The sequence below is a fragment of the Phocaeicola coprocola genome (assembly GCF_041333015.1).
GTDB classification, from domain to species: domain Bacteria; phylum Bacteroidota; class Bacteroidia; order Bacteroidales; family Bacteroidaceae; genus Phocaeicola; species Phocaeicola coprocola.
This window is the reverse complement of the sequence record NZ_JBGKGM010000003.1, coordinates 173,015-230,685: the sequence shown is the minus strand read 5'-3', so window position 1 is coordinate 230,685 and position 57,671 is coordinate 173,015. Positions and strand designations below refer to the sequence as shown.

Annotated in this window: 42 protein-coding genes and 1 pseudogene (1 of these 43 cut by a window edge); 24 read left to right on the top strand and 19 right to left on the bottom strand. The window is 43.2% G+C overall.

The genetic code is table 11. From position 1 onward, the window contains the following. The 10 genes from ACDG22_RS10430 to ACDG22_RS10385 form a co-directional block, all read left to right on the top strand. Positions 1–581: the 3' end of a TolC family protein gene (locus tag ACDG22_RS10430; protein ID WP_270230671.1), read on the top strand. It extends 763 nt beyond the left edge of the window; only the last 581 of its 1,344 coding nucleotides appear in the window; its start codon lies off the left edge, out of view; it ends in the stop codon at positions 579–581. A gap of 11 nt (positions 582–592) precedes the next feature. Continuing rightward, the gene (locus tag ACDG22_RS10425; RefSeq protein WP_270230672.1) at positions 593–1,822 is read left to right on the top strand and encodes an efflux RND transporter periplasmic adaptor subunit; all 1,230 of its coding nucleotides are present in this window, start codon (positions 593–595) and stop codon (positions 1,820–1,822) included. A gap of 18 nt (positions 1,823–1,840) precedes the next feature. Beyond that, positions 1,841–2,587: an ABC transporter ATP-binding protein gene (locus ACDG22_RS10420; protein ID WP_270230673.1), complete on the top strand. Its 747-nt coding sequence runs from the start codon at positions 1,841–1,843 to the stop codon at positions 2,585–2,587. Between the two features lie 41 nt (positions 2,588–2,628). Beyond that, a complete protein-coding gene (locus ACDG22_RS10415; protein ID WP_270230674.1) occupies positions 2,629–3,849 on the top strand; it encodes an ABC transporter permease in 1,221 nt (406 codons plus the stop codon). Positions 3,850–4,001: 152 nt separating this feature from the next. Beyond that, positions 4,002–5,051, top strand: coding sequence for a sensor histidine kinase (locus ACDG22_RS10410; protein WP_007569986.1), 1,050 nt, complete (start codon positions 4,002–4,004; stop codon positions 5,049–5,051). Between the two features lie 18 nt (positions 5,052–5,069). After that, on the top strand, positions 5,070–5,804 hold the full coding sequence (locus ACDG22_RS10405) for a LytR/AlgR family response regulator transcription factor (protein WP_270668889.1): 735 nt from the start codon (positions 5,070–5,072) through the stop codon (positions 5,802–5,804). 683 nt (positions 5,805–6,487) lie between these two features. Continuing rightward, positions 6,488–7,096: a DUF6088 family protein gene (locus ACDG22_RS10400; protein WP_227088430.1), complete on the top strand. Its 609-nt coding sequence runs from the start codon at positions 6,488–6,490 to the stop codon at positions 7,094–7,096. 14 nt (positions 7,097–7,110) lie between these two features. Then, entirely contained in the window at positions 7,111–8,136 is a 1,026-nt protein-coding gene (locus ACDG22_RS10395) for a nucleotidyl transferase AbiEii/AbiGii toxin family protein (protein WP_270672597.1), read from the top strand. Positions 8,137–8,181: 45 nt separating this feature from the next. Then, positions 8,182–10,242 (top strand): ATP-dependent nuclease, encoded by a 2,061-nt coding sequence (locus ACDG22_RS10390; RefSeq protein ID WP_270672595.1) that lies wholly within the window; start codon positions 8,182–8,184, stop codon positions 10,240–10,242. After that, positions 10,227–11,885 (top strand): ATP-dependent helicase, encoded by a 1,659-nt coding sequence (locus ACDG22_RS10385; RefSeq protein ID WP_270672591.1) that lies wholly within the window; start codon positions 10,227–10,229, stop codon positions 11,883–11,885. The genes ACDG22_RS10390 and ACDG22_RS10385 overlap by 16 nt, the downstream gene beginning before the upstream one ends. A gap of 272 nt (positions 11,886–12,157) precedes the next feature. Here ACDG22_RS10385 and ACDG22_RS10380 read toward each other — a convergent pair whose 3' ends face one another. From ACDG22_RS10380 to ACDG22_RS10335, 10 genes are all read right to left on the bottom strand, one after another. Then, positions 12,158–15,223 (bottom strand): Eco57I restriction-modification methylase domain-containing protein, encoded by a 3,066-nt coding sequence (locus ACDG22_RS10380; RefSeq protein ID WP_270672589.1) that lies wholly within the window; start codon positions 15,221–15,223, stop codon positions 12,158–12,160. 8 nt (positions 15,224–15,231) lie between these two features. Next, complete coding sequence (locus ACDG22_RS10375; protein ID WP_270672586.1) at positions 15,232–18,525, bottom strand: helicase-related protein; 3,294 nt, start codon at positions 18,523–18,525, stop codon at positions 15,232–15,234. Positions 18,526–18,965: 440 nt separating this feature from the next. After that, a complete protein-coding gene (locus tag ACDG22_RS10370; RefSeq protein ID WP_270672584.1) occupies positions 18,966–20,159 on the bottom strand; it encodes a site-specific integrase in 1,194 nt (397 codons plus the stop codon). A 2-nt stretch (positions 20,160–20,161) separates the two neighbouring features. Beyond that, positions 20,162–21,550, bottom strand: a complete 1,389-nt coding sequence (gene mobV / locus ACDG22_RS10365; protein ID WP_270672582.1) for a MobV family relaxase — start codon at positions 21,548–21,550, stop codon at positions 20,162–20,164. A gap of 203 nt (positions 21,551–21,753) precedes the next feature. Then, positions 21,754–22,821 carry a DUF6371 domain-containing protein gene (locus ACDG22_RS10360; RefSeq protein WP_270672579.1) on the bottom strand — a complete coding sequence of 356 codons (1,068 nt, stop codon included), beginning with the start codon at positions 22,819–22,821 and terminating at the stop codon, positions 21,754–21,756. A gap of 135 nt (positions 22,822–22,956) precedes the next feature. Next, positions 22,957–24,375, bottom strand: coding sequence for a DUF3987 domain-containing protein (locus tag ACDG22_RS10355; RefSeq protein WP_270672576.1), 1,419 nt, complete (start codon positions 24,373–24,375; stop codon positions 22,957–22,959). Beyond that, complete coding sequence (locus ACDG22_RS10350; protein WP_333559298.1) at positions 24,368–24,805, bottom strand: helix-turn-helix domain-containing protein; 438 nt, start codon at positions 24,803–24,805, stop codon at positions 24,368–24,370. Before ACDG22_RS10350 ends, ACDG22_RS10355 begins: the two co-directional genes overlap by 8 nt. 131 nt (positions 24,806–24,936) lie before the next feature. Further along, positions 24,937–26,064, bottom strand: a complete 1,128-nt coding sequence (locus tag ACDG22_RS10345; protein ID WP_270672573.1) for a DUF6043 family protein — start codon at positions 26,062–26,064, stop codon at positions 24,937–24,939. Between the two features lie 50 nt (positions 26,065–26,114). Continuing rightward, entirely contained in the window at positions 26,115–27,446 is a 1,332-nt protein-coding gene (locus tag ACDG22_RS10340; protein ID WP_270672570.1) for a site-specific integrase, read from the bottom strand. 20 nt (positions 27,447–27,466) lie between these two features. Then, entirely contained in the window at positions 27,467–28,765 is a 1,299-nt protein-coding gene (locus ACDG22_RS10335; protein ID WP_270672568.1) for a site-specific integrase, read from the bottom strand. Between the two features lie 278 nt (positions 28,766–29,043). On the opposite strand from ACDG22_RS10335, the gene ACDG22_RS10330 reads away from it, so the two are divergent. The 5 genes from ACDG22_RS10330 (at position 29,044) to ACDG22_RS10310 (ending at position 32,552) form a co-directional block, all read left to right on the top strand. Next, complete coding sequence (locus ACDG22_RS10330; protein WP_007569989.1) at positions 29,044–29,340, top strand: hypothetical protein; 297 nt, start codon at positions 29,044–29,046, stop codon at positions 29,338–29,340. Positions 29,341–29,548: 208 nt separating this feature from the next. Continuing rightward, positions 29,549–30,688: an aldose epimerase family protein gene (locus ACDG22_RS10325; RefSeq protein ID WP_022125793.1), complete on the top strand. Its 1,140-nt coding sequence runs from the start codon at positions 29,549–29,551 to the stop codon at positions 30,686–30,688. A gap of 111 nt (positions 30,689–30,799) precedes the next feature. Further along, the gene (locus ACDG22_RS10320) at positions 30,800–31,639 is read left to right on the top strand and encodes a metallophosphoesterase family protein (protein WP_370858879.1); all 840 of its coding nucleotides are present in this window, start codon (positions 30,800–30,802) and stop codon (positions 31,637–31,639) included. Next, positions 31,620–32,282 (top strand): hypothetical protein, encoded by a 663-nt coding sequence (locus tag ACDG22_RS10315; protein ID WP_270212448.1) that lies wholly within the window; start codon positions 31,620–31,622, stop codon positions 32,280–32,282. The genes ACDG22_RS10320 and ACDG22_RS10315 overlap by 20 nt, the downstream gene beginning before the upstream one ends. Positions 32,283–32,393: 111 nt before the next feature. Continuing rightward, positions 32,394–32,552 (top strand): hypothetical protein, encoded by a 159-nt coding sequence (locus ACDG22_RS10310; RefSeq protein ID WP_007569998.1) that lies wholly within the window; start codon positions 32,394–32,396, stop codon positions 32,550–32,552. Positions 32,553–32,667: 115 nt separating this feature from the next. On the opposite strand, the gene ACDG22_RS10305 is transcribed toward ACDG22_RS10310, so the two are convergent. From ACDG22_RS10305 to tilS, 6 genes are all read right to left on the bottom strand, one after another. Continuing rightward, positions 32,668–33,282, bottom strand: a complete 615-nt coding sequence (locus ACDG22_RS10305) for a LutC/YkgG family protein (protein ID WP_270212447.1) — start codon at positions 33,280–33,282, stop codon at positions 32,668–32,670. Positions 33,283–33,284: 2 nt separating this feature from the next. Further along, positions 33,285–34,652: a lactate utilization protein B gene (locus ACDG22_RS10300; protein ID WP_022126143.1), complete on the bottom strand. Its 1,368-nt coding sequence runs from the start codon at positions 34,650–34,652 to the stop codon at positions 33,285–33,287. Next, positions 34,649–35,389 carry a (Fe-S)-binding protein gene (locus ACDG22_RS10295; protein ID WP_022126144.1) on the bottom strand — a complete coding sequence of 247 codons (741 nt, stop codon included), beginning with the start codon at positions 35,387–35,389 and terminating at the stop codon, positions 34,649–34,651. Before ACDG22_RS10295 ends, ACDG22_RS10300 begins: the two co-directional genes overlap by 4 nt. Positions 35,390–35,714: 325 nt before the next feature. After that, positions 35,715–36,323, bottom strand: coding sequence for a response regulator transcription factor (locus tag ACDG22_RS10290; RefSeq protein WP_178270142.1), 609 nt, complete (start codon positions 36,321–36,323; stop codon positions 35,715–35,717). Continuing rightward, positions 36,320–37,015 carry a hemerythrin domain-containing protein gene (locus ACDG22_RS10285; protein ID WP_040312091.1) on the bottom strand — a complete coding sequence of 232 codons (696 nt, stop codon included), beginning with the start codon at positions 37,013–37,015 and terminating at the stop codon, positions 36,320–36,322. Before ACDG22_RS10285 ends, ACDG22_RS10290 begins: the two co-directional genes overlap by 4 nt. A gap of 102 nt (positions 37,016–37,117) precedes the next feature. Then, positions 37,118–38,398, bottom strand: coding sequence for a tRNA lysidine(34) synthetase TilS (tilS, locus tag ACDG22_RS10280; protein WP_178270143.1), 1,281 nt, complete (start codon positions 38,396–38,398; stop codon positions 37,118–37,120). A 333-nt stretch (positions 38,399–38,731) separates the two neighbouring features. On the opposite strand from tilS, the gene gltB reads away from it, so the two are divergent. From gltB to ACDG22_RS10235, 9 genes are all read left to right on the top strand, one after another. Beyond that, complete coding sequence (gene gltB, locus ACDG22_RS10275; RefSeq protein WP_370858878.1) at positions 38,732–43,273, top strand: glutamate synthase large subunit; 4,542 nt, start codon at positions 38,732–38,734, stop codon at positions 43,271–43,273. A gap of 24 nt (positions 43,274–43,297) precedes the next feature. Next, entirely contained in the window at positions 43,298–44,650 is a 1,353-nt protein-coding gene (locus tag ACDG22_RS10270; RefSeq protein ID WP_007570015.1) for a glutamate synthase subunit beta, read from the top strand. Between the two features lie 24 nt (positions 44,651–44,674). Then, on the top strand, positions 44,675–46,369 hold the full coding sequence (asnB, locus tag ACDG22_RS10265; RefSeq protein WP_178270144.1) for an asparagine synthase B: 1,695 nt from the start codon (positions 44,675–44,677) through the stop codon (positions 46,367–46,369). Between the two features lie 45 nt (positions 46,370–46,414). Next, positions 46,415–47,215 (top strand): diaminopimelate epimerase, encoded by an 801-nt coding sequence (dapF, locus tag ACDG22_RS10260; protein WP_178270145.1) that lies wholly within the window; start codon positions 46,415–46,417, stop codon positions 47,213–47,215. Between the two features lie 9 nt (positions 47,216–47,224). Then, positions 47,225–48,454 carry an LL-diaminopimelate aminotransferase gene (locus ACDG22_RS10255; protein WP_007570019.1) on the top strand — a complete coding sequence of 410 codons (1,230 nt, stop codon included), beginning with the start codon at positions 47,225–47,227 and terminating at the stop codon, positions 48,452–48,454. A gap of 574 nt (positions 48,455–49,028) precedes the next feature. Next, positions 49,029–49,748, top strand: coding sequence for a hypothetical protein (locus tag ACDG22_RS10250; RefSeq protein ID WP_022126149.1), 720 nt, complete (start codon positions 49,029–49,031; stop codon positions 49,746–49,748). A gap of 89 nt (positions 49,749–49,837) precedes the next feature. Then, positions 49,838–50,194 (top strand): P-II family nitrogen regulator, encoded by a 357-nt coding sequence (locus ACDG22_RS10245; protein ID WP_007570022.1) that lies wholly within the window; start codon positions 49,838–49,840, stop codon positions 50,192–50,194. Between the two features lie 43 nt (positions 50,195–50,237). Then, positions 50,238–51,500, top strand: a complete 1,263-nt coding sequence (locus ACDG22_RS10240; RefSeq protein WP_178270146.1) for an ammonium transporter — start codon at positions 50,238–50,240, stop codon at positions 51,498–51,500. Positions 51,501–51,551: 51 nt separating this feature from the next. Then, on the top strand, positions 51,552–53,741 hold the full coding sequence (locus ACDG22_RS10235; protein ID WP_178270147.1) for a glutamine synthetase III family protein: 2,190 nt from the start codon (positions 51,552–51,554) through the stop codon (positions 53,739–53,741). A gap of 338 nt (positions 53,742–54,079) precedes the next feature. Here the strand turns inward: ACDG22_RS10235 and ACDG22_RS10230 are convergent, their stop codons facing one another. From ACDG22_RS10230 to ltrA, 3 genes and pseudogenes are all read right to left on the bottom strand, one after another. Beyond that, positions 54,080–54,376, bottom strand: coding sequence for a hypothetical protein (locus tag ACDG22_RS10230; RefSeq protein ID WP_270212440.1), 297 nt, complete (start codon positions 54,374–54,376; stop codon positions 54,080–54,082). Positions 54,377–54,379: 3 nt separating this feature from the next. Beyond that, positions 54,380–55,528: pseudogene (locus ACDG22_RS10225) on the bottom strand (sulfatase-like hydrolase/transferase). Between the two features lie 393 nt (positions 55,529–55,921). Next, entirely contained in the window at positions 55,922–57,322 is a 1,401-nt protein-coding gene (gene ltrA, locus ACDG22_RS10220) for a group II intron reverse transcriptase/maturase (protein ID WP_370858877.1), read from the bottom strand. Positions 57,323–57,671 lie beyond the last annotated feature (349 nt).

Genomic DNA, 57,671 nt, shown 5'->3' with positions numbered 1-57,671 from the left:
TCTATCAGACTGCACTGGCTACCCGTCCGGAAATCCAAAGCAGCCAACTGAGCATTGAAAACGCTAAATTAGGTATTTCGGTTGCTAAAGCTGGATACTATCCAACTATCAGTTTATCTGCTTCCAGCTCAAGTACGACAAACAGCGCCAGTACTAATAACTGGGCACAGCAGATGAAGTACGGCTGGAACAATATGATAGGAATCAGCTTAAGCATCCCCATATTCGATAACCGACAGAACAAGAGCAACGTACAGAAAGCAAGATTACAATACAGCAACAGCCAGTATGAGCTGCAAAGCAAACAAAAAGAATTATACAGCACGATAGAAACATTATGGCTGGATGCACTGAATGCTCAAGAACAATACGCTGCTGCCGAGAGTAAAGTGGAAAGCAGTCAGACAAGCTTCGATATGGTTAGCGAGCAATTCAATCTGGGAATGAAAAATACAGTAGAGCTCCTTACAGAAAAAAATAACTTACTCAGTGCACAGCAACAACGGGTACAAGCCAAGTATATGGCTATATTAAACAGAACACTGCTCAATTTCTATGCAGGGAATAAAATAGAACTATAAAAAATTTGAATATGAAGAATAAAAAAACAATCATCATTACAGCAACTGCCATCATCATTATAGCTGGAGGATGCTGGATATTCGGTGGAACAAAAGCGAAAAACAAGATCGACTTTGTCACAGAACAAGTACAGAAAGGAAACGTTAGCAATTCTATCACAGCTACCGGAACGATAGAGCCTGTAACAGAAGTAGAAGTAGGTACTCAGGTTTCAGGTATCATCGACAAAATATATATCGACTATAATTCAGTAGTAAAGCAAGGCGAAGTCATTGCCGAAATGGATAAAGTGACACTTCTGAGTGATCTCCAGTCGGCACAGGCTACATACAACGGAGCGAAGGCTGAATACGAATATCAGAAAAAGCAATACGAACGCAATGAACAACTCCATAAAAAACAGCTTATCAGCGATACAGATTACGAAGAGTCATTATACAACTACCAACGCTCACGCAGTTCATACGAACAGAGCAAGGCAGAACTGGCCAAAGCAGAACGTAATCTTTCATATGCAACAATCACATCGCCGATCGATGGTATCGTAACCAGCAAGGATGTTGAAGAAGGACAGACTGTTGCATCTGGTTTCGAAACTCCGACATTATTAACCATCGCTGCCGACCTGACCAAAATGGAAGTCGTAGCCGATGTAGATGAAGCCGATATAGCAGGTGTGGTTGAAGGAGCACGTGTCACATTTACTGTAGACGCATATCCGGAAGATGTATTCGAAGGGAAAGTACGACAGGTTCGCCTGGGAAGTACAAACAGCAGCTCAAGCAGCAGTTCAACAAGCACATCGGAAACAGTTGTAACTTACGAAGTTGTCATTACCGCTGACAATCCAGACCTGAAGCTTAAACCGCGTTTGACTGCAAACGTAACTATCTATACTCAGATCCGCGAAAATGTACTTACTGTTCCTGCCAAGGCACTACGTTTTTCTCCGAACAAAGAACTTGCCGGCAGCCGTAGTATCAAAGATTGCCAGGGAGAGCATAAAGTCTGGACACTGGAAAACGAAACATTCGTTGCACATCCTGTAAAAGTAGGCTTAAGCGATGGATCGCATACTGAAATACTGGAAGGTGTAAGCGAAGGAACAAGCATTGTAACCGAAGCTGTAATAAAAGGCAGCATGCCGGATATGAGTGCTATGGAAGCACAAGGAGAACGCAGTCCTTTCATGCCAGGTCCTCCGGGAAAAGATAAAAGCAAAAGCAAAGGAAACAAATAAAACTCCAACAATAATACAATGAGTAAAGTTGTCATAGAATTACAAAATATAAAACGAAACTTTCAGGTAGGAGATGAAACCGTACACGCACTGCGAGGTGTTTCATTCTCTATCACAGAAGGAGAGTTCGTTACCATCATGGGAGCATCCGGTTCAGGAAAATCTACATTACTGAATACACTGGGATGTCTGGACACCCCCACCAGCGGAGAGTATCTGCTGGATGGAGTTTCCGTAAGAACCATGAGCAAGCCTCAACGAGCTATCTTACGTAACCGCAAGATTGGATTCGTATTCCAGAACTACAACCTGCTGCCTAAAACAACGGCAGTAGAAAACGTAGAACTCCCGTTGATGTATAATTCAGCCATCAGTGCTGCCGAACGACGTCGCAGAGCTATAGAAGCGCTGATTGCTGTAGGATTAGGCGACAGACTGGAACATAAGTCGAACCAGATGTCCGGTGGACAGATGCAGCGTGTAGCAATCGCCCGTGCATTGGTAAACGATCCGGCGGTTATTCTGGCCGACGAAGCAACCGGTAACCTTGATACACGTACATCTTTCGAAATTCTGGTACTCTTCCAGAAGCTACATGCCGAAGGACGCACCATTATTTTCGTTACTCACAATCCGGAACTCTCTCAATACAGCAGCCGGAACATCCGCCTGCGTGACGGACATGTAATCGAAGATACGGTAAACAATCATATTTTATCGGCAGCAGAGGCTCTTGCAGCCTTGCCGAAAAATGATGAAGACTAACTAAGTCTTTATCGTACGATAACTTATAAATTAAGAACAACATGAACGGAACAAACCTTTTTAAAATAGCCCTCCGTGCGTTGGCCAACAATAAGCTCCGCGCCTTCCTTACCATGCTTGGTATAATCATCGGCGTAGCTTCCGTAATTGCCATGCTAGCTATCGGACAGGGATCGAAACGAAGCATACAACAGCAGATTTCGGAAATGGGTTCGAACATGATTATGATTCATCCGGGAGCAGAAATGCGAGGAGGAGTTCGCCAAGACCCGTCTTCCATGCAGACATTGAAGCTGGAAAACTACGAAACATTGTGCAATGAATGTATGTTTCTCTCGGGCATCAGTCCCAATGTATCTTCATCCGGACAACTTATAGCCGGCCCCAACAACTACCCCTCTTCAGTGAGTGGAGTAAGTATAGATTACCTGAAAATCCGCCAGCTCACAGTAGAACAGGGAGAAATGTTTACAGAGAATGATATCCAGACAGCAGCTAAAGTCTGCGTAATTGGTAAAACAATTGTAGACAATCTTTTCCCCGACGGAACCGATCCGATAGGTAAGATTATACGATGCAACAAAATACCTTTTCGGGTAGTAGGAATCCTGAAGTCGAAAGGATACAACTCAATGGGTATGGACCAGGATGATGTAGTGCTGGCTCCTTACACCACAGTAATGAAGCGTCTATTGGCACAAACTTATCTGAGTGGTATCTTCGCCTCGGCACTGACCGAAGATATGACTCAAGAGGCAGTAGATGAAATCACAACTATCTTGCGCCGTGAACACAAACTGAAAGCAAGCGACGATGATGACTTTACCATCCGTACCCAGCAAGAATTGAGTTCAATGCTGAATACAACAACCGACCTGATGACAACCTTGCTTGCCTGCGTTGCCGGAATTTCACTGGTCGTAGGAGGTATCGGAATCATGAACATCATGTATGTATCCGTAACGGAACGTACACGAGAAATAGGTCTGCGAATGTCAGTTGGTGCACGCGGCATCGACATCCTGTCACAATTCCTGATAGAGGCCATACTGATAAGTATTACCGGAGGACTGATTGGAGTAATCTTAGGATGCGGAGCCAGCTTTGTCATCAAAACAGTGGCACACTGGCCGGTATTTATACAGCCCTGGAGTGTATTGCTGTCATTCGCGGTATGTACCGTTACAGGAGTCTTCTTCGGATGGTATCCTGCCAAAAAAGCAGCCGACCTTGATCCGATTGAAGCATTACGATATGAATAACGATAAATGAGCTTGTGAAAGTTCATCTTTATAACTTTGTTCTTCATAACTTTGGTTTCCTTGTCCGGCTGTCTATGGCAATAAAAGTATTGCTACGCAGCCGGACTTTTTAAATTTTTTAGTTACTTTTGTTTGTACAGACTACATCACCTATGAAACAGCTCACTGATAACACACACCGTTCACTCGAAATCCTGATACACACCATTTGCTGGGGACTCTTTTTCGCTTTCCCGTTGTTCTTTACGCAAAACAATGACGGAACGATAAACTGGAAAGATTTCATGTTTCACTGTATAGTGCCAACCACACTATGCATTATCTTTTATCTGAATTATTTCGTTTTTATACCTCATATTTTATTTCATGAGCAAACCAAACGGTTTATCTTCATAAATGCGATAGTTATTATTATTCTGACCTTTGGCTTACGCTACTGGAACAATATGCACTGCCCTCCTCCACCGTCTCATCGCCCCATGCCGCCATCATATATCTTTTATTTGCGCGATATGGCAAGTCTTATATTCTCGGCAGGGCTGAGCGTTGCCATCTGTATGAGTAAGCGCTGGAGTCAGACCGAAGCGGAACGCCGGGAAGCAGTAAAAAGCCGTACCGAAGCAGAACTGAAAAACTTACGTAATCAGCTTAATCCTCATTTTCTGCTGAATACGTTAAACAACATTTACGCACTGATAACATTTGATACAGACAAAGCACAACAAGCTGTGCAAGAGTTAAGCAAGTTATTGCGCTATGTACTTTACGACAACCAGCAGATGTTTGTCCCACTGAGCAAGGAAATCGATTTTATACGCAATTACATCGAACTCATGCGCATCCGTATTTCTGCCCAGGTAGATATACAGACCAACTTCAATATCAAGCCCAAAAGTCAGACTCCCATTGCTCCCTTGATTTTTATCTCACTGATAGAAAATGCATTCAAGCATGGGATTTCTCCCGTGGAGCCCAGTTATATAAACATCTCCATTTCGGAAGATAATGACAAGATAGAATGTACCATACGCAACAGTAATTATCCTAAGACAAGAGCCGATAAAAGTGGTTCGGGTATCGGACTGGAACAAGTACGAAAGCGTCTGGAACTGGTTTACCCCGGAATATATAAATGGGACAATCACTTGTCTGACGACGGAAAAGAGTATTTTTCCAATATCATCATATACCTTAAACATTAACTCTCTAAAACTATAAATATGAACTTAAGATGTGCCATTGTAGACGATGAGCCCCTAGCACTCGGGCTTCTGGAAAGTTACATAAAAAAGACACCTTTTCTGGAACTCTCCGGCAGTTATTCCAGTGCCATACAAGCCATGAAGTATTTACCCGATCATCCGGTAGATGTACTTTTTCTGGATATCCAGATGCCTGAACTCAACGGGCTGGAGTTTTCACGCATGGTATCTGAAGACACACGAATTATTTTCACTACAGCTTTCGACCAATATGCACTCGACGGCTATCGGGTAAATGCCCTCGATTATCTGCTGAAACCCATCAGCTATTCCGATTTTATGGAAGCTATCAATAAAGCTGTAAAATGGTTTGAACTACAGCAAAAAGCAGATAAACAAAGCACGGAAGGAGATTCAGACGAGAACAAAAAAGACTATATATACGTAAAAAGTGATTACAAACTAATACAAATAGAGCTTAACAAAATATTATACATAGAAGGTCTGAAAGACTATATCAAAATTCATCTTGAGAATGAAGACAGACCTATCCTGTCATTGGTCAGCATGCGTGTCATGGAAGAAAAGCTTCCGGTCAACCAGTTTATCCGTGTACACCGGTCTTTTATCGTACAGAAACAAAAAATAAAAGTTATCGACAAAGGACGAATCGTATTCGGAAAAGATTATATTCCGATCTCTGACAGTTACAAACAGGAACTTCAAAATTATGTTAATGAACATATTGTTTAGTCAGAGCACTATTATTTAACTTTTTTTACTGCACATTTTGAAGTTTTTTGCGCAAAGGCTTGTCACTTCTAAATATAACCTCTATATTTGTAGAGTACATAATAAGAACAGAAGTTGTGAAACTTCTTATTTGAATAGTTTAGTTAAGTCTAGTTTAGTTTTTGTGTTGTGATACTCCTGCTGAAAGTGTTCATCAGGAGTGTCTTTTTTTACAATATTTCTCTTCTATCAATAAATTCGCAGGATAAAGCATAAATTGATTATATTTTCGTATTTTTGAATTCTGTATCGCTCCGGCGGTATCAAGGAATAACTTTTAAAAGCGTTATAACCTCCGGTAAATAAAGAGATTGCAGTTCCACGCTTGAACCGAAATCTGAAATTTATTATTCTGATAATCAGTAATGCCATAACGGGAATTTTATGTATTGGTACCGTAAAGTTCCCGTTGTTTCTATTTTTTCAAGAGGCAAAATAGTGTAAGAAGTACGATTCTTTTTCGATTTACCGAAAAAAATGAAACACCGATAAGAAAAGCGGTTTCATATAAAGAAATAGCATTCTTATTGCCATTGCAAAATATATTTCCATGGCTAACGAACAAATTACTTGGTAATTTATTATTTATTTGAATTCTTTCTGTATCTTTGCATTTGAAAAATCATCAAAAATTCAAAGGTGATATGGCTAATGAAAATTCTATAGATAGTACTACTCTCAAGCAACGTATAGAAGCGATGCCTGAAGATTGCATCCTGTTTCGTTCAGACTTCCCTGAATATCATACAGAATTTGTTGGTAGTATTTTGACTGAATTGACAAATGACGGTACACTTGTTAAAATTGCACATGGAATATATACCAAGCCAAGAAAAAGTCGATTCGGTATTGTACTTCCTTCGGTCGATAAAGTTGTACAGGCAATTGCAGTCCGAGATAATGCAAAGGTGTTACCATCAGGTATGACTGCATTGAATTCATTAGGGCTATCGACTCAAGTACCAATGAATTATACATTTCTAACTACTGGAAGTGAAAGAACAATAATTATATCAAATAGGAAAGTAGTATTAAAAAGAGGTGTCCCCAAGAACTTCTGTTATGGTACCCGCCTGATTTCACTACTTGTTCAAGCACTTAAGGCTCTGAAAAAGGAGAATATAGGAGAAGGTGAATTGAATATAATTCGACAATTGATATCAAAAGAAACAGATAAGGAGACTTTAATCAAAGATGTAGATATGATGCCTGCATGGATGAAACGAATTATAAAACCAATGCTAACCGCTTAAAAGGAACTTAAATTATGGGAAAACTGTGGTTAAACAATGAGATAGTGGACCGTTTAGCAATGTTACAGCAGACGGAGGTTGGACATCCTGGCGTTAATCAGGTAGCTATAGAAAAGGACTGGTGGGTAACAGTTACGCTGAAGGCATTATTCCAAACAGATTGCCGTGATTCTTTGATATTCAAAGGCGGAACATCGTTGTCAAAAGGTTTTAATATCATAGAGCGTTTCTCTGAAGACATTGATTTGGCAATCAATCATTCGTTCTTTGGTATTGAGGGAACAAGTAAAAGTCAGCGGGAGAAATTACGCAAAAAGGCACGAGCATATATTCACGAGACCCTTTCTTCACAACTAGATGCCCGTTTGAAAGAAATGGGAGTTTCTGGTTACAGTATAGAGAATGTATCTCAAGAACAAGATAGAAATGGAGAATGGAGACTAATAGATTCGGACAAAGATCCTAGTGTAATTCTATTGCACTACCCGTCAATTCTTGAAGATTCAATAAATTATATTCCTCCTCGTGTAAAGATAGAAATCAGTTGCCTTTCAATGGATGAGCCAACAGAGATACGACACATAAGTTCTTTGATAGGCGATAGTTTTGATGGCGAAGATGCTGATGCTGAAAGTTTTGTCAGGACTGTAGTTCCTGCTCGTACATTCCTTGAGAAGCTGTTTCTTTTGGCGGAAGAATTCCAAAAAGAAAAACCACGGAGCGTACGAATGTCACGACATCTGTATGATTTAGAAAAGTTGATGGATACAGAATATGGAGAAGAAGCTTTGTCGAATCGAAAACTTTATGATGCCATTGTTCAACATCGTAAAACTTATAATGCTTTGAAGTATGTAAACTATGATTTACATGCCCCATCAACCATCAACTTTATGATACCGGAATCGGCTATGGAAGCATGGCGAGATGATTATGCCGATATGAGGCGTTTCTTCATTTATGGCAAATCTATAGAGTTTGATGCGCTTATGCAGAAAATGGCAGAGTTGCATGAAAGAGTTAGAGCTATGAAAATTTAACTTTAAGAATCTGTTGAGAAAATAAAATTTACAATAAATAAAAATATGTACATTTCCCATATAAAAGTAAAAGGATTCCGCAATTTTAAAGATTCGGACATCGAATTTAATGATGGCCTCAATGTCCTAATAGGTCATAACAATGCTGGAAAAACAAACTTACTGAAGGCATTACAATTGGTAATAGAGCCACATTATAGATACAGGAGACTAAATGCTAATGATTTCAATAGGGATATTTCTCTTGAAAATCTGAAAAGCCAGTCACCATCAGTTACAATATCAGTAACATTCAAAAACAGTAACATTGAGTATAATGAGCAAGAAGAGGATTTGAGAGTGGTTGCTAACTGGTTTACTGATATGGAGAATGGCTATGCTGCGATGTTGACTTATCGGTTTTATTTGCCTGCAGAAAAAGAAGATGATTATAAAGCAGCTATGGCAGATGTGGAGGATATCAAGAATGGGTGGAGTATTCTTGAGAATGATTTTCTCCGCTATTATGTATATAAATTGCTTGCGGGCCCATTGGATGCACCTATTCAACCTGAAATGGACAAGTTGGAACGGTTTGACTTCCAATTTTTAGGTGCTATGAGAAACGTAGAAGATGATATGTTTTATGGGCGAAGTACCATGCTGAAGGATGTGCTAAATTTCTTTATTGATTATGGAATAAAGACCAAAGAGGACAAGACGAAAGAAGAGAAGGAATCAGAATTAAAGGATGTAAGGAATAACTTCAGTAATGAAGCGACTGCTCTTATGACTTCATTATTGGAAAGATTGTCGGAAGGGAAAGATGTCATGCTTGATTATGCACATGAAACAGGAGCATCTTTCAATAATGCATTGCCTGATTTTAAGAGTACATTGACAGAGCAGGATTTATTCTCAGCACTGAAACTTATTATCAAGTATGGCGAAGACATTGAAATTTCAGCCACACATAATGGCTTGGGATATAACAACCTAATATATATGTCTCTCTTGCTTGCCAAAATGCAGGCTGATGCTGATGGCAACTATATGGGAGATAATGCCAAAGTATATCCGATACTTGCTATTGAAGAGCCTGAAGCACACTTGCATCCAGCCATGCAATACAAGTTTCTTAAATTTCTTGACAAGAATCTAAAAGTAGATCATAAAGTGCGCCAGATTTTCATCACAACTCACTCCTCGCAGATTACTGCCGCAGTTAAATTGGATAATATAATATGTTTGCATAAGGGAGAGGATGGTGTCACAAATGTTTGCTACCCAGGTAAGGTATTTACAGATTCTGATGAAGACAAAAAATCAAAGAACTATGTACAAAGATTCTTGGATGCAACAAAGTCGGACATGCTTTTTGCTCGTAAAGTTATTTTGGTAGAAGGTATTGCAGAAAATTTATTGATGAGCACACTTGCTCGCTATGACGGTAAATCACTGGAAGATCAGCATGTGGCAGTAGTAAATATTAATGGTCGATATTTTAATCATTTTGTAAAGTTGTTCAATATAGAGTCTTCACCAAATGCAATACCTAAAAAGGTGGCATGTATTACAGACAGAGACCCTGTAAGAAAGAAGAAAGAGGCAAATTGTAAATTTACAGTTTGTTACCCATTCGATTTGTATAAAGATAATGAGCATTACGAATATTCTGTGAACGCAGAAGAGGAGGAAAATGCATTTAGGGAGCATTCATCTATCAGGTATTTTTCACAAGATGCAAATAAAGGTAAAACATTTGAATACGAACTCGCTCTGTGTAATCCAGATCTTGAATTGCTGGTTACGGAATCTATGTCGAATCAATCTGAGATAAAAAACATGATGGGTGGTGATTATGCACAAGCAAAGGTCAAAGTGAAAAATAATAAGAAATGGGATGATGTCAAGACCTCTATTGACAATACTGATTGGGAAGAGGATGAAAAGAGACGTCATCTTATAGCTGCTCGCTACCTTTCTTCATTGGATAAAGGCGAAAACGCTTTAGAACTTTGTCTCGCTCTAGAAGAAAACTTTGAGCTAGAAGCAGGCAATGAACATAAGAAGATTTTCAATGTTCCACCTTATATTCACAATGCATTAGAATGGTTATTGAGATAAGTTCTGACTCACGGATTGATATCAATCACCACTTTAGAGTTTCAGCAGGTCCTGGAGCTGGTAAAACTCACTGGCTTTCCTTGCATGTGTCCCATGTACTGAAAGACTCAGAAAGTCTTGGGAAGATGGGTAAGGTCGCCTGCCTTTCCTATACCAATGTAGGAGCAGACACGTTGATGGGCAGAATGTATGAGGATAGAAGCCGTGTTCTTTCTTGTACAATCCACAGTTTCCTTTATGCCTATATAGTTAAGCCTTATCTACATTTTATCGCAACAGACGAAGGATTTAATATAGAACTATTAAATGGAGAAGATGACAGAATATTATCTGACTATAATACTTTTGAAGAAATAAGGAAGGCCGTTAAGCAGTACTATGCTGAACAAGATGCTACTTTCTCAGCAATTAGGGCAGCAAAGTGGAAGCTGCAAGAAGATGGCAGCCTAAAATGTTATGCGAATCCACCTAAGAAATGCTGTAAAAAGGGTTATGCTTTGAATGAAAATGCATATATCGTTTATAAAAAGTTGGCATGGAAAAAAGGATATATGCACTATGACGATGTTCTCTATTTCAGCTATAAGCTCATACAGAAATACCCATTTATCAGCAGAGCTTTGGCAATACAGTTCCCTTATGTTTTCATTGATGAATTCCAGGATACCAACCCAATTCAGGCAAAAATTATCAAATCGTTAGGTGAGAATGGAGCTATTGTAGGCGTTATTGGTGACTATGCTCAGTCTATCTATGGATTTCTGGGGGCGGACCCAAATCAATTCGCCTCGTTTACCTTAGATGGTTTACGGGACTATACCATTTTGGATAATAGAAGAAGTAGTAATGAAATCATTGATTTACTTAATGTAATTAGGACAGAGTTTCAACAACACCCCATAAGAAACGAGCATGGCATGAAGCCCTTGCTGCTTGTTGGTGAGTTGTTGGCTTGCTATGAAGAAGCAAAGAGAATAGCGGCTAATGAGGTACATGCATTATCATACAGAAATATAGAGGCGAACATCTTGAAACAATGTGTGGATGCCCACGTTCAAAACAGTAACTTATTAAATCAAATCAAAGATAGTAATGCAAATAGAAAAGAGTTTGTAACTATATGGATAAAAGCCATTGAACATGCAAGAAACAAGCAATTCGGAGCAGCTTTTAAAATGCTCGAAAACATTGGAGTTATGGATATTGCTGCTTACACTTCTGTCAAAGAAGCACTTGATGATTATGGGAAATATTGTAATGGAACATTAAAAGATTTCTTTGATTATCTATGCAAACGCTGGAAAATAACTAAAATTAAAAAAGATACTAGTATTTATAGTTTTTACTCTTCTCATACATACAGAGAATTATCTCAATGTGTTGGATTATTAGAAGATTCAAGTGCCCAAAGAACAGTACATAAAGCAAAGGGGGACGAATTTGAAAATGTACTTGTCGTTTTCACAGAAGAAAAAGCGTTAAACATGATTATTAACCCTAATCTTAAAGACAACGAATCTGACAGAGTTTATTATGTAGCGATGAGTAGAGCTCGGGAAAGATTATTTCTAACCGCGCCATCGATTTCACAACAAATGGAAAATACTCTTAGAAGATTGCCCATAGATATAAAAAAGATATGATAGCGATATTTTCTAAGACAGATATGTAATACAAAAGGACAAGTCATCTAGGCTGGTTGCGGGCTATCGCTATTTATTCTTCAGCTGTCGTAGGCAGCGCGCCTGCCAATGAAGTAACAGATAAATTGATATATTTGCAAAGCTAAGAGGTCTGAAGGCTTACTCCGGACACACTGTTTGAAACACTACCACACAAAGGTACTTATAATAATTTGTTTATTATGACGATTGGATACAATAATAGCCTGCACCACAGCAGGCTATTATTGTGTTTAGAAGCTTTGTTCGACGATTTTTATTTCCACAGAAGATAAGTTGTAACTAGAATATATGGTTTCATTTAACAACTTATTTAAGCCAATAGAATATCCAGCATCCAAAATTTTATCAACTATTGAGATTATTTTTTCTTTAAATCCATTCTGAGAAGAAACAGGAAAATTATTTATCATATCTTTTGAAAAAGTTATACCACCACAATAACTACTAGAGGCATATTTAGATTTAATATAGAAGATTGCCAACTTCGAATTTAACAAACCACATAAAAATTTCAAGTTATTGATGTCGTCTGAACAAATAACCAATGTGGATTTACCTGGGATATAATCTCCACATAAATCAATAAAACCATCAAGTAGGTTTAGACCCTTGAAAATAAGTTTCTTGGACAATGTTTTGCGAATATATGCCTTACCAAAATTAGATACAAATGTTTTTTTATCTATCACAGGACATAAATATTTAGCTCCAAGGTATGTTATATCTTTAACTCCCCATCTATTAGAAAATTTATCAATAGTACCTGTATTAACAAGTTTTAATTGTGCTGCAGAATCATATTTTGATGTGAGATTATAGACATACGGAGATAATTCATACGCATCGTGTGTTGCACAAGCATTCTCACATTCCGCTATGGTGCTAAGCATAATACTTTTATCCTCCATTTTTCTGATTAAATAATTGTTCTCACTAAATAAAGAATCAATATAATATGGTTTTGGAATTGAATTAGATGGAACGGAATTCATAAGTATTATATTTTTATTCCCGGCAAATTTATATGCACTTATCTTGTCTGAGCTACGAACAAAAAGTGTTACTATGGCATCCACCATTGCACTTTCAAAAGTTTTATTCCCTGTATGTAAAATTGTTTTCATACGGGGAATCATACATTGTTCTCTGAATTTACTTCCAAATGGTTTAGATAACCATTTATCAGGGGTAATATAGCACAAGCATCCATTAGATAGAGTCAACCCCCATTCAAGAAAAGCCATGTATATATCCCAATTTCCTTTTATGAATTTATAATGTTTGGTAATATATTCACGTAGGTCTGTTTGACCTAATAAAATCATGGTCTCAGAATCGATATACGGAGGATTGCCAATTACAATATCAAAACCATTTTTATCATCATCACGATTGAAAACATCGCTGAACCAAGTATGCCAGAGGAAAAAGTTATTATTCTCGGCAAGATTAATAGTTTTGAGTTTGTCAAGAATTGCAGGGTCGTATCCTTGTGCCTCCAGTTGTTTGTTGATGGTGTCGGAAATCTCTTGCTGCAATGTCACTTTCCTGTCATGGTCACTACAAGAGTAGTATGCTGATAGCAGATGCGAGACTGTTTTTTGCAGACGGTTTTTCTCATCATCGAATAGTGATATTTCTCCCTTATCTTCCTTGTGCTCCTTTTCGTAAGTAAGTTTACTTAAATCCACGCCCATAAAACTTTCAATAAGCGAGTTACCCTGCATAATCTTATAATCAAGGTTTGGTAGTGGCGATGGAGTCTCCTCATCTACCACAATAGAGAGCCAAAAACGCAAACGTGCAATGTCAACCGCACCTTTCTCTATATCCACACCATAGATATTGTTTTGGATAATGCTTTTCTTGATTTCTGCTCGGTCATACTGTTCTCCGCTCAACACCTCACGACAATGTAACAACTCGTTGAGTAAGCCCATAGGGAATGCTCCCGAACCGATAGCTGGATCGCAAATCTTCACCTCTTCCAGTGCTGTGAGTAGTTTAGGTTTTTTATTCTCAGGAATGTCATCTACACCATCTTCGGGAGTAAGAACGAAGTTGCGAATTTTGTCCTTTGCTATACTTGTATTGGTTTCGAGGTAGGCAATAAGAGACTCCTGGCACATATATCGTACAATCTCTTTCGGTGTGTAGAATGCTCCTTTGTCCTTGTTGTCTTCAAGTAAATTCTCGAAGATTTTACCCAACATTTCGGGGTCAACTCCGACTTCTGCATCATTAGGATCATTCTCGTCAATGGTAAAGTTGTATTCGCTGAAGAATTGGAACAAGCGTTTGAAGTAATCGGCTGGGAAACGGCTTTCGGGCTCATCTTCTTCATCACGTTCAAACAATCCGCCATTGAGGTATGGAATATCCTTCCATTCATTAAGTAGCGATTTATCCCAACTGTAATCGGTAAACAGGGCTTCACGCTCTGCAGGTTTAGTGTTCAAGATACCGAAAAACAATGGTTCGAGGACTGAATCGAGATAATCATCCTTATATGCTGAATTCTCAAATAAATTTTGCATATAGTTTAGGTCGCCACACATCCAACCTTTGCGTTGCAAGAAATGAAGGAAGGTGATGCGTCCCATCATCTTCTTTACGTAATCACGGATTTTTTTTTCGTTATGGTCAAATGCTTGCGTCAATGCTGCATTAGGCTCGCCAAGCACCTTTTCTTCCCACTTGCTGCCAACCTTAACAAACCGCTTACCCGTAACATATTGGATAAAGTCTGCATATTGTTCACGATACTTATCAAAAAACTCATCAGAAAGAGCCTCTACAGAGAATGCTGTTCTCAGATTTTCAAATGAAATACCTTTTTTCTTTAAGAAGTAGAAACGCTCAATTGGTGTTCTGTACAGTAAATCATCACTGCCGAAGACATATGTATATCGTTTAGGTGAAGTTGCCTCGCCCTTGATATCACAAATAAATGACAATCGCCAATGGTCGCCACTATCAAATACCACCAATGCAGCATCAAACTCGCCCCAAGTCGGATTGATGAATGACTTTACAAGATTGCGTAGTCCCACACGCCTGTTTGCAACAGAGCCTTTTGTAATATTGTAATGAAATAAACCGATACGATAACTGTCTGTAGTATCTATATTTCCCAAATAGTAACCATTATCAGAGGTGCTTCCTATAATCCTTTCTGGTTCTTCTTTCAATTCGGTTGCATTGAAAAAATATTGTAGGAAAGTGTACCACTGAGTCAGATTGAAAGATGATTGGAATAGTTTTCTCAAAATATCCGGTGTATATGTAGTTGGCATAAAAATATTTACTTAAATGATTCTGATATAATGATTTGAGGATTAGAAATATCTTTGGCATCGTGTCGTTGCTCCTTGTTCATCGTCTGATATTCGCCGAATAATTCCGAAATTTTGTTTTGTAAACTATACTCGTACTGCTTCATCTTTGCACGGTCGTTCTTGTACTCTCGAGACAAGGCTTTCAAGTAGCGAGGCAATTGGGCATAGATGCCTTCGTTGATATATCCGATCAATACATCGCATTGCGATTTCAATTCACTATCGGTTGTTATCTGCTTGATGGTACGCAAGAACTTGTTGGCTTCAAGCGAGGTCTTGTCAAGGTCAGTGCGGTTGATGGACGATGTATCGGCTGCCTCCACATATTCGGTCGTATATTGAACCAATGCATTATTTACATGCTTGTAGTGTTGTTCTTCATTAGAGAAAGGCACAGGTTGTTCTTCGGGCTTTGCTTTGAGGTATTTTACCGCTTCTAGAAAGTCGATAATTTCAATACCAGTTTGGGTTGCCAGATAAAACTCGGTCTTGACATTGGAAGAAACAAAGATGACTGACTTTCCACAATGCTTTCCCGTATCACGCATCACTCGGCTCTTCATTGGCAAAGCCTTGATCTTATGATATAGTTTACGGTCTCTGTTGTAGAGTTCACGCACTTCACGCAACAGGGCTATTTTCTTGTCGATACTGTCCTTTACATTGTTGTCAAACATTTGGAACTCCTTTACAATCTCCTCCTTTGAGTAGATTTGAGCGTCTTCGCCAAATGCTGAATGAAAACCCTGTAATTTGACAAGAGCGTTCTTGTAGAGTTGAATTTCCTTGTCACCCTGTTGCGATGGGTAGAACATATAGTTATAGATATTCGTAGCAACAGAACCGATACGGTTTACACGACCTATACGCTGCATTAAACGTGTGGCATTCCAAGGCGAATCGTAATTGACAATTACATTGGAACGATGCAAGTTCACACCTTCTGCCAATACATCAGAAGTAATAATGATGTTGTACTTCATTGACTTACTGTCAAAATTGGCATCAAAATTCTCTTTGATAGTCTGTCCCAAGCGGTTGCGGTTGCTTGCTGTTACCATCAAAACATCTGTGCGACCTATCTCTTTTGTCAATCTATCGTATAAGTAATTCAATGTATCGACACTTTCAGAGAACAACACCAATTTGCCAGATGGATTGATGGTCGTATCAAAAAAGACATTAGTAAGGTTTTCTCGGAACTTGTCAAACTTCGGATCATCATTCTCTTTCGCCCAATCTGCATTGAGTTGCTCCAATATCTCACGATCATGATGGAGCATTTCAAGAAAATCAGAACTAAAAGCATTGGCTGGGAAGAGAATATCTTCAGTTGCATATCCTTTTGCAATGGCATACTCGATAATTTCATCAAGTTCCATATTCTTTGCTTGCAGGTCTTTCACCTTCAAATCAGGGGCGATGATCACCTTGTCCTCATCGAACATCTTAATCATATCAGTTGTAATACGAAGAAGTGTTCGAAGCGACTTCTTGAAAGCATAGAAACTACTCTCCAATCTCTTTACCATATGAACACGGTAAATGGCAGCTAATGTCTGACCAATATGTACAGCATTCTTATACTTGCTACGATATTCAGGTTTCAAAAACTCAACAGCACGATAGCGGGCATAGGTCAGTCCCTTGCCTTCTGGATTTTCATCCGTTTTTCCATCAGTCAATTGCTTAAGCGTCTCATAGAAGCGGTTGCTTGTATCTGAGCCCATTACATACTCCAATTCATTCGGTGGCAGAATATTTGGGAATATGATACCCTGTGATTTAATATCTGCCTTATAATCGGGATCGTTGAGAATATTATTGCGTGTACGGCGTACTGTTACCTTATCAATAACCTTACTACGTATCTGCTCATAGATTTTATCAACCTCAGCAGTAACATCACGCTGGTCACGCTCTCGCATCAATCTCTTATATTCATAGATAAGCAGAGCAAAGAAACCTTTGAGGTTGGGAACTCCGTCAATGGTACAGTTTTGGCTATTTTGGAACAATAGTAACTGATTCTGTAAATCATCAGGACGGTTGTTGAGCGGTGTAGCAGAAAGAAGCATTACCTTCTTTTGAGTGCTTTTCAGCAAGCCCATATTCAGGCAGGGGGATTTGCATATCTTTTGCAACTCATCATATTTGCCAGAACTGTCGCTGCGGAAACCATGGGCTTCATCGACAATGATTAAATCAAATTCCTCTTTGTCCTTGTAATTGTCTTTACCTTCAAGAACCTTTGACAGACTGCCATTAGTAATGAATTGAGTTTTCTTGTATATTCCGAAAAGTTTGAATGTATTTCGCCAGTTATCTTCCAATGCTGGGGGATATACAACGAGGATATTGGTATTTTTACCGTTAGCCTCTACAAAACGTTTGGCTATCATCGTTGCAATCATAGTCTTTCCTAACCCCACGACATCAGCAAGAAACAAACCATTATGCTGCATCAGCATCTGATAGCCCTGAATAACTGCATCTTTCTGGTATTTCAAATCCTTGACCCCATCGGGTAACTGAATGGAGAAGTCATCTTCCACTTGGTCGCCAAATGTATCAATAAGTACTTTGATGTATAGTTCGTATGGAGTAGGCTGATAGCCCAAGTATGTATTCTTTTTGTACTCTTCAATATCTTTTGCTGTTAATGGAACAGCTTCGTTCCATAAAGTCCAAAATTCATCTGAGCAATACTTTACATCATCAAAGTCCTTCATTGCCACATTGAGTTCATACTGTGGCGGCTGTTTAATTCCCAAACCTGAATCGGAGATATTAGAAGAACCCATTATTACCCAACCATCGCTATGCTCGCTATGGTTTTGTGGTAAGCATAAGTAGAATTTGGCGTGCAGATTTCTGGTAGCGTGAATACGCATCTGTAAGCGTCCCGAAACAAGGTCTTCACACATCTGCAAGATTCCTTCTTCGACTTCTGGAGAATATTGAGCATTAACAATATCCTCTTTGAAATCGTTGTTGTAGATTTCCTTTGCCTTGACCTCATCGGCAAGCATCAAAAGGGCCTTGTTGTGCTTACGGAAAATATCATCGATATTGATACCTACCAAGATTTTAATTTCGGATATATCGCCAAGCTCTTTACGCAACTTGAAATAACCCGATGAACGAAAGAAACCAACGACAGCCAAAAAGCGATCGAATGTCACCATTCCTGATGCAATACCTTTCAACTTATCGAAAAGCGTATTGCCAAGTCTATTATTGAAAAACTTTGTACTCATAGTTCTACGCAATACAAAACTTCTGAATCAATTACTTCTATATGTTATTGCTGGGAATCTCTTTCTATGAGATTCACAAAAAAAGGACTCGTTCTAACAATCAGTTAGTTACAATGTTTACAACTATTTTAAATTGTACAAGTGAAGAAATAAAGGTGGATAATACCTATAAGATGAATGTGGTAAGTCGTTCAAAGCCACTGATTTCTCGGTCTAAAATGAGATAATTTGAAATAAAAGCAGTACTTTTGCATTAAAATGGGGTTCTCATAGAAAGAGATTCCCCAAATTATCGTTTTAGAATAAGCTCTATCCTATTTATTTCATTTCAAATTATGATATAGCAAATCGAGTTCCATTCAAAAAGAACGGAACTCAATCTATTTTAAGATGTTCAATACCCCGAATGTCGGTGACAATGTCGGAGATAATCAAACAGACTACCATTCTCCCAATGCAGCTAAAATCTCACTATTAGCGTTATCTACCGCTGAAGTATCAAGCGCAGAAAGGTATATAAGTGTGGTCTTCTCGGAATCATGACCGAGAGCATCGCTGATGACACTAATGGGAATCTGCTTCTGTTTGGCTATACTTGCCCAGCTGTGGCGGGCCACATACATAGTCAAAGGTATCGGTAACTGAGCCATTTCGCCGACCTTCCTTAGATGACGATTGATACGTTTGGATAGTTTCTTGTAGGTTTGCCTGTCATCGGCATCATTCGTGAGTATGGGCAATAGATACCGTGAGTCTTTGGGATATTTGTCTATGATGGCTTGCATCTGTTGCTCCCAACGGATATCCAAACGGCCTCCTGTCTTTCTGCGATAATAGGCCAAGTACCCATTGCGAAGATTATCATAAGTCAGATATGCCATATCAATGAACGACATACCTCTTAAGCTGAGACTTAATAAGAAAATATCCCTTGCATATGCAAGATGAGGATAGAGACTTAAATCCACCTCTTTAATTCTCTTGATGGAATCAATGTCTATCGCTCTCTTTGCCGTCTGAGCAATTCCAGTATATACACTTTGGAATGGGGCAATAGATTCAATGAGGTGTAATTTTACCGCTTTGTTAAGCACTGTTCTCAAAGTTCGCATATAAAAGGATATGCTGTTCATGGTAAGATTTCTGTTTTTCAGATAGCGTTCATAATCCTCCATTACCTCTGCTGTAATCTCATAGAGCATAATATCTTCATTATTATTGAATTTAATGAAACTATGCAAAGCGGATATATATGTCTCACTTGTTCGTGTACGTCCCATATCTGTCAAACGTTTCGCTTGAGATAAGAGAAAATCAGAGAATGATTGCTGACGGTTCAGTTCCTCAAATTCAGAAATTATATTCCCAAAATCCAAGTATGTTCCTTTATCTATATGCCTTTTGATAATAGCATATATCTGTTGCGTCTCCCAATCGGTGCGATTCTTGATTTTAATAAGCGAATTACTATTGGTAACTATTCTACTATGTCGCTTGTCCCATTCATCGGGGTAAATCCGATACCCCGATGTATAAGTATGCGTTGTCCGTTTAATGATTATCTGGTAATAAAGTGTACCATCTTTACCCTTGATGACAGAAGGGCGAAAACATAATTTGATTGAAATTCCCATAACTATCTCCTTCTTCTTGATGTATTATTGTCATTCTTCCTTTCTCCCCACGGAAGTTCCGAAGAAGAACCACCTCCACCAGTACCAACATGAACCTCCGCCGGTCCTCCGGCGGCAAGGGTGAAAACAGCGCCCAGCAATTCCGCCTGTTTTCCATTTACCTGTTCCTGCGGCTCGAATACGGCATTGACAAACTCCTCATCTGTGATCAAGCCGTTGAAATGTCTTTGGGCCACATCATAGTCTATCTGGAATTTGGTGTCCTCAAAAAGCTCCTCTCCGACCCGTGTCCAGATGTGGAGCGACGGATTTCGGTAGTTGGACACGTTGATGCGGACAAGCTCGGCACCGGATGAGAGGCTGTAACGCTGAGGATTTGCCTTGCGGTCAAGTAGGCCTATCTGCTTCCGCTGCTTGTCTATAACGGTATCTTTCTCTTCTGCCTGTCGCTCGGCGGTTTCCGCCCTGCGGATGGCTGCGTCTATCTCCGCTTGATAGCCGTTCCGCAGCTTCTCGATTTCCGACTTATGCCGCTCCTGCAACCGTTCCTTTTCTGCCTGAAGTTCCTTGATCCGTTTGTTGAGTCCGGCAATCTGCTCGTCTTTGTCCGCGAGTTCCTTTTTTGCCTTGGCAAGGTCTCCCTTGCCGAACCATGCGAGGATGGTGTTCCTGCCCTCCTGCGCTTTCTCCACATCGGCCTGCAACTTGGCTATGTCCTCTTCATATTGGATTACCCGCTGTCTGTAGTATTCCGAGTTCGCCTGATGCTTGGCGGTGGAGCCGACAATCCCACGCTGCAGCCCGAACGGTTTCATGGCCGCAGCGTAGCTGCTCTGGTATTCGTGTAGCCGTGTGCGTCGCATCACATCGTCCGCCGAGAGCCGGGGACCGGACTTTGTATCATATTTCTTTTCGCCCTCTCGCTTCCTGCGGATACGCTCCCCGGTTACAATGGGAACGACAGTGGCGTGCAGGTGCGGCGTCTTCTCATCCATGTGCAGCACGCACGACACAAGATTCTCTTCGCCGAAGGTGTCCTTTAACCATTTGAGATTGGCATCGATCCAACTGTTCAGCCTACCGTCATTGGCAATCTTCATCATCTGCTCATGCGTCCCGGTCAGGATGATACGGATGGCTTTTGTCTGGTTTTTGCCGACCTTGCGGCGCAGCCCGGCCGTGTCGATGCGGTGCTGTATCGCCTCGGTGCGATTGGACACTCCTTCAGGGAACCTGACCAGCTCGCAGTTGAGATGTGTCCGGTCTGCATTGGCATTGACCGGCACATAAATCTTTCCCTTGGCATCCTTTCTTTCTATATGGCATGACATACCAGAGTCATTCCCGCTGCCACGCTGCAGGTGGCAGACCGCGTATTGCGTATTACTCATATCTGTTCGTTTTATAGTTATTGTTACTGTTGTAAAATCCCGTCCTGTTGCCGGAGGCATATGTCTGGAGTCTGAGATATTCCCTCGGCCTATGGGCTTTTTGACTGCCGGACGCGGAGCGGAGGTGGTGAAAATGCCCTAATAAGCTACGGGATTTTACAACCCCTTTCCCTTGGGACAGCAAGCTGTCCGGTACCTTCCTGTCATTCCGTTTTTTTCGCATCAATCAGTTCGAGCCCGAAAGCGTCGATGAGGGACTGCAATACGGGATTGCGCGCTGTCATCTGTTGAAGGATCATCTGCGGCGTGTCCTCCATCAGCAGGAAGTCGGCGATGTCCAGTCCGGCTTCACGCTGTGCACCGGTCGCGATCCTCTCCAGCATGTCGGAGCATGTGGCACGCTTGCAAAAGGATTCCATCATCGGCAGCCGTCGCCTCCATTCTTCCGTCGCCTTGAGGTCGGGGAAGAGGACAACCTCCCGGCCGCGCAATACCTGCATGGCCTCGCTGTTGAAACACCCGTGCATCCCTCCGGCGGCAAGCCAGATGAAGTCGGGTATGAAAAGGGCGGCGACAAGCGCCGTCTTCTCGCTCTCGACAATAGCTACAGGCTTGGCGGACATGGCGACGGAGGCGTCCGACAGCAGGTGCTCACCGAACAGGCACTGCTTCATCCTGAAGTCCGGCACCTTCCTTACCGAATGTACCCAGCTTACCTGGTTGAAGGGTTCCTTGATCCGGTGTCCCGTTTCAACGTCATAGCCCATGATCTTGCCCGCACGCACATTGCCGTCCCGGTCTGTCTGCCAGAATACGGCTGCTCCGCCCCACATCCTTGACGTGCCGACCCTGTAGAGGCGGAACAGCCTGTCCGTATCCTCCTTGCCGGCCACCTTGGTGAAGTAGCGATATAAGGGGTTGATGTCGTACCTGCGCATGGACTGCTCCACCCAATCAGAGGGAAGAAAGGATATCTGTGGCTTCTGTTCGGGCTGTGGCTTTGCCAACGCTTTTGCAACTATCGGTGTGCCGCCGTTCCTTTCCTGCTCACTCAACCTCTCCTTGACGGCCGGATTATCCCGGAAGTATTCTTTCGGAGTATAGTGGTAGCCGCAACTGTTGATATGGTCACAGATACCCACGTTGTCAGGGAAGGAAATCTCTCCCGCCTCGTCGATATAACGGGTAAAGCAGGACTTCCTGCCGCACTCCGGACAGGCGGTCTTGCTGCCCGGCCTGTACTTCTGAAGATGGAATCTGTATCCGTTCATGATGCTCTCTTTTGTGGATTCCTGCAAATGAAAACGGCCATTTGCAGTCTGCAGTTCTTGCAGTCTTGCAGGAATTTTACCTTTCCGGTACTCCGAGACTGCAAAACTGCAAAGACTGCAGGCTGCAACAAGGGGTCATCCGTTGCAGTTTCGGGTTGGCGGTTCATTATCGTTTTCATTAGATTTTCCAGATTTATCATATATGACTTTTTCGTAATGCCCGGCCTTGGACTTCCGCAGTAGCCCGCTCCTGCACAGTTCCCTGAGGTAGTTCATCACCGTGCGCTCGCTGACATTCTGCTGTTCCCTGCCTGTGGCGATGGCCGTTTTCGTGTCGAACGTGTCCGGCAGCAATGACAGCAGTACCTTGGGCGGTTCCTCGCACATGTCCTCTGCCACGAATGAACGGATGCGGCGGTACGAGTCCTCGAAATAGCCGTTCAGCCGGACAGCGGCTTTTACCGATACCATATCCACAGACTGCAGATGACTCTCGCCGGAAGCATACCGCAGCACCTGCATGAGCAGGGCCAGCCGTGCCACCTGCGCCGGATGCTTCATCTCACGGCTGTCCACCTCGGCATCGTCCTCTATCCGGTTGATGCGTTCCACTTTCCTGTTCCACCATGAGAAGAAATACTCTTTTGCCTCCCTGTCCATGGACAGCACATGGGATATCCTTTCTTCCTCTCCCGTGTCATAGTCCAGAGCGAGTACCTTGCCAAGTATCTGCTCCCAGCGTGCCGCTGCCAGAGATGCCCTGTCCTCCCCGCCATCATCCCAATCAGTCCATTTTGACACATCACGGGACTTGGGCAGCACGAACAGGAAGCGGTCAAGCAGTCCGTTATCCTCGAATCCTTTCGTGAGCAGTTCATGGACCCGCTTGGTCTGCGTGGTCCCGACGATATTGATGCACGGCTGCTCTATATGGACAGGTATCGTACTGCTCACCCTTGTCACGTCCAAAGCCCCGCCACTCCATGCCGTGAGCAGCTGCTCTATGAGTTGTCCGTTTGTATAGCGGTTGGCGGAGTTGAACATGCCCATGATCTCGTCCACCAGGATGACCACGCTACGGGGATTGTTGTTGTGCGTCAGTAGGAGCGATTCGGGAGTGAAGTCGGACACGACGGTACGCCGCAGCACGGGTTTCTTCCCATTTTCCCCGGCGGCTTTCCATACCTCCAATTCCGACTCATACGCCTTGAACAGGGCATAGTCGTGCTTCCGTATGGGGCGGTATGCCGCCTCCAGCGGCGGTGTCTTGCCCAGTCCCGGCCTGCCCACGAGGATGATATAGAGGGCGGCATTGCTCTGCCATTCGCCTTTGATGCGGATACGGTAGGTGCCGCCCAATGCCGCAGATACAGCCGAAATCATGGCTGTCGCTATGAACTCTGTCTTGTAGTTTTCGTACCGGGCCATGTCAAGGATGACGGATTGAACCGTCTGCGGGAACACTTCCAGAGGGAAGCCGGTGTCTTCGGTATGTTCCGCCTCCATGCGGATCATGTTGCACAGTTCAAGTCGGGTGTGTGTCATGTCAGCCATTTCTCTTCTTGCAATAGGATGTCACACTCTCGGATTTCCCTCCCGTCTGCACACGCCGAACATCCGACCTGGCATACATGTTCTTGTTGCCCACCTTGACGGGGACGAGGTAGCCGCGCTTCGCCCACAGGTTGAGTGTGCCATCGCACACGTTCAACAACTCACGGACTTGTCTTGTATTGAGCCAAGTCTCTTCCGCCTCACGCTGCATTGCAGCCACCCGTTCCTCCTGCTGCGCCATGATGGTGCGCTGCACGACGGACTCGGCAAACATCTTCAGGTCGGCGGGCGTGACTTCCAGTTTCACGTTTGCGCCCTGTTCGACCAGACTTTCTATGGTAATCATAAATATCAAGTTTTGAAGTTTGTGATGACCATCTTCAAAAGTTCCCTGATGCCCCGCTTCCGATGGCTTATAAAAGAGAAGCACCGCCGACCTTAGGGAAAAGGTTGACGGTGCAAAAGTATAAGGGAATTGAAACGGATTGATATATAAGGCCTTGTCTTAAATTGTCATGACAATTTAAGTCTGTGTGACCATATAATACGGCTTATTTTGTCTTATCCGGCGGCAGTGTCCGTTACATCTTCGGAGATGATTTCCTTGATTTCCTGTACCAGTGACCGGAACAGTTCCCTGTTCTCGTCACTCTCGATAAGAGGAGCCATCTGGTCTTTCCCGTCCTTGATGATATGCTTTGCCGTCTTCAGGAAGCCGACCGCCTGCCGTATGGCACTCTCGCTTTTCAGGGAGGGAAGGTCGAGGAACTGCAGTGCCATTCCCACGCTGTATTCCTTCGCAGCGTGCATCCCGGCCACCAGCTGCAGGTCTTTCAGCACATAGAACGGGAGTGCCTGATGTACGGCACTCGTGTTTATGGAGACGAAACGGCGGATGCATTGCAGGACTTCCTCCCTGTTTCCGCACTTGAGATAATCCGCAAGTAGCCGCTCCTGTATTTTCTTCTTTCCGGCCGTCCGCTGCGCCTGCGGCACCGTACCGCTGCCGGAGTCCGTTGCTGCCGGGTTGCCTCCGGTATCACCGCCACCCATCCCGTCCTTTAAGGACTGCAAAGCCCATTCGCCGATGCCGCCTTTTTCAATTGCGTCCTTCATGGCGAAGTGTTCGTCCCAGTCCTCCTGCGTGCGGAAGCCGTTCTTTATGGACACCTCGATAATCTGTCTGACGACAATGGAGCAGCCCATCCTTTCGGCGTTCCCAGCCTTGGGGTGCCCCGCCTGCCTGCTGACCATGTCAACCATCGCCTCGAAACTCTTGCCGTAGTACAGCCAGCTCAGCACGAGAGGGGCGGACAGGGTTACGCAGCGTTTTCTCAGACTCTGTCTGAAAATGTATTTCATCCTGCCCCAGAATGTGGACGGAGGCGGGGCAGCATCCTCTTCCCTCTGTTTCCTGTACAGTTTCACGATTTGCCCAGGCACCGCGTTCTCCTTAAAGTGGAGGCCTATGTTCCTGAAGCCGTCCGTGCTGTCGTCACACCATGACTGTTGCCATTCCCGCCTGATTCCGGGCAGCTGTTTGAAGATGGCGCGGCAGACGGCAAGGTACTGCATTTCGTTCCCGTCCGCCATCATTTTCGCGAAGCGGCGGTATTCCTCCTTGTGCGCGTCTTTCCACTGGAGGATGTCCGCCTTGAACTGTTCGTATGTCTGTTTCTGCCCGTCCATATTGTATTATTACAGGTTGATATCAAAGGATAAGTGGAAAAGGGGAACTGTCAGTCCAAGAGGTTTACCAGCTCCTTCTTCATCTCGTCGTCAATCTTGCGGTACCGTGCGAAGGCACGGCTCCCTTCCGAATGTCCCGACATGGAGGCTATCAGGTTCGGGTCCTTGACCTGTCGGTACAGGTTGCCGATGAATGTCTTGCGTGCGGTATGTGTAGTCGCCACCTCGTATAAGGGTTTTGCCACGTCCTCCCTTGTCTTCGGGTCGAGGACTATGACCGTACGGTCGATGCCCACATACTTGAGTATCTCCTTTATCTTCTTGTTGTAGCCGAAGTGCGAGAACCGGGGGAGCAGGGCGCTCTCCAGATCCTTGTAGCGTTCCAGTATGTCCCGTGCTTTTTGGTTGAGCGGCACGCGCACTGTATTGGCATGTTCCATCTTCGTCTTCTGCGGGATGTACTCCACGAAGCCGTCCACGATGTTCGCCTTGGTCAGCCTGTTCAGGTCGCTGACACGGCACCCTATCAGGCACTGGAACATGAAGATGTCACGGTAGACCGGATAGGTTGCCCCCATGCCGCTCAGGTCGGCGTAGTACACCTTGTCCCGCTCCTCGAGCGTCAAGTAGAACGGGTCGCCGTACATCGGCCGGGCAATCTGGTACTGGTCAAAGGGATTGTTCCTTGTCAGCCCGCGCTTGACGCACCACTTGATGACGGTGCGGATGCGGTAGAGGGAACCCGACATGCTGTTCTCGGAACGCTTTTGTTCGACGTTGCGGCGTACCTCATTCCGGTAGAATACGGGGTACATGTCCACGTACTTGTGTTCCTCCTGCATCCACAGCTTGAAGTCCCTGATGTCGTCCGCCGTAATGGTATCGATGCACAGGTGGAAGCCTCTCTGGTGCAGCACCTCATGGCGGAAACGCTCGTAGCGCAGCACCTTGTTAAGATTGTCGAGGTGGTGTTTCCGGCTTTCATCCGCAAGCGGTGTTTCCTCGACGTATTTCCGTATCTGGTACGAGAGCAGGTACTCGTCGGCCTTGTTGCCGCCCCTCGCGTTGATGCCGGGATGGTGGTATTCCTCTATCAGGCTTTTGAGCCAGCTGCCGTCCACGCCCCGGTGGTACTCTTTCGTGATGAGGTGGGTGATCTGCTGCACGTCCTTGTCGAAGCCCATCTTCTTTTCCTCCGACACCAGGGCCACGCGGGGCTTGTAGCCCTGCCGTTCCGGACTCCAGTGGTTGGGGTTGATGGACAGCTCGCTCGCAGCCTTGATGTCCACTCCGCCGATGTCCCGGACACGGAAATAGACCCGTGCCTGGTCTGTTATGTTGTTCTTGGCGGCGGTCTTTCGGATGAATGCGGTCACTTTCATATGTATGTCCTCCTTTCTGTCTAATCTATCATGTCCACAAGCCTGCGCTTCATGTCATCGTCTATCGTGCGGTAGCGGTTGAACGCCCTGCTGCCCTCCACGTGTCCCGACATGGAGGCTATCAGGTTTGGGTCGGGCACCTGCCGGTATAGGTTACCCACGAAGGTCTTGCGTGCCGTATGGCTGGTGGCCACCTCGTACAGGGGCTTCTGCACGGTGTTGTAGCCGTGCGTGTCGAGGATGGTCACCGTCCTGTCTATGCCGCAGCGCTTCAGCAGCTCCCGTATGCCGAGGTTGTAGGTGTGTATCTGCTTGAACGGGAACAGTCTGCCGGCATTGGCATCGTAACGTTCCAGTATCTTCAGTGCCTTCTCATGCAGCGGCACCCTGACGGTCTTCGCCTGGCATTTCTTCGTCTTCTGCGGCATGTATTCCAGAAAACCGTCCTTGATGTTGGCCCTCGTGAGCCTGTAGAGGTCACCCACTCGGCAGCCGACATAGCAGTGGAACACGAAGATGTCCCGTATGACGGCCAGCTTCGGGTTGTCGCTCAGGTCCGCATCGTAGAGAATGTTCCTCTCTTCCGATGTGAGGTAGAACGGGTCGCCGTAGGTGGGCTCCTTGCAGCCGTAGAGGGCATAGACCTCGTTGTCGGAATACTTCATCTTCTTGCACCAGTGCAGGAAGGTGCAGAACAGGTTCATGATGTTGATGACGGTCGTGCCGGAAAGCGGCCTCGGCCTGTGGTTGATGAGCATGCGGGGAGCATAGAAGTCGGGGTGTTCCTGCCGCAGCCTGTACTCGTTCACGACATAATCCCTAAAATCGTTCATTTGCTCCAGCGTGACGGTCTCCACGAAGAGGGTGAAGTCCGTCTCGCCCAGTATCTCCCGCCGGTAGTCGTGGTAGCGGGTCATCTTGCGCTCGAAGCGGACGATATGCTCCTTGGTCCTCTCCGCACCGTCAAACTTCTCCAGATACTCATGGACGCGGGCAAGCAGGTTCGGATGGTTGCGCTCGAAGGCGCGGGCAGGGTACAGCACATCCTCGATGACCTGCTTCATCCACCTGCTGTCCGCCTTGTCCGAAAAGGTCTTCTCCGCCCGCTCAATGATGGAGGCGATCTGTTCCGGCAGTCGTTTCTGCTCTACGGCAGGGACAGCCGTTGTGCGCCTGTAGCTAAGGGTATCAGAATCCCAATACCTGTCCTGTACCTCAAGGGGAGAGACCACTTTTATGTCCACACTCTTCTCCCTGACCCGGAAACAGATGTTCGAGGTCTCTGGGGAGCATTTCTTCAGATACACGGTTACTTTCATCTGCGTTGCTTTTTCGGTTATGCGGCAAAGGTATAAAAATTCCCGTAAATGTTCCCATATATCCCGAAGAAACTTGCAACAGATTAAGACAAATTAAAAAGTCATTCCCGAATCTGATACCACATAAAATACAGTATATCAATGATTATATTTGCACTTGTTTAGCTCTTTTTTTCATTTTGGCCTTTATTCGACTTACCTGATATCAGATATTGCAGTTCCACGCTTTTTGTATTACTTAAATGTCTTTTCGGGACTGAAGGACTGTACTTAATATTATGGAAAATCAAGAAAAGATGTCGGGCAATCCCGTACACCAAACAATTATCATTCGGGAAGAATCCAGAAAATCGAACGGTCTGGGAACTGCCGGATTTGTACTGGCTCTGCTGGCGCTTTTAGGATGCTGGGTACCTGTACTCAACTGGATATTGTGGTTGCTGGGATTCATTTTTTCGTTTATCGGCATATTCAAATCTCCCCGCGGACTAGCCATTGCCGGATTGTGCATCAGCTTGGTAGACTTAATTCCGTTAATCCTCCTTTTAGGATTTGCAGCCGCCTTACTAATCTGATAATAAACAAATTACTCCAAATAAGCGATTTGTTTTAAGCTTCTGATAAACCGATTTATCCCTATTCATAAAATATCTAACAAAAGAAGGTAATCTTTTAATAAAAATTTGTACATTTTTTTTCAAAATATCACCTTCTTTTCAGGAAAATATCAGCATATTTTTTATTAGCATTGCTTAACATTATATCAAACCAATATAAACACGTATGAAACAATCTGTATATATCCTTGCCTGTATGGCTTTTGCCTGCATGTTCAACTCCTGTGGCGGAAACAAATTTATCTCCTCGTCAGGATTACACTCTGCTCATTTCCAACAAAAGGTAGACGGAGAAAAGACCTGCCTGTATAGGATCTATAACAAAAATGGTGTTGAAGCATGTATTACTAACTATGGTGCACGGGTAGTATCCCTCATGGTTCCCGACCGTAACGGAAAAATGGAAGATGTAGTATGCGGCTTTTCTGATATAAACAGCTACACCAGCCAGTCACAAAACTATGGTGCTACCGTGGGGCGATACATCGGACGTATCCTGCATGCTAGATATACAATGAATGGTAAGGAATACCACTTGCAAGCCAATCACGCTGACGGACATACCGCTCATGGAGGCAATCCGAATTTCGGTGCACGAATGTGGAAAGCCAGACAAACCTCTCCCTCGTCTGTTACACTGACTTATCTCTCTCCCGATGGAGAAAACGGATTTCCAGGGAATCTGCATATAGAGCTGACTTATACAGTCACTGAAGATGATGCGTTAGATATATCCTACAAGGCTACCACGGATAAACCTACCGTTCTTAACTTGTGTAACCATTCATTCTTTAATATATCGGGAAACCTGAACAGCAGCGTAGAAAATCAGACCATGTGGGTAGATGCCGACTATTTCACTCCTTACGACAGCAAGAAATGCGTAACAGGAGAATTCTGGCCCGTAGAAAGCACTCCACTGAATTTCAAACAACCTCATGCAATAGGTGAACATATAAACGACGACTATGGACAGTTGCATGTAGTGAACGGTTACGATCATGCCTGGGCACTTAACCATCCGGGAGATGATACTCGCCCGGCAGCATGGATATATGATGAAAAAAGTGGACGTAAAATGGAAATTTATACTACCGAACCAGCAGTCCACATATATACAGGAAACGGACTGAAAGGCAAGGTTGAAGGTAAGAACGGCATCTATTATCCGTTCCGAGGAGCCGTATGCTTCGAAACATGTCATTTTCAGGACAGCCCGAACAACCCGCAGTTTCCTTCTACAGCATTGGCTCCGGGAGAAATATTCCAAAGCCATACCATGTACAAGTTCGTTATAGAAAAATAACAGGTCTTTGGGTGATATTCAGCAAATTGGAACAGTTTTTCTGTATAAACAGTTATCGCAATGTGATATTTTATGGCAACATTTGCATAACAAACAGAAAAACAAAAATATATGTTCAAAAAAAAGCAATATATCCATGTCTTACATAGCCTGTTGGGCTGCTTTTTACTTGGAAGTACAATCATAGTCCAGACAGGATGCGACATGATAGAATATCACCCCTACGATTTAAACATAGAGGGAGAAACTAATATTAATGAAAGGAATATCCAGTCGATAGAAGCTAGTACAGCCGGAAAGCAAAGTATCTCGTTTGCACTTATCAGCGATACCCAGCGCTGGTATGACGAAACGGAAGATGCAGTAAATGCAATCAACGGACGAAATGATATCGATTTCGTAATACACTGTGGTGACTTATCCGATTTCGGTATGAAAATGGAATTCGAAGAACAACGTGACCGTTTGAACCGACTGAACGTTCCTTATGTATGCTTACTGGGTAATCACGACTGTCTTGCTACCGGAAAAGAAGTGTTCAATACAATCTTCGGCAATGAAAATTTTTCGTTTACCGCTGGAGATACTCATTTTATATGCCTGAATACGAATGCGTTGGAGTTTGATTATTCGGAAGCTGTTCCCAACCTTTTGTTTCTAGAAGATGAACTGAAACACGTTCCGCCTCAAGCAAAAAAGACAGTAGTGGCAATGCATGCACCTCCTTACTCTGAACAGTTCAATAACAATATAGCAAAAGTATTCCAGTATTACATTACTCAGTTCCCGTCCTTGCAATTCTGCGTGTACGGACATGTACACAGCTTTAATGAAAATGAGTTTTTCGATGACGGCATTATGTACTATTCTGCTCCTTCCATAAACAAGCGGAGCTATATTTATTTTTCTATCACCCCAAACGGTTACGATTATGAACTGGTCAACTTTTAAATATTTACTGACTCTCCTGCTGGCCATCCCGGTCAATCTGCTTGCTATAACAGATGAACCTCAAGAGGTTTCCGATACTAAAAGATGGGACAAACGTATACACTTAAGATATGAAGGATGGGAACGAATGAAACCTACTCACGTAAAAATGCAATATGCCGGTGGTATGGGAGTACTGTCTACCGGTGTAGGTTGGGATTATGGTAAACGCAGGCAATGGGAAACAGATGTTCTGCTCGGATATCTGCCTGCTAAATATGCCAGCGATTTCCTTCTTACACTGACAGTAAAGCAAAACTACATACCGTGGAGCATGAGTTTCGACAAGCATTGGGCACTGGAGCCTTTTTACTGCGGAATGTATCTTACCACCATTGCCGGAGAAGAGTTTTGGAAGAAGGAACCCGGACGCTATCCTAACCGATATTATAATTTCAGTACGAAAATTCGCCCGTATATCTTTATCGGGCAACGTATGAACTTCAATCTGAAAAACAGTATAGTACAACATATCTCTCTATTTTACGAGGTCAGTACCTGCGAGCTGTATATCATCAGCAAAGCGACCAACCGGAGTCTGACCATGAGAGATGTACTTCGCTTTTCTTTCGGTGCAAAAGTGCAACTGTTTAAGAACAAATAAAGGATTTTAGCTTCCCGATAATTAACAAGGCTTAAAATAAGAAGAATCGTTTCCGCCCAGTGCAGTATTTGCCTGTATCACTCATTTTAAAGATGACTAACAAAAATAATTATGATGATACAGCAAATCGAACATAAATATAGCGAGGAACATATTATGGAAAGTACCACAGTAAACAAGAAAAATACAGCAAGAACCATATGTGCCATTATCGGAGGAATCATTGTACTGAATCTCCTGTGGTGGATTGCTATATTATGTATACGCTAAACATATAATGCAGAAACACTCAAAATAATCTCTTTATAAACTTTCTTCCTATATGATAAAAAAGCTTGCTCTATGTGAATAGGGCAAGCTTTTATTCAGGTCAAAAAGAGAACTGTCAAATCAGAATTACCGTAACACTGCGGGCTCCGTGTGCCCCCATAACAAGCGCCTGTTCGATATCGGCTGTCTTCGAAGGGCCAGAAATGAATACGCCATAGCCATATTCGCCTGTATCGATTCGCTTATAAGCCTCGTGCATGTTATTTACCAGATTGTTTCTGTCGAGTATAATCACCAGCGCTTCGGATATAAAATATACGGCACGTTGTTCCACATCTTGTGTCAACCATACTGCTCCATTCTCACAGACTCCTATACGTCCATCGACGATTGCTACATCAGTACCGTCCAGATCTCCCGATTCCTCTACATCGTCCGGATGAAAAGTACTGCAAGTAATGGGTTGTATTGTATTTCCTGTCTTTATTTCCTTTATTGTTGAAGCAATGCGTTTGGCATCAGGATATGCAGCCTTTATCACGTCATTGACATTTTCCTCATCTTTCAGTATTACAGCCTGTCCGCCTACTTGTTTTATAACCTCGCAAAACTTCGAAAGTTTGTCTTCGTATGTAAGAGCTTCATGCTCCAAGGCGGACAAATCGGGCTTTTCATAACGCACTCTGGTATTGCGGCGTATGCTTTGCAATATGTCTTCTCTGCTACTCATACTCATTTCACTTTATTCTTTTTCCACATTTCATTGAAGCTCTCTTTGGCAAATTCAGGTATTTCACGTTCTTTACCCCAATCATTCAAGTCGTTGTATATCATGCCTCGAGGCAATGAGTTTACAATCGGAGCATTTTTTAAAGCGAAGTTGAACAATGCCGGACGCGACATAAGGAATTTCATTCCACCTGACATCAGTTTCTTGGAAGAGCTGGCTACCCCCAGTGTATGCAACTGCTGTCTCCAGTGATAAATCTGATCGGCCAAATCTACCTTTGCAGGACACACGTTCTGACATGAATAGCACAACGAACATGCCGATACGTTGTCATAGTAATGAAGAGGTGCCTTCAGCATACCCAAATTGATACCGATAGGACCAGGGATAAAGTAAGTATATGAATAACCTCCCGAACGACGATAGACTGGACAGGTATTCATACACGCTCCACAACGAAGACAGTTCAAGGCTTTTACATGTTCCTGATCGGCCAAAATACGGCTTCGGCCATTGTCTACAATGATGATATGCAGCTCTCCCCCTTTACGAGGTTTCCGATAATGAGATGTATAAGTCGTAATAGGCTGTCCTGTACCTGAACGAGCAAGCAGACGGGTAAATACTCCCAGTGCATCACGGTCCGGCACAATCTTCTCCATGCCGAACGCCGTTATCTGAAGCTTGGGCTGTGATGTTCCCATATCAGCATTGCCTTCGTTGGTACAAACGACACATTCTCCGGTTGAAGCGACAGCAAAATTCGCACCCGTCATAGCAGCTTCGGCTTCGATAAACTTACGACGCAGGTTTTTACGGGCAGCATGAGTAAGATAGGTCTGGTCATTATTGCCAGGCTCTGTTCCCATCTCGCGGACGAACAACTCTCCGATCTCTTCTTTCTTAACATGGATAGCAGGAAGTACGATATGGCTCGGACGTTTATGCATCAGCTGAAGAATACGCTCTCCCAAATCGCTTTCTACGACCTCTATACCTTTCTTCTCAAGAAATTCATTCAGTCCACATTCCTCTGCCAGCATTGATTTGCTTTTGATAAAATGCTTCACCTGATGTCCGTTCAATATATTATAGACAATGGAACAATATTCATCGGCATCTTTCGCCCAATATACATAAGCTCCGTTGGCCAAGGCATTTTTTTCAAACTCCAACAGCAACTGATCCAGGTGGCTGTTGCTATACATCTTTATGGCAGATGCCATATCACGTAAATGTTCCCATTCAGGAACCTCTTTGCTCACTTTATCACGCTTGGCACGAACCATCCACAATGTTTCATCGTGCCATGCTGCCAGTTCTTTATTCTCCAGAAACTTTCCGGCAGCTTTTGAATGTTTCGTACTCATAATCCTGCAGCTAATACTTGAACAATATGAATGGTCTTTATAGGAAGCTTCTCACGCGAGATAATACCGTTTTGATGCATCAGGCAAGAGCCATCGGCTCCTACAATATATTCGGCTCCAGTCGCCATGTGACGCTTTACTTTATCACGACCCATTTGCCCTGAAACATCGTGTTCTTCTACGGCAAACATACCGCCAAAGCCACAACATTCGTCTGGACGTTCGGGTTCTACGATCTCGATATCCTTTACCAACGACAGCAAATCGCGTAGCTTATTATAATAAGGTATGTTCAGTTCACTGGGAGAAGAGAGTTTCATCAGACGCACTCCATGACAACTGTTCTGAATACTTACTTTATGAGGAAACGAAGCCTGAAGAGAAGACGGCTTCACCACATCGTGGATAAACTCGCAGATATCGTATATCTTGCCTTCGCTGGCACAACGATGTTTTTCTCCTTCCAGCAGATTGCCATAATGATCGCGCACGAATACTACACAACTGGCAGAAGGTCCAACTATATAATCATAACTCTCGAATAACCGGTCGAATCGCTTTGCTAATTCTTTCGATTCATTTTCGAACCCTGCATTCGCCATAGGCTGTCCGCAACAGGTTTGGTCTAACGGATAGTCTACATCTACCCCCAAACTTTTAAGGAGCTTATATGAAGCAACTCCAACTTCGGGATAAACGGCATTGATATAGCAGGGAATAAATAATCCTACTTTCATCATTTTACCTATTTTGTTTCTGTATAAACAAAGGTATGCGTTATCATTGAATAAACAAAAAAAGAAAAATGAAAAAGTTTAAGAAATATGCGGTTTTTAAGAAAAAAGTAAGCGATGTCCGGTCTATACTGTATCAAAATTGAGCCAAAGGGATAAAGCGCGTGCACCCCGCGAATCACTTCGCAGGGTGCACCCAACTAATAACTAACTTTTTACTTTGTGGTTTTACGTAATTTCATATGACTAACACTGCAAAGATACGGTCATTTGCCTATCTCAGCAATACCTATTTGTAGGTATTTTAGAAGCATTCCAGATAAGAATACTATATTTTCATTTTAACCTCGCTTAGTTCCACCAGCTTATTTACAATAGCATAAATAGTAAGTCCGGCCGCTGAATGAATTTGCAGCTTGCGCGTAATATTCCGTCGGTGGGTGATTACAGTATGAACAGAAATATAGAGTTTTTCGGCTATTTCCTTATTGGTCATCCCCCGTACTACGCAACCGATAATTTCTTTTTCTCTCTGACTTAGTGTATCCTGATCGGAATCATCTTCTTCTGCAAAATTCATAAGTACAGAGATTTTCTTCTCCAAAGATTCAACATTATCAAACAGATTAATGCTTTCTTCGTATCCCTTCAACTGATTGGCATCTACAAAAGTGCAGATTAATGATACAATCTTTGTTTCCAGATGAGGATAATGTTCTTTGAAAGCATCCACATCGAACCACCCTTCGAACTGAGGATTCACAATCAGAATATTCGGTGTATGTGCTTCCATACAATGCTGAAGTCCTTCTTTTGATGTCACTTCAATAGTCTGTATATTCATGTCAGGCAGGCGCTTCAGTACCGCAACCAGTCCGCTCCGGACTATCACCGAAGTTTCTGCCACAGCTATCAAGATTATTTCCTGAGATTTCATTTTTCCCCCTTTTCCAATTCCATTATGGCAGGGACAAACAAGTAATCTTCTACCCGATTATGCGATGCCAAATCTTCTTCACAACTAAATATATCGAACAATGTTGCGTTCAACAACTGATTATCGCCGTTGGCCGGATAATACTTAATGATGATATTTTTCAATTCGGTCAGCTTTGCATTTACCTGATCGTGATGACGCGCAAAGACTCCTATATTATATTGGGCGGAACGTTCACCGTTCAATAAGCCGCGTACGTAGGTAAAGACCTTCTCATTTTCATACTCCATGTGTTTTCTGACCTCACCTACATAGTCATCGAAAAACTGGAGTATCAGAAACGATACTTCATTTTGAGATGAAAAGTCTATAGCCTTAATCAACTTACGGCGTATGGTAGGCAACTGAAAATCCAGAAAATACGAATGGGCCCGCTGTAGATAATCCATCAAAGCAGGTACAGAAAGCCCGGTCACGTGATCCTGCATACGATTATTTTCTTCAGTCAGAAAATTTACGACAGCAAGAAAAGTGGTACAATCTACTCCATTCATGCTGCATACCTCCTGTACTGACTTATCTCCGAATCCCAGTGATACACCAAAACGGCTTAAGACTTGCAACAAAGCATAGTTTTCGCAAATCAAGTCACTCATCTTATCGGTTGGCTTATATATTTTGGTTCCGCACATATTAAAAATAGAATTCATACATTATATTCGTTTACAAAGTAAGACAATCTATACAGGGTACGCAATCCCTATTTATAGGTATTTATTAAGTCCGGCTGTCCCTTACTCTATCCAAAGTTTCAAAACTCTTTGCGTCTTTTCGGTTACACGAAAACGATTATCAGTACGTTCATTCACCAGCCATACAATATTCTCTCCCGAACAGACTACATACTGGTTCTCTTTTTCAAACAAAGAGTATTTACGATCGCGCAGATAGTCACGCACTTTTTTGAAACTATGCATACCGAAAGGAACAAACTTATCCCCCGACTGCCACCGGCGCAACACAAGTGGTTCTTTTACAGTATCGGCATCCAAACAGGCAAGTTCAGGATTTCGGGAAACCTCAAAACCATCTTCTATTTGACAAATTTCCTGATGTAAAGTGTAAGATTGATCCTCCTTCGATTCTTCTCTTCTTTTCAGAAATAAATAATCGCGGTCACGCAGTAAAACATAGTTTTCCGAATAAAACAATTTACCTGATTCTGTACCTAAACTTCGATATATATTCTTCAGTTGAACAGCATTGAAGCCATAAGGATGTAGTAATTCAAACAAAACGGCAAGGGGAGCTACAGCTTTCATTATTCGGGAAATACTGAATTTACCTTCCCTCTCTGTTACTTCTGTACATACTGTTTGTATCGACTTACGGTACACAGCCTCCACATCAGACAGTCTGCGTGCAGTTTCAGTTATTGATTCACAGACAGAAGGATTTATCTCTTTTAATAACGGGATAACATTGAGACGAAGCTTATTACGCAGATATTCATCTTCCAGATTTGTACTGTCGGTCACATAATCTTGTTTTAAATCGGCAAGAAAAGCCAATATGTCATCACGGCTGACGTCAAGCAGCGGACGCAGCACTTTACCATTGACAGCAGCAATTCCCTTAAGTCCATTAATACCTGTCCCTCTGACTAAGTTCAAGAGAAAAGTTTCTACACTGTCATCACGATGATGAGCTACAGCTATCACACTTGCTCCAATCTGTAGACGTACCTGTTCGAACCATTCATACCTAAGTTCGCGTGCGGCCATCTCAATAGAAATTCTTTTCCGGGAAGCATATCCGTTCGTATCAAAATGTATAACCTGAAGTGGCACATCCAGCCCTCGACACAAATTCTGAACAAATTCTTCATCCCGGTCAGATTCTTCACCACGTAAGTGAAAATTGCAATGTGCTGCAACGCAATTATATCCTTCCAGCAACAACACACGCAGCAAGGCAACGGAATCTGCACCGCCACTCAATGCCACAAGTATCTTATCGCTACGATGAAACAAGTGTTTCTCATTTATATATTGAATAACCTTTTGTCTAAACATACTGCAAAGGTAAAAAATGTTCTGTAAACACGCAGGTGAATATTTCAAAAGTAGAAAAGTATATCATTGTATAACTTAAAACTTACTTTATAAGGGATGTTGTAAAAAATACTTTCCTGTAAGCAAAATAATCAAATTAAAACATTTTACGACAATAAAGTAATATATTGTTATTTTTAATAGCAATAATTAATGCATATATAAGAAACTGTAATAGAAAAATATATTTTATCAAAACTCTCTTTCATCTTTATTTGTTTTTTGAAAGCATATATATATTTTTGCAAACACAAGGAAACAACAAACGGATATAAAAACAAAATAAGAAAGCAAATGAAAGAAAAAGGTTACATTTTATCAAATAGCAGCGTAAATATATCGCAACATCAATGCGGACTATATAGTCCGGCCAATGAACATGATGCTTGTGGTGTAGGTATGATAGTCAACCTACATGGTACAAAATCGCACGATTTGATAGACTCTGCCCTAAGAGTATTGGAAAACATGAAGCATCGCGGTGCTGAAGGAGCAGATAATAAAACGGGGGATGGAGCTGGAATTATGGTCCAGATACCTCATGAATTCATTCTGCTACAAGGAATCCCTGTGCCCGAAAAAGGGAAATATGGAACCGGACTAGTCTTTATGCCCAAAGATAAAGAGGCTCAACAAGCTATCATGAGCATAATGATTGAAGAAATAGAACGCGAAAGTATGACGCTCATGCACGTACGAAGTGTTCCTGTCAATTCAAATGTGCTCGGAAAAGATGCTCTTGCAACAGAGCCTGATGTAAAACAAATATTTATTACGGCAGAGGCAGACGAACAATTTCTTGAAAAGAAACTATATATAATAAGGAAAAAGATAGAGAACAGAATCGAACACAAAGACTTCTATATAGTATCACTCTCCAGCCGGAACATGGTATACAAAGGTATGCTTACTTCCACTCAGTTGCGAGAGTATTATGCCGATCTGACACAACCCTATTTTACCAGTGCCCTAGCCTTGGTACATTCACGTTTCAGTACCAATACTTTCCCTACATGGAGCTTGGCACAACCATTCCGTATGATGGCACACAATGGTGAGATAAATACGATCCGGGGAAACCGTGCATGGATGGAAGCCAGAGAAAGCGTATTGTCATCGGAAGCACTAGGAGATATTTCACAAATACGCCCCATCATACAACCAGGCATGAGCGACAGTGCTTCGATGGATAACGTACTGGAATTTTTTGTCATGTCAGGATTAAGTTTACCTCATGCACTTGCCATGATGGTTCCAGAATCGACGAATGACAAAAACCCTATCAGCCCTGCATTAAAGGCTTTTTACGAGTATCATTCCATCTTAATGGAACCATGGGACGGACCAGCCGCCTTGCTTTTCAGCGACGGCCGCTATGCCGGAGGTATGCTCGACCGTAACGGACTCCGTCCGGCACGCTGGCTGGTTACCAAGAGTGGCACAATGGTTGTGGCAAGCGAAACAGGAACAATCAGTTTCAATCCCGACGAGATTGAAGCAAAAGGAAGGTTGCAGCCCGGTAAGATTCTACTTGTCGACACACAAGAGGGAAAAATATATTATGACAATGAAGTAAAAGAAAACCTGGCTTCTGCCCTACCTTACTCTGAATGGCTTTCTGCCAACCGTATCGAGCTCGATACATTGCGGAGCGGTCGTAAAGTAGAAAATGCAGTAAAAGATGCCGGACGCCGGTTGCGTATTTTCGGACTCACACGTGAAGATGTAGAAAGAGCGCTGACTCCAATGTGTAAAACAGGGGCTGAACCAACAGCATCAATGGGAAATGACACCCCGCTTGCCGTCTTATCAGAAAAGCCCCAGCTGCTTTTCAACTATTTCAGACAGCAGTTTGCCCAAGTTACCAATCCAGCGATTGATCCAATTCGTGAAGAACTGGTAATGTCACTGACTGAATACATTGGTGCGGTAGGAAAGAACATTCTTACCCCAGATGCCCTGCATTGTAAGATGGTACGTCTGCCTCATCCGATACTGACAAATACACAACTTGATATATTGTGCAACATCAGATACAAGGGCTTCAGTACTGTAAAGCTAAAAATGGTCTTTGACGCCCAAACTGGAGAAGACGGATTGCGTGCCGCTATTGACAACCTATGTAAGAAAGCAGAAGAAGCAGTCGATGGAGGAGCTAATTACATTGTACTTTCAGACCGGGATATAGACGAGAGCCACGCACCAGTTCCTTCCTTACTTGCTGTAAGTGCCGTACATCATCATCTGATATCAGTACAAAAACGTGTACAGACTGCTCTGATAGTTGAAAGTGGTGAAGCACGCGAGGTAATGCACGCTGCCTTATTATTAGGCTACGGCGCAAGTGCAATCTGTCCGTATATGGCATTTGTAGTAATAGACGGATTAGTAAAGAGAGGCGACGTACAACTGGATTACAATACAGCCGAAAAAAACTATATAAAGGCCTTGTGTAAAGGACTATATAAGGTAATGAGCAAGATGGGTATCAGCACCATCCGATCATATCGTGGCGCAAAACTTTTTGAAGCTGTAGGATTGAATTCGGAAATGATGAAAAGATACTTCGGTACTTGTATTTCTACTATCGGCGGAGCCGGTCTGAAAGACATTGCAAACGATTATCTGAAATTCCACACCGCTGGAGTTTCCATCACCGATGATGAAGCAGAAGCAATGCTCGATAATATCGGACAATTCTCTTTCCGCAAGGATGGTGAAATACATGCATGGAACCCTGATACCATTAGTTTGCTACAACTGGCCACTCGTACTGGAAGCTACAAGAAGTTTAAGGAGTTCACACAAAAAGCAAACGAGAAGTCAGCTCCTGTATTCCTTCGTGACTTTTTCAGTTTCCGGAGTAATCCGATAGACATAAACTCTGTCGAACCGATAGAAAACATTGTCAGACATTTCGTAACCGGTGCAATGTCATTCGGCGCCATCAGTAAAGAAGCTCATGAAGCCATGGCGCTTGCCATGAACAAACTGGGCGCACGAAGCAATACCGGAGAAGGTGGAGAAGACAGTGCACGATTCAGCGCCGTATATCATTCCGACAGTGACAATGAAGACATCAGTTTATGCAGTAAGACCAAGCAGATCGCTTCAGGACGCTTCGGAGTCACAACTGAATATCTGGTCAATGCAGAAGAAATCCAAATCAAAGTAGCCCAGGGAGCAAAACCGGGAGAAGGCGGTCAGTTACCAGGATTCAAGGTCAATGAAGTGATAGCACGTACACGTCACTCCATCCCTGGCATTTCCCTCATTTCTCCTCCACCTCATCACGACATTTACAGTATCGAAGATTTGGCACAACTTATTTTCGATCTGAAAAATGTAAATCCACGTGCAACTATCAGTGTGAAACTGGTAGCAGAAAGCGGTGTAGGAACAATTACAGCCGGAGTAGCGAAAGCCAAAGCTGATTTAATTGTTATTTCTGGAGCAGAAGGAGGAACAGGCGCATCACCAGCTTCTTCGATGAGATATGCGGGTATTCCACCTGAAATAGGATTGAGTGAAACACAGCAAACACTCGTACTTAACGGACTGCGCGGACAAGTTCGCCTGCAAACAGACGGACAATTAAAAACGGGTCGTGACATCATCAGCATGGCATTGCTGGGAGCCGATGAATACGCTTTTGGTACAGCTGCTCTGATTGTGTTGGGATGTGTAATGATGCGTAAATGCCACACCAACTTATGTCCGGTAGGAGTCGCTACCCAAGACGAAAAATTGCGTGAACATTTCCGCGGACACTATCGCTACCTGATCAACTACTTCGAATTCCTTGCTCAGGAAGTACGAGAGTATCTGGCTGATATGGGCTTCACACATCTGGAAGACATTATTGGCAGAACAGACCTTATCGAGATTATTCCGCATGATAATGCTGGAAAAATAGGAGGATTAGACTTCAGCCGTATTCTCCATCAGGTAGATAACGGAACAGATATCCACCATACGGCCGACCATCCTACCGATCTTTCTGAGGTAAAAGACCGATCAATCATTGCTGCGGCACACGAAGCGCTGGAAAAAGGGAAACAGGTAGAGTTGGAATATACCATTTCGAATACAGACCGTTCAGTAGGAACTATGCTTGCTGGAGAAGTTGCCACCAGATATGGACACAAAGGACTACCCGATGGAACTATTAATGTCAAATTCAAAGGCTCCGCAGGTCAAAGTTTCGGCGCATTCCTTACACGGGGTATCAGTTTCCGTCTGGAAGGTGAAGCAAACGATTATGTCGGTAAAGGTTTAAGCGGCGGACGTATAGCTGTACTTCCTCCAATGGGATCTTGCTTTGATGCTTCAAAAAATACAATTGCCGGCAACACCCTAATGTATGGGGCTACAACCGGAGAAGTATATATAAACGGATGTGTAGGTGAGCGCTTTGCTGTCAGAAACTCAGGAGCCATTGCTGTAGTAGAGGGCGTAGGCGACCACTGCTGCGAGTATATGACAGGCGGACGAGTTGTTGTCTTAGGACATACCGGACGAAATTTCGCTGCCGGAATGAGTGGCGGTATCGCATATGTATGGGATCCGGAACGCACATTCGATTATTTCTGCAATATGGAGATGGTGGAACTCAGCCTGTTGGAAGACTCTGCTGCACGTAAAGAACTTCGCGAACTGATAGAATCTCACTGGAAATATACAGGTTCCAAGTTAGCACGTACACTGCTCGATAGCTGGCAGCAACATGTAGACGAGTTTATTCAAGTCACTCCTATCGAATACAAGCGCGTGCTGGCAGAAGAACAAATGAAAAAGCTTCAGCAGAAAATAGCAGAAGTACAAAGAGATTACTAAAGAACAACTAATAAAACTATTGACATGGGAAATCCTAAAGCATTTCTAAATATACCTCGCCAGGAGGCAGGCTATCGCCCCATCCACGAACGCATCTCTGACTTTGGAGAAGTAGAACAAACACTGAACTCAAGCGAACGCAAGTTGCAGGCATCACGCTGCATGGACTGCGGTGTACCTTTCTGTCACTGGGCATGCCCGCTGGGCAACCGTCCTCCCGAATTTCAGGACGCATTAAGTAATGGTAAATGGCGTGAAGCTTATGAAATATTAACCCGTACAAACGATTTTCCGGAGTTTACCGGAAGGGTTTGCCCCGCACTATGCGAGAAGTCATGTGTGCTCAAGCTGAGTATTGACTCACCGGTTACTATCCGAGAAGACGAAGCTGCTATCATCGAAGCAGCATTCAGAGAAGGATATATTACAGCAAAACAATACAAAAGAAACGGATTAAAAGTTGCTGTCATCGGCTCCGGACCTGCCGGACTGGCTGCTGCCAATCAATTAAACCGTCGGGGATATCAGGTTACTGTATTCGAAAAAGACGAATATATAGGAGGTTTATTACGTTTCGGTATACCGAACTTTAAACTGCATAAACCAGTAATCGACCGCCGACTGAAGATTATGGAAGACGAAGGTATTTGCTTCAAGACAAACTCAACAATCGACTTGGAACATTTACCCGAAGGATTTGATGCATACGCTATCTGTACAGGAACACCAGAGGCACGCAACTTGAACATCCCCGGACGTGAACTTCGCGGCATTCATTTTGCCATGGAAATACTGGCACAGCAAAACAGAGTTCTAGCCGGACAGACATTCAGCGACGAAGAACGTATCACGGCAAAGAACAAGAAAGTTCTCGTAATCGGAGGAGGTGATACAGGAAGCGATTGTATCGGAACAGCCAATCGTCAGGGAGCTATCAGTGTATGCCAGATAGAAATCATGCCTAAACCTCCTGTTGGTCATAATCCCGCAACCCCCTGGCCACAATGGCCCGTAGTTCTGAAGACCAGTTCAAGTCATGAGGAAGGATGTACACGCCGTTGGAGTCTTACTTCAAACCGTTTTCTAGGAACTGAAGACGGGCGTGTATGCGGCGTAGAAGTTGAAGAGGTGGAATGGATTCCCGCAGCAGACGGCGGACGCCCTCAAATGCGTCCTACTGGCAAAAAAGAAATCATAGAAGCAGATTTAGTATTGCTTGCCATGGGATTCCTCAAACCACAATTACCCGAGCTTCCTCAAAACGCGGTAGTAGCCGGAGATGCTGCTACAGGTCCGAGCCTGGTAGTAAAATGTATAGCAGCAGGACGCCGGGCAGCCGCTGAAATTGATGCTATGCTGCAAAAGGGCAGCCATTAAAGAACATTTAAAAACAGAAACATTATGTGTGGAATAGCCTGCATTTTCAATATCAAACAACAAACGCCAGAACTCAGGCAGAAAGCCTTGTCGATGGCGAAAAAGATACGCCACCGCGGTCCGGACTGGAGTGGCATTTACTGCGGTGGAAGCGCCATACTGGCACACGAACGTCTTTCCATCGTCGATCCGCAATCAGGAGGGCAACCCCTCTACTCAAGCGACGGAAAAAAAGTACTTGCCGTAAACGGCGAAATCTATAATCACCGCGACATACGTGCGCAGTATGCCGGCAAATATAATTTTCAGACAGGCAGTGACTGCGAAGTGATTCTGGCACTTTATCAGGAAAAAGGCATACATTTTCTGGAAGACTTGAGCGGCATTTTTGCATTTGCCCTCTATGACGAAGAGCGTGATGAATTTCTGATTGCCCGTGACCCGATAGGCGTTATACCTTTATATATAGGACATGATGCAGACGGAACCGTATACTGTGCCAGTGAACTGAAAGCTCTGGAAGGATTCTGCGAGGAGTATGAACCGTTCCTTCCCGGACACTATTACTGGAGCAGAGAAGGTAAAATGGAGCGATGGTACAAACGTGACTGGATGGAATATCAGGCCGTAAAAGACCGTTATACTTCATTACCCGAATCAGAAGCATATACCACTCAGGTAAACGAGGTGCGTACAGCTCTCGAAGCAGCCGTACGCCGTCAGCTGATGAGCGATGTTCCTTATGGAGTGCTTTTGTCAGGAGGGTTGGACTCTTCGGTTATTTCCGCCATAGCAAAGATTTACGCCGACAAACGTATCGAAACTGATGGGAAAGCTCCTGCCTGGTGGCCTCAGCTGCACTCCTTTGCCGTAGGTCTGAAAGATGCTCCCGATCTGGAAAAAGCCCGGCTGGTAGCCGAACATATCGGTACTGTACATCATGAGATCAATTATACGATTCAGGAGGGTCTGGATGCCATACGCGACGTTATTTATTACATCGAAACATACGACGTGACAAGCGTCCGTGCCTCTACTCCGATGTATCTGCTGGCTCGAGTCATCAAGTCGATGGGTATCAAAATGGTACTAAGTGGTGAAGGAGCTGATGAAGTATTCGGAGGTTACCTTTACTTCCATAAAGCCCCTACAGCGGAAGCCTTCCACGAAGAAACTGTCCGCAAGCTCTCCAAACTCCACTTGTACGACTGCCTGCGTGCCAACAAATCACTTTCTGCATGGGGTGTAGAAGGTCGTGTGCCGTTCCTCGACAAAGAGTTTCTGGATGTAGCCATGCGCCTGAACCCGGCTGTAAAAATGTGCCCGGGACATACCATCGAAAAACGTATCGTACGTGATGCCTTTGCTTCTCTTCTGCCAGAGAGTGTAGCATGGCGACAGAAAGAGCAGTTCTCCGACGGAGTGGGATATTCGTGGATTGACACCCTGAAAGCAATTACAGCAGCCGCTGTCAGCGACGAGGAAATGCAACATGCAGCAGAACGTTTCCCGATCAACCCGCCACAGAACAAGGAAGAATATTACTACCGTTGTATTTTCGAAGAACACTTCCCCAGTGCGTCGGCAGCCAAAAGCGTACCGAGTGTACCAAGTGTCGCATGTTCTACAGCCGAAGCACTGGCATGGGACGCAAGTTTCAAAAACCTGAACGATCCGAGTGGCCGCGCAGTAGCCGGAGTACACGAAGCTGCTTACTAAAAAAGCAATAATACTGCATTGCCATTCAACCAACAATAAACTGATATGGAAATTGAATTTACAAAAATGCATGGCGCAGGAAATGACTATATTTATGTCAACACCCTGCGCTATCCGATAGATAATCCGGAAGAACTGTCAGTCGAATGGAGCCGCTACCATACAGGTATTGGTTCCGACGGACTGGTTCTTATCTGCCCTTCAGACCAGGCCGACTTTAAAATGCGTATATTCAATGCCGACGGCTCCGAAGCTCGCATGTGCGGAAACGCCAGCCGTTGCATCGGCAAATATTTATACGAAGAAGGTCTTACCAACAAGACAGACATCCAGCTCGAAACATTGTCGGGCATCAAGATTTTACACCTGCACCTCAACGATAAAAACACAGTAGAAAGCGTAACGGTCGATATGGGTATTCCGACAGATATTCACGAAGTAGCTTTGGGTGAAGGTTATATCGCCTCCAAAGGCATCGCCGTATCAATGGGTAACCCCCATCTGGTAATCTTTGTTGACGAGATTAACAAAATAAAGCTGGAAGAAGTAGGTCCTGCCCTAGAGCATCATCCTTTGTTCCCCGACCGGGTAAATGTAGAATTTGTTCAGGTTCTTACCGACAGCAAAGTCCGGATGAGAGTATGGGAACGAGGCTCTGGAATCACTCAGGCATGCGGCACAGGAGCATGCGCCACAGCTGTAGCCTCAGTTTTTACAGACCGATGTGGCAGAAAAAGTTCCATCGTAATGGATGGAGGAACACTTGAAATAGAATGGGCAGGCGATAATCATATTTATATGACAGGACCTGCTACTAAAGTATTTGATGGTAAAATAGAAATATAATTATACATTATGGCATTAGTAAACGAACATTTTCTGAAGCTGCCGGGAAGCTACTTATTCTCGGACATTGCTAAAAAAGTCAATGCATTTAAAGTTACTCATCCTGGAAAAAATTTAATTCGCTTGGGAATAGGTGACGTCACGCGCCCACTTCCTCCCGTCTGCATAGAAGCCATGCACCGTGCCGTAGATGAAATGGCAAACGCCAAGACTTTCCGCGGATACGGACCGGAACAAGGATACGACTTTCTGATAGAAGCAATTATCAAACATGATTTTGCCTCACGTGGCATCAGCCTCAGCCCATCGGAAATATTCATCAGCGATGGAGCCAAAAGTGATACCGGCAACATTGGTGAACTGCTTCGCTGGGACAACAGCATGGGAATTACTGATCCGGTATATCCTGTTTATGTAGACAGTAACATCATGTGCGGACGTTCAGGAACACTGGATGAAAACGGAAAATGGAGTAATGTAACTTACCTTCCATGCACAGAAGAAAACAATTTCATACCCGAGCTGCCTAAGCACAGAGTCGACCTGATATATCTGTGCTATCCTAACAATCCGACAGGCACTACTCTAACCCACGAACAGTTAAAGAAATGGGTAGATTATGCACTCTCGAATGATACACTGATTATCTTCGATGCAGCATACGAAGCCTTCATTCAGGAGCCTAACGTGCCCCACTCCATCTACGAAATACGAGGAGCCAAAAAGGTGGCAATCGAAATCCGCAGTTTCTCGAAAACAGCTGGATTCACCGGTGTACGTTGCGGGTATACTGTCATCCCCAAAGAGGTAACAGCAGCCAGCCTGGACGGACAGCGTATTCCGCTTAATCCGCTATGGAACCGCCGTCAATGTACAAAATTCAATGGAACAAGCTACATTACCCAGCGCGGCGCAGAAGCAATCTATACCCCCGACGGGCAGAAACAGATAAAAGAAACTATAAACTATTACATGGAGAATGCCCGTATCATGCGCGAAGGTCTGAAAAAAGCAGGATTCAGTGTTTACGGAGGTATAAATGCTCCATATATCTGGCTGAAAGTTCCGGAAGGTATGACTTCATGGAAATTCTTCGACCAGTTACTATACGAGGTAAACATCGTAAGTACTCCGGGAGTTGGTTTCGGTCCCAGCGGTGAAGGCTATTTACGCCTCACAGCCTTCGGACAACGTGAAGAATGTCAGGAAGCCATGCAGCGCTTACAGAACTGGATATAAAATATAATAAAATAAAAAGGGAGGCCGTCGATTACTTCTTGTTTATCAAGTGGTAACGACGGCCTTTTTTATGGCTATAAACCTGCTTATAAATAGTATACTCACCTCTCTCCGAAAATATGCTGATGTTTTAAAAAAATATGCTGATATTTTACTAGAAACTTCTCGATGTTTCTAAAATTTTTGTACAAAAATTATATGCCCTCTGCTGACGTTATTTGTAAACAATAAGTTATCTATACCTGGAAAAAAGCAATGTTAAGTTATCTCTTCATCCAAATCGAATACAAAAAGATTCATAAAGAACGATATTTGTATCAATTTATCATATATAAAACAATTTAAGTTTCAATTTAAAATACAATACAAGATTTTAGTTTCAAAATAAAACATATATGATTTTATAAGAAACAATTTGCTCCTTCAATGTTCCACACAAAAGCAAAAAGATATAATTTTGCAATACAGAAAAACAAAAAGAAACAAATACAAAATATTATATATAATTTAAACACAAAATAAACAAAACACAATACAAATAGATACAAATACACTAATTTAAAAAGCAAAAGCAATGAAAACAACGATTCAACACAAACTAGCAGCAGCAATAATAGCAATGCTACCTGCAGCCTTATCGGCACAAGAACATATCGAAGCTGATATCGGAGCCGACATCGTCAGTGGATATATTTGGCGAGGACAGGACTTGGGAAATATCAGTATTCAGCCCTCCGCTTCCATCAGCTACAAAGGAATATGGTTATCAGGATGGGGAACGGTAGGATTTGATAAAGATGATACCAAAGAGTTCGATTTGACAGTAGGATATAGCATTAAAGGCTTTAGCGCTTCAATCACAGATTATTGGTTTGACGGAGGAGCCGGTTATTTCCACTATGGCGCAAGAAATACATCGCATGTGTTCGAAGCACAAATAGGATATGATTTCGACTTCATAGCAGTCAACTGGTACACCAACTTTGCCGGAAATGACGGACTTAACAAGAAAGGAGAACGAGCTTATTCATCTTATTTTTCCCTAGCCGCTCCTTTCAAGCTGGGAGGTTTGGACTGGTGCGCTGAAGTGGGAGCTACTCCATGGGCTACAAGCTTCTACAACAAATCCGGAAGCGATGACTTTGGAGCTAATGGCTTTGAAATAGCAAATATAAGTCTGGCAGCAACAAAAACACTAGATATAACAGAATCGTATTCATTACCGGTATCGGCTAAAGCCATATGGAATCCGGCAACAGAAGGAGCTTACTTTGTATTTGGCATTAATTTCTAAGAGAGAGAGAAAATTTAGGTATAGTTTTGATATTAAGGTTAAAAAGACAGGATAACGTTTATACATTACAAAATACAAATACAACGCTTATGAAAAAAATTGAGGCAATTATTCGCAGAACACGGTTTGAAGATGTCAAAGAAGCTTTATTGGCAGCTGATATCGAATGGTTCTCTTACTACGATGTAAGAGGAGTAGGTAAGACACGCGAAGGTCGCATTTACCGAGGAATCGTATACGACACCAGTTCGATAGAAAGAATACTTATATCAATTGTCGTACGCGATAAGAATGTAGAAAAGACAGTACAAGCTGTCATGCAAGCTGCCCGCACGGGAGAAATCGGAGACGGACGTATTTTTATCATCCCTGTAGAAGATTCTATCCGGATCCGAACCGGAGAGCGTGGTGACATAGCATTATACAATGCAGAACAGGAGAAATAAACAAACGAAACGATACAAAATACAAAACTAAACAAGAATAATTATGGATACAAACATTATACTCGACACAGGAAACACAGCATGGATGATTGTTGCCACCTTACTCGTACTGCTAATGACAATTCCCGGTATTGCTTTATTTTACGGAGGATTGGTTCGACAGAAAAATGTACTAAGCATTATTATGCAATGTATGCTTATCGTATGTGCCGTCACTATCATATGGATCGCCTTTGGTTACAGTTTTGTTTTTGGAACAGATCTGATGGAAAGCGGCAGTCGCTGGGGATTCCTGATAGGAGGATTCGACAAAGTTCTGCTAAATGGCATTACAACAGGTAGTCTTTCCGCCGGTAACATTCCGGAACTGATATTTGTCCTGTTCCAGTGCATGTTCGCAATTATCACCCCTGCCCTTATTTTAGGAGCTTTTGCCGAGCGCATTAAATTTTCGGGCTTCCTGCTGTTCACCGTATTATGGAGCATACTGGTATATATACCTATGGCACATTGGGTATGGGGAGGAGGATTTCTCCAGCAGATGGGTGCAATAGATTTTGCAGGAGGAACGGTAGTACACATCAACGCAGGTATTTCAGCTCTTGTCATGGCCATTATGGCAGGAAAAAGAAGTGACTACAAGATTGGGCACCCTATGACTCCACACAACATCACATTTGTATTCCTAGGAACAGCTTTTCTATGGCTGGGATGGTTCGGATTCAATGCTGGAAGTGGACTGAATGCCGACGGTATAGCAGCTAACGCATTCCTTGTTACCCATCTGGCCACTTGCGTAGCAGCACTTACATGGATGGCAGTCGACTGGATACACAATAAAAAGCCGACAACCGTAGGGGCATGTACCGGTGCTGTATCAGGTCTGGTAGCAATCACTCCGGCAGCCGGAACTGTAGATATCGTCGGAGCTTTCTTTATCGGCTTAATTACCCCGCTTATCTGTTTCTACATGGTAGCAGTCATCAAACCCAGATTCAAATATGATGACACACTGGATGCTTTCGGAGTACATGGCATCGGAGGTATAGTAGGATCCATTCTTACCGGTGTATTTGCCACTCAGTTCATCTCCGGAGAAGGTGGAGTAAAAGGAGCCTTGTACGGTGACTGGCATCAGTTGTGGATACAAATCATAGCAACAGTCATATCAATCGTATTCAGTGCTGTAATGACCTATATATTATTTAAAATAACTGACCGTCTGGTTGGTATCCGTGCAGATAAAAGAGTAGAAGAAGAAGGACTCGATATCTACGAACATGGAGAATCAGCTTACAGTCATTAAAAATGAATAAATCAAACATCTTATTAATAAATTAATTAAAATCAAGGTATTATGTCAAAGTTAAGATTTAGAGTTGTAGAAAAAGCTTTCCAGACAAAACCTTTAGAAGTAACGGCTCCGTCAGAACGACCAAGCGAATACTTCGCAAAGTATGTTTTCAACCGCGAAAAGATGTTCAAGTATCTGCCTACTCCTGTTTACAGCAAGCTGGTAGATGCCATGGATAACGGTGTTGCACTCGACCGCGACATCGCCGACAAAGTAGCAGAAGGTATGAAAAGATGGGCTATGGAACTGGGAGCTACACACTATACTCACTGGTTTCAGCCATTGACAGAAGGTACTGCCGAAAAGCACGATGCTTTCATGGAACACGACGGCAAAGGCGGCATGATGGAAGAATTTTCAGGAAAATTACTTGTTCAGCAAGAGCCGGACGCCTCTTCATTCCCTAACGGAGGTATCCGAAATACATTCGAAGCACGTGGTTACAGTGCATGGGATCCGTCTTCACCTGTTTTTGTTGTGGATGATACATTGTGTATTCCTACTGTATTCATTGCATACACCGGAGAATCACTCGACTATAAAACTCCGTTGCTGAAAGCACTGAGAGCAGTCAACAAGACTGCCGTAGATGTCTGCCATTATTTCAACCCGGATGTCAAGAAAGTAGTTGCTTACCTGGGATGGGAACAAGAATACTTCCTGGTAGACGAAGGTCTGTATGCAGCACGTCCAGACTTGCTTCTGACAGGTCGTACTCTGATGGGACATGAGGCATCTAAAAACCAGCAGCTGGAAGACCATTATTTCGGCGCTATCCCTACCCGTGTGGCTGCTTTCATGAAAGATCTGGAAATTCAGGCTTTGGAATTGGGTATTCCGGTCAAGACACGTCACAATGAGGTAGCACCTAACCAGTTTGAACTTGCTCCGATATTCGAAGAATGTAACCTGGCAGTAGACCATAACATGCTTATCATGTCGCTTATGAGAAAAGTGGCACGTACACACGGATTCCGTGTTTTATTGCACGAAAAACCATTCAAGGGAGTAAACGGTTCGGGTAAACACAACAACTGGTCACTGGGAACTGATACCGGCATCCTGCTGATGGCTCCGGGAAAAACAGCTGAAGAAAACCTGCGCTTTATCACATTCGTAGTCAACACCCTGATGGCTGTATACCGCCACAACGGTCTGCTGAAAGCATCTATCATGAGTGCAACCAACGCTCACCGTCTGGGAGCCAACGAAGCACCCCCCGCAATTATTTCTTCATTCCTCGGAAGACAGTTGAGTAAGGTTCTGGATCACATGGAAGACAGTTCTACCGACGAACTGATTTCACTGGGCGGAAAACATGGCATGAAACTCGACATTCCACAGATTCCGGAATTGCTGATTGACAATACAGACCGTAACCGTACCTCTCCTTTCGCCTTCACCGGAAACAGATTCGAGTTCCGTGCTGTAGGTTCGGAAGCTAACTGTGCCAGTGCAATGATTGCTTTGAACACAGCAGTAGCCGAACAGCTCATCGAATTCAAGAAAGACGTAGATGAACTCATGGAAAAAGGAGAACCGAAAGTATCTGCAATCATTCAGGTTATCCGCAAATATATCAAGCTGTGTAAACCTATCCGCTTCGACGGTAACGGATACAGCGACGAGTGGAAAGAAGAAGCAGCCCGCCGCGGACTGGATTGTGAAACCAGCTGTCCGATCATCTTCGACCGTTACCTTGCTCCGGAAAGCATCAAAATGTTTGAAGAAACAGGAGTTATGACTCAGAAAGAGCTTGAAGCTCGTAATGAGGTAAAATGGGAAACTTACACGAAGAAAATCCAGATAGAAGCACGTGTATTGGGCGATCTGGTCATGAACCACATCGTACCTATCGCTACTGAATATCAGACCAAACTGCTGGATAACGTTTATAAAATGAAAGGACTGTTCCCTGCCGAAGAAGCTGAACATCTATCATCGGAAAATCTGGCAATTATCCGTAAGATTTCCGAACATACCATTTACATTAAAGAGCATGTAGATGCAATGGTAGAAGCTCGCAAAGTAGCAAACAAAATTGCCGATGAGCGCGAAAAAGCAATCGCTTACCACGACAATATTTCACCAATGCTGGAACAGATTCGTTACCACATCGATAAACTGGAATTAATTGTCGATGACCAGATGTGGACACTACCTAAATATAGAGAGCTGTTATTCATAAGATAAAATAACCAAAAACGAACTCTAATTTTTTTATTGGATGTTTGATGGAAGTCGGGCTGTTGGGAAAACAGTTCGGCTTTATCATTTTTCAGCCTCTTAAAAAACATATTTCCTGAGATACGAGAAACTATCATATTTCTCACCAAACACAGCTCCAAGCATAGCTGAGTAAATTCCATTCAGACAGATTGAAGAGCCGATACTGAACTTAACAGTCCTAAAACTCTTACAAGTTAAATCCTTTATATGAAAAAATCTCTCTATTTCAGTCTTGTATCCTAATATGACAAACACCTGCAATAGAGAGATCTTTCCAAACGATATTAAGCCAATATACACAGTTATTGCTCATCCGGGAACGGAATCACTTCTCCCGTTGCCTTTAACGACGGTCTTTGTGCATCTCTTTCCCTCAAATAATCAGACAGTTCAGCAGTCAGTTCCTTTACCTTATCTGGCATCGTCTGTGCCAGATCATTCTGCTCGCTTATATCCTTCTTCACATTATACAACCGAATTTGGCGTGTTTCCCATGTATAAATGAGGTGATAGTCTCCTTTCAAAATAGCAGAATAAGCACCGTATCCTTCTTCTTTATTCTGAGATTCGCCCCATAAGTTAGGGAAATGCCATATCAATACTCAGTCTTTTGTTTTTTCCGGAGATTTAAGCACATCTGCAAAACTCACACCGTCTATAACCTGATGAGTGGTATATTTCTTTACTCCTGCCATATCGAGTATTGTAGGATAAAAGTCTTCGATAATAACTCGCTGGCCGCATTCAGTATTTGGCTTGGTAACTCCCGGCCAGTACACCATCATAGGTTCACGAACTCCTCCCATAAATGCAGATCCTTTTCCACCGCGTGCAGGGTAATTCTGGTCTCTGTTTGCTACTCCCTGACGGACATTATTCAATCCCTGCCCTCCATTGTCGGACATAAACAGTAAAATCGTATTCTGAGCAACTTCCGGATTCTTCTGCAAATAATCCAGAATATCTCCCAGACTCTTATCCATACCCTCTACCAATGCCGCATATTTGGCTTCATTTTCATTCAATCCAGTCTTGAGCTGTTCATCGTAACGTCCGCGATATTTCTGACTGAAACGTTTATCATCATCATATGGAGTATGAACTGCACAGTGCGACATATACAGATAAAAAGGTTTATCCATTTTCACAGACTTTTCCATTTCTGTTATAGCTTCTCTTGTCAGTGCCTCGGTAATGAATATATCTTGTCCGTAATACTTTTCCAGTCCTTGCACTGCAAAGCGGGATCCCTCACCAAAATTTTTTGTCCCCAGATAACTTCCCGGAGCACCGTTTGCTCCTCCTGCTATATTTACATCAAAACCCATATTTATAGGGTCTGCTCCCGGTGTAGTTCTTGCACCAAAATGAGCTTTTCCACAATGGATAGTTCTGTATCCGTTTTCCTTGAGCACTTGAGGAAGTGAAGTAATAGCCGTAGAATTATTTATTTCCTTTTCCTCTGATGCAGGCTGAATACCATTATAATTCTATTCAGGAAGATCAATTACATCACTCTTTGCATCGGTCTTCTGATCGAGTTCCAATGTCCAGTTTGTTACTCTATGCCGTGACGCATTCATTCCCGACATCAGACTACATCGCGTAGGTGAAGAAATCGCACATGCATATGCATCCGTAAAACGGACACCCATTTGTGCCATTCGTTCCATATTGGGTGTAATAAATCGTTTATTCAGTGACGTGAGTTCGTTATTATAAAAAGGAACAGAAGTGTCCTGCCACCCCATATCATCAACCAGAAACATAATTAATGTTAGGATGCTGAGATATTTGTGAATAAATAGATACCGGAATAAACGAACTGCATGCAATAAATGGAATAAGGTGTTTTTTCATAGGAAATAATGTTTTAACAAGTATAATTTAGTTTCGTGTACAAAAGTAATCTAAATCTGTCAACTTGTACAGACACTCCTCATAATATTCATTAAAATCAGACTGTCCTTTTAAAATATCCTTCTGCCGCAACATCATCGCTTTATATATAACCAATACAACTCTTGCTGTTATTTTTAGAAACACGACAACAGATTTTCAATCGAGTAGGAGGAACGGGATTAATTCCCGTTCCGACCTCTCACACCACCGTACGTGCCGTTCGGCATACGGCGGTTCCCTAATTAACCTTTAAATACAGGATGATAGTACATCTTAAAAGTAGGGTAACCAGCTCGAAGCAAACGCTCATCTGACAAAGCCGCCTGTACAGTGGGATGACTTGCCATTCGCCAGTATTTCTTACGACAAAAGGCAGCCATTCGCACACGGCTCTCATCGGGAATAAGCTTCTTCAGATTTCGATACCGGGTTCGGACTCGTTTCCAAAACTTCCAAATACACATCCGTATGCGATGACGGAGCCAACCGTCCCATTCCTTTATCCTACTTTTGAGACCTGCAAACTTAAAATAGTTGAGCCAACCACGGATATACCAAGTCAAACGTTGTTTACGATATTCGGAGCTCCAGCCGTTATTACGGCTGGTGAGTTCACGTATCTTAATCTTCATCTTCTTGATACTATCGACATGGATGTAGAATTGGCATTTGCCATTTCTACGACCAAAGGCATAGGATAGGAATTTGATGTCACGCATATAAGCAACATGGGTCTTATCCTTATTCACCTTTAGAAAAAGTTTCGTTTCAATAAAGGGAAGCAGATTATCCAATGTGCGTTGGGCGGAACGACGGCTTTTACAAAAGATGACCAAGTCATCAGCATACCGAACGAACAAATGCCCACGTCTCTCCAGCTCCTTGTCCAACTCATTAAGCATTATATTGCTTAATAAGGGGCTCAATGGACCACCTTGAGGAACTCCGACCGGACTGGCCTCTTTCTTGCCTCCTATAAGTACACCGGAGTTCAGATATTTATGAATCAGAGAAATGACACGACCGTCTTTGATGGTACGTGACAGGATTGCTATCAACTTACTATGGCAGAATGTATCAAAGAATTTCTCCAAATCCATATCGACCGTGAACACATAACCGGCAGAGATATATTCGCCACATTTTAATAACGCATCATGAGCACTACGATGAGGGCGGAAACCATAGCTGGTTGGTGAAAATTGAGGTTCATAAAGAGGTTGAAGCACTTGTGAGATGGCTTGCTGAATCAAACGGTCAACAACCGTGGGGATACCCAAGTTACGTGTCTTCCCATTCGACTTGGGAATCTCCACACGACGCACGGGGTTCGGATGGTAGTTACCATCATAAATGGAAGTTATTAGCTTATCCTTGTGGCAACGAAGATAAGGAAGCAACTCGTCCACTTCCATACGGTCAATGCCGCCACTACCCTTGTTACTCTTTACCTGTTTATAAGCAAGGTTTAGATTAGAAGGGGAAAGAATGTATTCCAATAACTCTCCTTTTTCATGTTTAATGGCTGTAAGATGATTTTCAGTTATCCCAATGAAAGTCTGCATACCAATCAGCACTTCAGGTTCCACCCTCTGCGCCGATTGGTCGGATAGAGTTTCTATGTTCTGCTTTCTTCCCATCATAAGGTAACATTCAGGTATCTTACATAATTAAGGTTCAGCCTTTCCCCATTATGGTGAGTAACAGGTACTATGGCTTCGGCTGACTTCTCACGACAAATCTTGTTTCAACCAGATACAGTTGTGGTGCATCTGTACGTGAGACCTCCCCAGATAAGAACGTACGCTTTCATCTCATATACCCTCTGATTCTACTACATAGGGATTCGGATAGTTATAGGACTTTATTTTGTTTAGCAAACTTGTCCTCCAAATGTAGCCTTATAATCAGTTTCTGTTCGTAGAGCCGAGAGTTTGCCGCCAGCTTCCTTCAGATTCCTCCTCGCGAAGGACACCCTTGCATTGGGCTAAC

Bases quoted from the DNA above. Each gene is read 5' to 3' on its own strand.
- ACDG22_RS10345 (WP_270672573.1), bottom strand. From the start codon at position 26,064: ATGGACGGGCAGAAACAGACATACGAACAGTTCAAGGCGGACATCCTC.
- ACDG22_RS10340 (WP_270672570.1), bottom strand. From the start codon at position 27,446: ATGAAAGTGACCGCATTCATCCGAAAGACCGCCGCCAAGAACAACATA.
- ACDG22_RS10245 (WP_007570022.1), top strand. From the start codon at position 49,838: ATGAAAAAAATTGAGGCAATTATTCGCAGAACACGGTTTGAAGATGTC.
- ACDG22_RS10315 (WP_270212448.1), top strand. From the start codon at position 31,620: ATGAACTGGTCAACTTTTAAATATTTACTGACTCTCCTGCTGGCCATC.
- ACDG22_RS10320 (WP_370858879.1), top strand. From the start codon at position 30,800: ATGTTCAAAAAAAAGCAATATATCCATGTCTTACATAGCCTGTTGGGC.
- ACDG22_RS10425 (WP_270230672.1), top strand. From the start codon at position 593: ATGAAGAATAAAAAAACAATCATCATTACAGCAACTGCCATCATCATT.
- ACDG22_RS10415 (WP_270230674.1), top strand. From the start codon at position 2,629: ATGAACGGAACAAACCTTTTTAAAATAGCCCTCCGTGCGTTGGCCAAC.
- ACDG22_RS10325 (WP_022125793.1), top strand. From the start codon at position 29,549: ATGAAACAATCTGTATATATCCTTGCCTGTATGGCTTTTGCCTGCATG.
- ACDG22_RS10395 (WP_270672597.1), top strand. From the start codon at position 7,111: ATGGGAAAACTGTGGTTAAACAATGAGATAGTGGACCGTTTAGCAATG.
- ACDG22_RS10290 (WP_178270142.1), bottom strand. From the start codon at position 36,323: ATGAAATCTCAGGAAATAATCTTGATAGCTGTGGCAGAAACTTCGGTG.
- ACDG22_RS10240 (WP_178270146.1), top strand. From the start codon at position 50,238: ATGGATACAAACATTATACTCGACACAGGAAACACAGCATGGATGATT.
- ACDG22_RS10335 (WP_270672568.1), bottom strand. From the start codon at position 28,765: ATGAAAGTAACCGTGTATCTGAAGAAATGCTCCCCAGAGACCTCGAAC.
- ACDG22_RS10380 (WP_270672589.1), bottom strand. From the start codon at position 15,223: ATGCCAACTACATATACACCGGATATTTTGAGAAAACTATTCCAATCA.
- mobV (WP_270672582.1), bottom strand. From the start codon at position 21,550: ATGAGTAATACGCAATACGCGGTCTGCCACCTGCAGCGTGGCAGCGGG.
- ACDG22_RS10410 (WP_007569986.1), top strand. From the start codon at position 4,002: ATGAAACAGCTCACTGATAACACACACCGTTCACTCGAAATCCTGATA.
- tilS (WP_178270143.1), bottom strand. From the start codon at position 38,398: ATGTTTAGACAAAAGGTTATTCAATATATAAATGAGAAACACTTGTTT.
- ACDG22_RS10295 (WP_022126144.1), bottom strand. From the start codon at position 35,389: ATGAAAGTAGGATTATTTATTCCCTGCTATATCAATGCCGTTTATCCC.
- ACDG22_RS10270 (WP_007570015.1), top strand. From the start codon at position 43,298: ATGGGAAATCCTAAAGCATTTCTAAATATACCTCGCCAGGAGGCAGGC.
- ACDG22_RS10330 (WP_007569989.1), top strand. From the start codon at position 29,044: ATGGAAAATCAAGAAAAGATGTCGGGCAATCCCGTACACCAAACAATT.
- ACDG22_RS10385 (WP_270672591.1), top strand. From the start codon at position 10,227: ATGGTTATTGAGATAAGTTCTGACTCACGGATTGATATCAATCACCAC.
- dapF (WP_178270145.1), top strand. From the start codon at position 46,415: ATGGAAATTGAATTTACAAAAATGCATGGCGCAGGAAATGACTATATT.
- ACDG22_RS10405 (WP_270668889.1), top strand. From the start codon at position 5,070: ATGAACTTAAGATGTGCCATTGTAGACGATGAGCCCCTAGCACTCGGG.
- asnB (WP_178270144.1), top strand. From the start codon at position 44,675: ATGTGTGGAATAGCCTGCATTTTCAATATCAAACAACAAACGCCAGAA.
- ltrA (WP_370858877.1), bottom strand. From the start codon at position 57,322: ATGATGGGAAGAAAGCAGAACATAGAAACTCTATCCGACCAATCGGCG.
- ACDG22_RS10300 (WP_022126143.1), bottom strand. From the start codon at position 34,652: ATGAGTACGAAACATTCAAAAGCTGCCGGAAAGTTTCTGGAGAATAAA.
- ACDG22_RS10390 (WP_270672595.1), top strand. From the start codon at position 8,182: ATGTACATTTCCCATATAAAAGTAAAAGGATTCCGCAATTTTAAAGAT.
- gltB (WP_370858878.1), top strand. From the start codon at position 38,732: ATGAAAGAAAAAGGTTACATTTTATCAAATAGCAGCGTAAATATATCG.
- ACDG22_RS10375 (WP_270672586.1), bottom strand. From the start codon at position 18,525: ATGAGTACAAAGTTTTTCAATAATAGACTTGGCAATACGCTTTTCGAT.
- ACDG22_RS10360 (WP_270672579.1), bottom strand. From the start codon at position 22,821: ATGAACGGATACAGATTCCATCTTCAGAAGTACAGGCCGGGCAGCAAG.
- ACDG22_RS10400 (WP_227088430.1), top strand. From the start codon at position 6,488: ATGGCTAATGAAAATTCTATAGATAGTACTACTCTCAAGCAACGTATA.
- ACDG22_RS10305 (WP_270212447.1), bottom strand. From the start codon at position 33,282: ATGAGTAGCAGAGAAGACATATTGCAAAGCATACGCCGCAATACCAGA.
- ACDG22_RS10420 (WP_270230673.1), top strand. From the start codon at position 1,841: ATGAGTAAAGTTGTCATAGAATTACAAAATATAAAACGAAACTTTCAG.
- ACDG22_RS10370 (WP_270672584.1), bottom strand. From the start codon at position 20,159: ATGGGAATTTCAATCAAATTATGTTTTCGCCCTTCTGTCATCAAGGGT.
- ACDG22_RS10255 (WP_007570019.1), top strand. From the start codon at position 47,225: ATGGCATTAGTAAACGAACATTTTCTGAAGCTGCCGGGAAGCTACTTA.
- ACDG22_RS10235 (WP_178270147.1), top strand. From the start codon at position 51,552: ATGTCAAAGTTAAGATTTAGAGTTGTAGAAAAAGCTTTCCAGACAAAA.
- ACDG22_RS10250 (WP_022126149.1), top strand. From the start codon at position 49,029: ATGAAAACAACGATTCAACACAAACTAGCAGCAGCAATAATAGCAATG.
- ACDG22_RS10285 (WP_040312091.1), bottom strand. From the start codon at position 37,015: ATGTGCGGAACCAAAATATATAAGCCAACCGATAAGATGAGTGACTTG.
- ACDG22_RS10355 (WP_270672576.1), bottom strand. From the start codon at position 24,375: ATGGCTGACATGACACACACCCGACTTGAACTGTGCAACATGATCCGC.
- ACDG22_RS10310 (WP_007569998.1), top strand. From the start codon at position 32,394: ATGATGATACAGCAAATCGAACATAAATATAGCGAGGAACATATTATG.